Origin of the sequence: Streptomyces sp. NPDC026589, assembly GCF_040638385.1 — a bacterium.
Classification (GTDB): Bacteria; Actinomycetota; Actinomycetes; order Streptomycetales; family Streptomycetaceae; genus Streptomyces.
The window spans coordinates 541,143-596,311 of the sequence record NZ_JBEZYG010000002.1; the positions used below are offsets into that span (position 1 = coordinate 541,143).

Annotated in this window: 55 protein-coding genes and 1 riboswitch (2 of these 56 cut by a window edge); of the genes, 24 read left to right on the top strand and 31 right to left on the bottom strand. The window is 73.0% G+C overall.

Annotation, left to right across the window (positions count from 1 at the left end; genetic code table 11):
• On the bottom strand, positions 1–774 hold the 5' portion of the coding sequence (locus AB0F29_RS05440) for an NAD(P)-dependent oxidoreductase (protein WP_361867620.1). Its footprint begins 36 nt before the window's first position; only the first 774 of its 810 coding nucleotides appear in the window; its start codon is at positions 772–774; its stop codon lies beyond the left edge, outside the window.
• Between the two features lie 210 nt (positions 775–984).
• Here AB0F29_RS05440 and AB0F29_RS05445 point away from each other — a divergent pair, with 210 nt between their 5' ends.
• Positions 985–2,019: a 5-dehydro-4-deoxyglucarate dehydratase gene (locus tag AB0F29_RS05445; RefSeq protein ID WP_361867622.1), complete on the top strand. Its 1,035-nt coding sequence runs from the start codon at positions 985–987 to the stop codon at positions 2,017–2,019.
• The gene (locus AB0F29_RS05450) at positions 2,016–3,191 is read left to right on the top strand and encodes a hypothetical protein (protein ID WP_361867624.1); all 1,176 of its coding nucleotides are present in this window, start codon (positions 2,016–2,018) and stop codon (positions 3,189–3,191) included. Before AB0F29_RS05445 ends, AB0F29_RS05450 begins: the two co-directional genes overlap by 4 nt.
• Here the strand turns inward: AB0F29_RS05450 and AB0F29_RS05455 are convergent.
• The 7 genes from AB0F29_RS05455 to AB0F29_RS05485 all read right to left on the bottom strand — a co-directional run bounded on the left by AB0F29_RS05455 (position 3,177) and on the right by AB0F29_RS05485 (position 10,734).
• Positions 3,177–4,523 (bottom strand): MFS transporter, encoded by a 1,347-nt coding sequence (locus AB0F29_RS05455; protein WP_361867625.1) that lies wholly within the window; start codon positions 4,521–4,523, stop codon positions 3,177–3,179. The two genes, AB0F29_RS05450 and AB0F29_RS05455, sit on opposite strands and share 15 nt — an antisense overlap.
• 148 nt (positions 4,524–4,671) lie before the next feature.
• On the bottom strand, positions 4,672–6,123 hold the full coding sequence (locus AB0F29_RS05460; RefSeq protein WP_361867627.1) for a penicillin-binding protein 2: 1,452 nt from the start codon (positions 6,121–6,123) through the stop codon (positions 4,672–4,674).
• Between the two features lie 102 nt (positions 6,124–6,225).
• On the bottom strand, positions 6,226–6,888 hold the full coding sequence (locus tag AB0F29_RS05465; RefSeq protein ID WP_361867628.1) for a response regulator transcription factor: 663 nt from the start codon (positions 6,886–6,888) through the stop codon (positions 6,226–6,228).
• The gene (locus AB0F29_RS05470; protein WP_361867630.1) at positions 6,885–8,162 is read right to left on the bottom strand and encodes a histidine kinase; all 1,278 of its coding nucleotides are present in this window, start codon (positions 8,160–8,162) and stop codon (positions 6,885–6,887) included. The genes AB0F29_RS05465 and AB0F29_RS05470 overlap by 4 nt, the downstream gene beginning before the upstream one ends.
• Positions 8,159–9,130, bottom strand: a complete 972-nt coding sequence (locus tag AB0F29_RS05475) for a hypothetical protein (RefSeq protein ID WP_361867798.1) — start codon at positions 9,128–9,130, stop codon at positions 8,159–8,161. Before AB0F29_RS05475 ends, AB0F29_RS05470 begins: the two co-directional genes overlap by 4 nt.
• A 357-nt stretch (positions 9,131–9,487) precedes the next feature.
• Positions 9,488–9,964, bottom strand: coding sequence for a GNAT family N-acetyltransferase (locus tag AB0F29_RS05480; RefSeq protein ID WP_361867632.1), 477 nt, complete (start codon positions 9,962–9,964; stop codon positions 9,488–9,490).
• On the bottom strand, positions 9,964–10,734 hold the full coding sequence (locus AB0F29_RS05485) for an IclR family transcriptional regulator (RefSeq protein WP_018957681.1): 771 nt from the start codon (positions 10,732–10,734) through the stop codon (positions 9,964–9,966). The genes AB0F29_RS05480 and AB0F29_RS05485 overlap by 1 nt, the downstream gene beginning before the upstream one ends.
• A 212-nt stretch (positions 10,735–10,946) precedes the next feature.
• On the opposite strand from AB0F29_RS05485, the gene AB0F29_RS05490 reads away from it, so the two are divergent.
• The 4 genes from AB0F29_RS05490 to AB0F29_RS05505 all read left to right on the top strand — a co-directional run bounded on the left by AB0F29_RS05490 (position 10,947) and on the right by AB0F29_RS05505 (position 15,127).
• Entirely contained in the window at positions 10,947–12,467 is a 1,521-nt protein-coding gene (locus AB0F29_RS05490) for an aldehyde dehydrogenase (NADP(+)) (RefSeq protein ID WP_361867634.1), read from the top strand.
• Positions 12,464–13,075: a DUF1349 domain-containing protein gene (locus AB0F29_RS05495; RefSeq protein ID WP_361867636.1), complete on the top strand. Its 612-nt coding sequence runs from the start codon at positions 12,464–12,466 to the stop codon at positions 13,073–13,075. Before AB0F29_RS05490 ends, AB0F29_RS05495 begins: the two co-directional genes overlap by 4 nt.
• Before the next feature lie 186 nt (positions 13,076–13,261).
• Positions 13,262–13,978: a DsbA family oxidoreductase gene (locus AB0F29_RS05500; RefSeq protein WP_361867638.1), complete on the top strand. Its 717-nt coding sequence runs from the start codon at positions 13,262–13,264 to the stop codon at positions 13,976–13,978.
• Between the two features lie 90 nt (positions 13,979–14,068).
• Positions 14,069–15,127 (top strand): aminotransferase class V-fold PLP-dependent enzyme, encoded by a 1,059-nt coding sequence (locus tag AB0F29_RS05505; protein ID WP_361867640.1) that lies wholly within the window; start codon positions 14,069–14,071, stop codon positions 15,125–15,127.
• 25 nt (positions 15,128–15,152) lie between these two features.
• Here AB0F29_RS05505 and AB0F29_RS05510 read toward each other — a convergent pair whose 3' ends face one another.
• Complete coding sequence (locus tag AB0F29_RS05510) at positions 15,153–15,659, bottom strand: MarR family winged helix-turn-helix transcriptional regulator (protein WP_361867642.1); 507 nt, start codon at positions 15,657–15,659, stop codon at positions 15,153–15,155.
• A gap of 153 nt (positions 15,660–15,812) precedes the next feature.
• Between AB0F29_RS05510 and AB0F29_RS05515 the strand changes: the two genes are divergently transcribed.
• Positions 15,813–16,883, top strand: coding sequence for an alkene reductase (locus AB0F29_RS05515; RefSeq protein WP_361867644.1), 1,071 nt, complete (start codon positions 15,813–15,815; stop codon positions 16,881–16,883).
• Here the strand turns inward: AB0F29_RS05515 and AB0F29_RS05520 are convergent.
• The 6 genes from AB0F29_RS05520 to AB0F29_RS05545 form a co-directional block, all read right to left on the bottom strand.
• Positions 16,859–17,896, bottom strand: a complete 1,038-nt coding sequence (locus AB0F29_RS05520) for a VOC family protein (protein ID WP_361867645.1) — start codon at positions 17,894–17,896, stop codon at positions 16,859–16,861. The genes AB0F29_RS05515 and AB0F29_RS05520 overlap by 25 nt on opposite strands.
• Before the next feature lie 100 nt (positions 17,897–17,996).
• Positions 17,997–18,890, bottom strand: coding sequence for an ectoine hydroxylase (gene thpD / locus AB0F29_RS05525; protein WP_361867647.1), 894 nt, complete (start codon positions 18,888–18,890; stop codon positions 17,997–17,999).
• A 6-nt stretch (positions 18,891–18,896) separates the two neighbouring features.
• Positions 18,897–19,295, bottom strand: coding sequence for an ectoine synthase (locus AB0F29_RS05530; RefSeq protein WP_361867649.1), 399 nt, complete (start codon positions 19,293–19,295; stop codon positions 18,897–18,899).
• Positions 19,296–19,386: 91 nt separating this feature from the next.
• Entirely contained in the window at positions 19,387–20,649 is a 1,263-nt protein-coding gene (ectB, locus tag AB0F29_RS05535; protein ID WP_361867651.1) for a diaminobutyrate--2-oxoglutarate transaminase, read from the bottom strand.
• A gap of 158 nt (positions 20,650–20,807) precedes the next feature.
• The gene (ectA, locus tag AB0F29_RS05540; RefSeq protein WP_361867653.1) at positions 20,808–21,338 is read right to left on the bottom strand and encodes a diaminobutyrate acetyltransferase; all 531 of its coding nucleotides are present in this window, start codon (positions 21,336–21,338) and stop codon (positions 20,808–20,810) included.
• 308 nt (positions 21,339–21,646) lie between these two features.
• Positions 21,647–22,753, bottom strand: coding sequence for an aminotransferase class V-fold PLP-dependent enzyme (locus tag AB0F29_RS05545; RefSeq protein ID WP_361867655.1), 1,107 nt, complete (start codon positions 22,751–22,753; stop codon positions 21,647–21,649).
• A gap of 77 nt (positions 22,754–22,830) precedes the next feature.
• Between AB0F29_RS05545 and AB0F29_RS05550 the strand changes: the two genes are divergently transcribed.
• On the top strand, positions 22,831–23,931 hold the full coding sequence (locus AB0F29_RS05550) for an amidohydrolase family protein (RefSeq protein ID WP_361867656.1): 1,101 nt from the start codon (positions 22,831–22,833) through the stop codon (positions 23,929–23,931).
• Positions 23,932–24,253: 322 nt separating this feature from the next.
• Positions 24,254–25,249 (top strand): SCO1860 family LAETG-anchored protein, encoded by a 996-nt coding sequence (locus AB0F29_RS05555; protein ID WP_361867657.1) that lies wholly within the window; start codon positions 24,254–24,256, stop codon positions 25,247–25,249.
• 67 nt (positions 25,250–25,316) lie between these two features.
• Here AB0F29_RS05555 and cobC read toward each other — a convergent pair whose 3' ends face one another.
• Entirely contained in the window at positions 25,317–26,927 is a 1,611-nt protein-coding gene (gene cobC, locus AB0F29_RS05560) for an Rv2231c family pyridoxal phosphate-dependent protein CobC (RefSeq protein WP_361867659.1), read from the bottom strand.
• 163 nt (positions 26,928–27,090) lie between these two features.
• Between cobC and AB0F29_RS05565 the strand changes: the two genes are divergently transcribed.
• Positions 27,091–27,822, top strand: coding sequence for a ZIP family metal transporter (locus AB0F29_RS05565; protein ID WP_018957698.1), 732 nt, complete (start codon positions 27,091–27,093; stop codon positions 27,820–27,822).
• Positions 27,823–27,878: 56 nt separating this feature from the next.
• Here the strand turns inward: AB0F29_RS05565 and AB0F29_RS05570 are convergent, their stop codons facing one another.
• The 7 genes from AB0F29_RS05570 to AB0F29_RS05600 all read right to left on the bottom strand — a co-directional run bounded on the left by AB0F29_RS05570 (position 27,879) and on the right by AB0F29_RS05600 (position 36,496).
• The gene (locus AB0F29_RS05570) at positions 27,879–29,258 is read right to left on the bottom strand and encodes a cobyrinate a,c-diamide synthase (protein WP_361867661.1); all 1,380 of its coding nucleotides are present in this window, start codon (positions 29,256–29,258) and stop codon (positions 27,879–27,881) included.
• Positions 29,252–29,851 (bottom strand): cob(I)yrinic acid a,c-diamide adenosyltransferase, encoded by a 600-nt coding sequence (cobO, locus tag AB0F29_RS05575; protein WP_026237554.1) that lies wholly within the window; start codon positions 29,849–29,851, stop codon positions 29,252–29,254. Before cobO ends, AB0F29_RS05570 begins: the two co-directional genes overlap by 7 nt.
• On the bottom strand, positions 29,851–31,887 hold the full coding sequence (locus AB0F29_RS05580; protein ID WP_361867663.1) for a putative cobaltochelatase: 2,037 nt from the start codon (positions 31,885–31,887) through the stop codon (positions 29,851–29,853). The genes cobO and AB0F29_RS05580 overlap by 1 nt, the downstream gene beginning before the upstream one ends.
• The gene (locus AB0F29_RS05585; protein ID WP_361867665.1) at positions 31,884–33,551 is read right to left on the bottom strand and encodes a cobyric acid synthase; all 1,668 of its coding nucleotides are present in this window, start codon (positions 33,549–33,551) and stop codon (positions 31,884–31,886) included. The genes AB0F29_RS05580 and AB0F29_RS05585 overlap by 4 nt, the downstream gene beginning before the upstream one ends.
• Positions 33,552–33,591: 40 nt before the next feature.
• Positions 33,592–34,578: a cobalamin biosynthesis protein gene (locus AB0F29_RS05590; RefSeq protein WP_361867667.1), complete on the bottom strand. Its 987-nt coding sequence runs from the start codon at positions 34,576–34,578 to the stop codon at positions 33,592–33,594.
• 137 nt (positions 34,579–34,715) lie between these two features.
• A riboswitch (cobalamin riboswitch) is annotated at positions 34,716–34,847 on the bottom strand.
• Between the two features lie 149 nt (positions 34,848–34,996).
• The gene (locus tag AB0F29_RS05595; protein ID WP_361867668.1) at positions 34,997–35,227 is read right to left on the bottom strand and encodes a hypothetical protein; all 231 of its coding nucleotides are present in this window, start codon (positions 35,225–35,227) and stop codon (positions 34,997–34,999) included.
• A gap of 12 nt (positions 35,228–35,239) precedes the next feature.
• Positions 35,240–36,496: an inorganic phosphate transporter gene (locus AB0F29_RS05600; RefSeq protein WP_361867669.1), complete on the bottom strand. Its 1,257-nt coding sequence runs from the start codon at positions 36,494–36,496 to the stop codon at positions 35,240–35,242.
• A 277-nt stretch (positions 36,497–36,773) separates the two neighbouring features.
• On the opposite strand from AB0F29_RS05600, the gene AB0F29_RS05605 reads away from it, so the two are divergent.
• From AB0F29_RS05605 to AB0F29_RS05615, 3 genes are all read left to right on the top strand, one after another.
• Complete coding sequence (locus tag AB0F29_RS05605) at positions 36,774–37,433, top strand: class II aldolase/adducin family protein (RefSeq protein WP_361867671.1); 660 nt, start codon at positions 36,774–36,776, stop codon at positions 37,431–37,433.
• 132 nt (positions 37,434–37,565) lie between these two features.
• Positions 37,566–38,693: an alpha/beta fold hydrolase gene (locus tag AB0F29_RS05610; RefSeq protein WP_361867673.1), complete on the top strand. Its 1,128-nt coding sequence runs from the start codon at positions 37,566–37,568 to the stop codon at positions 38,691–38,693.
• A gap of 184 nt (positions 38,694–38,877) precedes the next feature.
• Positions 38,878–40,227 (top strand): hypothetical protein, encoded by a 1,350-nt coding sequence (locus tag AB0F29_RS05615; RefSeq protein WP_361867801.1) that lies wholly within the window; start codon positions 38,878–38,880, stop codon positions 40,225–40,227.
• A gap of 72 nt (positions 40,228–40,299) precedes the next feature.
• On the opposite strand, the gene AB0F29_RS05620 is transcribed toward AB0F29_RS05615, so the two are convergent.
• Positions 40,300–40,710 (bottom strand): VOC family protein, encoded by a 411-nt coding sequence (locus AB0F29_RS05620; RefSeq protein WP_361867675.1) that lies wholly within the window; start codon positions 40,708–40,710, stop codon positions 40,300–40,302.
• A gap of 300 nt (positions 40,711–41,010) precedes the next feature.
• On the opposite strand from AB0F29_RS05620, the gene AB0F29_RS05625 reads away from it, so the two are divergent.
• From AB0F29_RS05625 to AB0F29_RS05635, 3 genes are all read left to right on the top strand, one after another.
• Positions 41,011–42,609 carry an ABC-F family ATP-binding cassette domain-containing protein gene (locus tag AB0F29_RS05625; protein ID WP_361867676.1) on the top strand — a complete coding sequence of 533 codons (1,599 nt, stop codon included), beginning with the start codon at positions 41,011–41,013 and terminating at the stop codon, positions 42,607–42,609.
• 320 nt (positions 42,610–42,929) lie between these two features.
• The gene (locus AB0F29_RS05630) at positions 42,930–43,151 is read left to right on the top strand and encodes a helix-turn-helix domain-containing protein (protein ID WP_006123601.1); all 222 of its coding nucleotides are present in this window, start codon (positions 42,930–42,932) and stop codon (positions 43,149–43,151) included.
• 155 nt (positions 43,152–43,306) lie between these two features.
• Complete coding sequence (locus tag AB0F29_RS05635; RefSeq protein WP_361867678.1) at positions 43,307–44,098, top strand: enoyl-CoA hydratase/isomerase family protein; 792 nt, start codon at positions 43,307–43,309, stop codon at positions 44,096–44,098.
• Here the strand turns inward: AB0F29_RS05635 and AB0F29_RS05640 are convergent.
• Entirely contained in the window at positions 44,088–44,834 is a 747-nt protein-coding gene (locus AB0F29_RS05640; RefSeq protein WP_361867680.1) for a hypothetical protein, read from the bottom strand. The genes AB0F29_RS05635 and AB0F29_RS05640 overlap by 11 nt on opposite strands.
• Before the next feature lie 93 nt (positions 44,835–44,927).
• Between AB0F29_RS05640 and AB0F29_RS05645 the strand changes: the two genes are divergently transcribed.
• From AB0F29_RS05645 to amaP, 5 genes are read left to right on the top strand one after another with little or no spacing between them, the layout of a single operon-like run.
• Entirely contained in the window at positions 44,928–45,398 is a 471-nt protein-coding gene (locus tag AB0F29_RS05645; protein ID WP_018957713.1) for an Asp23/Gls24 family envelope stress response protein, read from the top strand.
• 43 nt (positions 45,399–45,441) lie between these two features.
• Positions 45,442–45,633, top strand: coding sequence for a hypothetical protein (locus AB0F29_RS05650; RefSeq protein ID WP_012381448.1), 192 nt, complete (start codon positions 45,442–45,444; stop codon positions 45,631–45,633).
• A complete protein-coding gene (locus AB0F29_RS05655) occupies positions 45,630–45,983 on the top strand; it encodes a hypothetical protein (protein ID WP_361867682.1) in 354 nt (117 codons plus the stop codon). Before AB0F29_RS05650 ends, AB0F29_RS05655 begins: the two co-directional genes overlap by 4 nt.
• Positions 45,980–46,663 carry a DUF6286 domain-containing protein gene (locus AB0F29_RS05660; protein ID WP_361867684.1) on the top strand — a complete coding sequence of 228 codons (684 nt, stop codon included), beginning with the start codon at positions 45,980–45,982 and terminating at the stop codon, positions 46,661–46,663. Before AB0F29_RS05655 ends, AB0F29_RS05660 begins: the two co-directional genes overlap by 4 nt.
• 5 nt (positions 46,664–46,668) lie before the next feature.
• Entirely contained in the window at positions 46,669–47,247 is a 579-nt protein-coding gene (gene amaP / locus AB0F29_RS05665) for an alkaline shock response membrane anchor protein AmaP (protein WP_361867686.1), read from the top strand.
• Positions 47,248–47,282: 35 nt separating this feature from the next.
• Here the strand turns inward: amaP and AB0F29_RS05670 are convergent, their stop codons facing one another.
• The 5 genes from AB0F29_RS05670 to AB0F29_RS05690 form a co-directional block, all read right to left on the bottom strand.
• Positions 47,283–48,038: an SDR family oxidoreductase gene (locus AB0F29_RS05670; protein WP_361867687.1), complete on the bottom strand. Its 756-nt coding sequence runs from the start codon at positions 48,036–48,038 to the stop codon at positions 47,283–47,285.
• A gap of 4 nt (positions 48,039–48,042) precedes the next feature.
• Positions 48,043–49,836, bottom strand: coding sequence for a glycoside hydrolase family 15 protein (locus AB0F29_RS05675; protein ID WP_361867689.1), 1,794 nt, complete (start codon positions 49,834–49,836; stop codon positions 48,043–48,045).
• Between the two features lie 66 nt (positions 49,837–49,902).
• Positions 49,903–50,706, bottom strand: coding sequence for an SURF1 family protein (locus AB0F29_RS05680; protein WP_361867691.1), 804 nt, complete (start codon positions 50,704–50,706; stop codon positions 49,903–49,905).
• Between the two features lie 78 nt (positions 50,707–50,784).
• Positions 50,785–51,018 (bottom strand): hypothetical protein, encoded by a 234-nt coding sequence (locus AB0F29_RS05685; protein WP_078625819.1) that lies wholly within the window; start codon positions 51,016–51,018, stop codon positions 50,785–50,787.
• A 64-nt stretch (positions 51,019–51,082) separates the two neighbouring features.
• Positions 51,083–52,105 (bottom strand): DEDDh family exonuclease, encoded by a 1,023-nt coding sequence (locus AB0F29_RS05690; RefSeq protein WP_361867693.1) that lies wholly within the window; start codon positions 52,103–52,105, stop codon positions 51,083–51,085.
• A 199-nt stretch (positions 52,106–52,304) separates the two neighbouring features.
• On the opposite strand from AB0F29_RS05690, the gene AB0F29_RS05695 reads away from it, so the two are divergent.
• From AB0F29_RS05695 to AB0F29_RS05705, 3 genes are read left to right on the top strand one after another with little or no spacing between them, the layout of a single operon-like run.
• Positions 52,305–53,216, top strand: a complete 912-nt coding sequence (locus tag AB0F29_RS05695; protein WP_361867695.1) for a sterol desaturase family protein — start codon at positions 52,305–52,307, stop codon at positions 53,214–53,216.
• Positions 53,213–53,920 carry a lysoplasmalogenase gene (locus tag AB0F29_RS05700; RefSeq protein ID WP_361867697.1) on the top strand — a complete coding sequence of 236 codons (708 nt, stop codon included), beginning with the start codon at positions 53,213–53,215 and terminating at the stop codon, positions 53,918–53,920. The genes AB0F29_RS05695 and AB0F29_RS05700 overlap by 4 nt, the downstream gene beginning before the upstream one ends.
• A gap of 22 nt (positions 53,921–53,942) precedes the next feature.
• Positions 53,943–55,001, top strand: a complete 1,059-nt coding sequence (locus tag AB0F29_RS05705; protein WP_361867699.1) for a zinc-dependent alcohol dehydrogenase family protein — start codon at positions 53,943–53,945, stop codon at positions 54,999–55,001.
• A gap of 70 nt (positions 55,002–55,071) precedes the next feature.
• Here the strand turns inward: AB0F29_RS05705 and AB0F29_RS05710 are convergent, their stop codons facing one another.
• Positions 55,072–55,169: the final stretch of a S8 family serine peptidase gene (locus tag AB0F29_RS05710; RefSeq protein ID WP_361867700.1), read on the bottom strand. The gene runs 1,441 nt beyond the window's last position; the window shows 98 of its 1,539 coding nt (coding positions 1,442–1,539); its start codon lies beyond the right edge, outside the window — the gene reads right to left on this strand; its stop codon occupies positions 55,072–55,074.

Genomic DNA, 55,169 nt, shown 5'->3' on the forward strand with positions numbered 1-55,169 from the left:
GCCGCCCACGCGGGCGTGCGCCGGGTTGTCCGGGTCCAGCTCTCCCTGCTCGGCGACGAGCTTCGCCGCGTACGGCTCCGAATCGTCCCTGGGCCGGTAGCCCAGCGCCCGCGCCGGTGCCAGGTCCCACCACAGGCGGGTGTTGGCGGAGGATCCGTAGACGACGGTGTGCCCCACGTCCTCGGCGGTGAGGGCCGCGTGGAACAGCCGTGCCCCGTCGCCGGGGCTCATCCAGACCGACAGCATCCGCACCGAGGTGGGCTCGGGGAAGCAGGACCCGATGCGCACCGAGACCGTCTCCAGCCCGTGCCGGTCCCAGTAGAGCTGGGCCAGGTCCTCGCCGAAGCACTTCGAGAGCCCGTAGAAGGTGTCGGGGCGGCGGGGGGCGTCCAGGGAGATCGGCGGATCGCCCGGAGCCGGACGCGGGGTGTGACCGATGACGTGGTTGGAGGAGGCGGACACGATACGCCGGACGCCCTCCTCGCGGGCGGCCTCGTAGAGGTGGTGCGTGCCCTGGATGTTGGCGCGGAGGATCTTTTCGAACGTGGACTCCAGCGAGATGCCCGCCAGGTGGATGACCGCGTCCACCCCGCGCACGGCCTGGCGCAGCGCCTCCCGGTCGTTCAGGTCGGCGGTGATCGCCTCGGGCGCGCCCTCCACCGGGACCAGGTCGAGCAGCCGCAGGTCGTATCCGTACGCGGGCAGCAGCCCCCGCATCAGGGTGCCGAGGCCGCCTGCGGCGCCGGTGAGCAGGACGGTACGGGGAGCGGTCATACGGGGGTCTCCTCGGGGCGTACACGGGGGTGCTGTGCGCAATCCTGGCTGACATTCACATGCGTGGACAAACTAAGGAAGGGAGACGAGGTGCGTCAAGAGCCCGCGTCCGCCTTGACCTGCCATCGGAGGCTGCCTTAGCGTTGCGATGTTCAGAAATATGGACACCGATCAGAATTGTGCACGCCTGCATCTGCTCAGGGAGCGCCCGTGACCTCAGCCCCCCTCGCCGCCCGGCTCAGCGAAGTCGCCGGGCCGCTCTTCTTCCCCGTGACCGCGTTCGGGCCGGACGGCGCCGTCGACCTCGCCGTCTTCCGCGCCCATGTGCGCGCGGGGATCGACGCCGGAGCCGCCGCGGTCTTCGCCTGCTGCGGTACGGGCGAGTTCCACGCGCTGACCCCCGAGGAGTTCCGCCTCGCCGTCGCCGCAGCCGTCGAGGAGACGGCCGGACAGGTCCCCGTCCTCGCGGGGGCCGGCTACGGCACGGCGCTCGCCGTCCAGTACGCGCGGGCCGCCGAGGAGGCCGGTGCGGACGGACTCCTCGCCATGCCGCCCTACCTCGTCGTCGCCGACCAGGAAGGGCTGCTGAACCACTACGCGGCGCTCGCCGCGGCCACCGGCCTGGAGACGATCGTCTACCAGCGCGACAACGCGATCTTCACCCCCGAGACGGTCGTCGCCCTGGCCCGCACCCCCGGCATCATCGGGCTCAAGGACGGCCACGGCGACCTCGACCTCATGCAGCGCATCGTCAGCGCGGTCCGCACCCACCGGCCCGACGGCGACTTCCTCTACTTCAACGGACTGCCCACCGCCGAACTCACCGGCCCCGCCTACCGGGGCATCGGCGTCACCCTCTACTCCTCCGCCGTCTTCGCCTTCGCCCCGGACATCGCCCTCGCCTTCTACCAGGCCCTGGACGCCGGCGACGACGCGCTGATCGACGGGCTGCTCGACCACTTCTACCGGCCGCTCGTCGAACTGCGCGCCAAGGGCCGCGGGTACGCCGTCTCCCTGGTCAAGGCCGGAGTCCGGCTCCAGGGCCTGGACGTCGGCGAGGTACGCACCCCGCTCACCGAACCGCCCGCCGCGCACGTCAAGGACCTCATCGAGATCATCGCGAGCGGCCGCGCCCTGCTGGAGGAACGCGCGTCCCAGGAACGCGCGTCCCAGGAACGCGCGTCCCAGGAATGCGCGTCGCAGGAGCAGGGCCCCCCGGCGGGCCGGGCGGGGGGCGGGGCGTGAAGGCGGGCGCGTTCCTCTACCCGTGGGACGTCGTCGGGGACCCGGACGCCGCCTCCCGGATCGCGGATCTCGGCGTCCGCCAGGTCACCCTGGCCTCGGCCTACCACTCCACCCGGGCCCTGACCCCCCGTCACCCCGCCCACCGGGTCGTCACCGCCGAGCACGCCGCCGTCCTCTATCCGCCGGACCCGGACCGCTGGGCGGGGCGGGCCCTCGCCCCGTACCGCCAGAGCTGGACGGCCGGCGACGATCCGTACGGGGAGGCCGCGGGCGCGCTGGCCGCCGCCGGTCTGGAGGTGCACAGCTGGGTGGTCCTCGCCCACAGCTCGCGGCTCGGCGCGGAGCACCCGGACACCTCGGTGGTCAACGTCTACGGGGACCGCTACCCCTGGGCCCCCTGCATCGCCCGCCCCGCGGTGCGCGCGTACCTCGTGGACCTGGCGGCCGAGGCCGCCGCCCGGCCCGGCACGCACGGGACCGAGCTGGAGTCCTGCGGCTGGTACGGCTTCGCCCATCTGCACGCCCACGACAAGGTCGCCGGCGTGGGCCTCGGCGAGGCGGCGCAGTACCTCTTGTCGCTGTGCTTCTGCCCGGTGTGCCGCGAGGGGTACGGGGAGGCGGGCGCCGACCCCGGCGACCTGTCCACAGCCGTCCGCCGCGCCCTGGAACCGGCCTGGTCCGGCGCAGGCTCCCCGGAGTCCGGCCGGGACGGCATCGGGAAGCTGCTCGGACCCGAGCTCGCGGACGCCACCCTGAGGTGGCGGGGCCGGGTCGCCCGCACGTTCCAGGAGGCGGCCGTCGCGGCGGTACGGGACGCGGCCCCGCCCGGCTTCCAGGTGCTGCTGCACGCCGACCCCGTCCCGTACCGCACCGGGGCCAACGTCGGCGTCGACGCGGACCACATCCTGGCCGTGGCCGACGGCGTGGTGCTGCCCTGCACCGGGCCCGACAGCGCCCGGGAAGCGGTCCTCGGCCCGTTCGCCGGCCGGGGCGGAGTACGCGCCGCCAACTTCGGGATCGTCACCGGGATGGGCGGCAGCCCACGCACCCTGGAGCGCGACGCGGCCCACGCCGCCTCGCTCGGCGCGGACCAACTCCGCCTGTACCACGCGGGACTCGCCTCGGGCCCGGACCTGGAGGCGGTCGCCGCCGCGCTCTCACGGCTGGGGTGAGGCGGGGCCGGGCTCGCCTGGGGGCTCCGACTCCCCTGCGGGGCGGGACGCCGGCGCAGGGGCGGACCCGGACGGCGACGCGGGGCCGGATGCCGGTGTGGAGGCGGACGGCGACTCGGGGGCGGATGTCGACGCGGAGGCAGCGCGGCGCCGCGTCACCCCCGCCGCCAGCAGGGCCGCGGCCAGCAGCCCCGCCGCCCCGGCGGCCGCCGTCAGCACCCGCACGTCCACCACCGCGACGAGCCCGGCCCCCACCGCCAGGGCGACCGCGTTGGGCGCCGTCATCAGCGAGCCCGCCGTCGCCGCCGTCCGCCCCAGCACCGCGTCCGGGGTTTCCCGCTGCACCGCGGTCATCGTCGCGATCAGCACGCACGGCAGGCCGAACCCGATCGCCGCGCTCGCCGCCAGGGCCACCCCGTCGTGCGGCAGCGTCCGCGCGCCCACCGCCAGCGCGAACAACGCCATCCCGGCCGCCGCGAACACCCGCTCCGGCAGCCGGCGCAGCAGCGGCCCCACCAGCAGCCCCACCGTCACGGAACCGGCGCCCTGCACCGCGTACAGGACCCCCGCGTACTCCGGCGTCCGGCCGAGCACGTCATCGACGTAACCGAACGTCACGGCCCCGTTGACCCCCGCCAGCAGCATCGTCGCCGCCCCCGCCGCCACCAGCGGGCGGAGCACGGCCGAGGCACGTATCCGCCGCAGCCCGGCGAGGAGCTCACCGCGCCACGCCCCCACCGGGGACCGCGGAGCCTCCCGTACCCGGAGCCGCGCGAAGATCAGGGCGGCCAGGGCGCACGTCGCCGCGTCCAGCAGCGCCACGGCCGGGCCGCCGAACCGCGCGTACAGCCCGGCGCCCGCCAGCGGGGCGACCAGCTTCATGCCCTCGTTGGCCGTCGTTCGCAGCCCGTTGAAGTCCGCCAGCAGCGAGGCGTGCACGGTCCCCGCGACGAGCGCCGACTCCGCCGCGTCGAGCAGGACGCCGCTCGCCCCGTAGAGGACCAGCACCACGAAGACCAGCCACACGGTACGGCCCGAGTCCACCAGCACCAGCGTGACCAGCAGAGCGGCCATCGCCAGGTTGACCCGGACCAGCAGCTTCTTCCGGTCCACCCGGTCCGCGAGCGCGCCGAGCGCGGGCCCGGCCAGCACCGGGGCCCACATCGCGCCCACCGTCAGGGCCGCCAGACTGTTCGACCCGGTCAGCGACTTGACCCAGATCCCCGCCGTGAGCCACATCGCGGACGTACCGAACCCGGAGACGACCACCCCCGCCAGATACCGCCCCGCCGTCGGGTCCCGCAGGACCCGCACCACCGCCGGACCGCCCATGCCGCCCCGCCCTCCGCCTCGTGCCCCGCGACCCGCCCGTGCGGGCCCTGCGGCTCATGCTGCGGAGTAAGGCGGCGCGGCGGCATCGGGCGGATGACCTAGGCGCATCGCCCCGGGAAGGGGACCAGGGCGGCGGCCGCCCCTCGCGTCATCGCTCCAGCGCCGCCCGCATCGTCTTCTGCGCGATCGGCGCGGCCAGCCCGTTGCCGCTGATCTCGGAGCGCGCAGCCCCCGAGTCCTCCACGATCACCGCGACGGCGACCTCCTTGCCGCTGTCACGGTCCTTCGCGTACGAGGTGAACCAGGCGTACGGGGTGCTGCTGTTGTCCACGCCGTGCTGCGCGGTGCCCGTCTTGCCGCCCACCTCGGCCCCGGGAATCCGGGCATTGGTGCCGGTGCCGTCCTCGACGACCGTCACCATCGCGCTCCGCAGCTGCTCGGCGGTCGACTCCTTCACCACCCGCTCGGTGTCGCCGTCGGCGGTCTCCTCCAGCACCGTGCCGTCCCCGTCGGTCACCCGGGAGACCATGTGCGGCGCGGCCAGCTCACCGCCGTTGGCGAGGGCCGAGGTGACCATCGCCATCTGGAGCGGGGTCGCGGTGACCTCGAACTGGCCGATCCCCGTCAGCGCCGTCTGGGCCTTGTCCATACCGGTCGGGTAGACGCTCTTCGCCGCCCGTACGGGGACGTCCAGCTTCTCGGTGTCGAACCCGAACGCGTCCGCCATCTCCTTGACCTCGTCCTGGCCGAGGTCGGCCGCGGCCTTCGCGAAGACGTTGTTGCAGGAGTACTGGAGCGCGGTGCGCAGGGTCGCGTTCTCGCAGGGGGCGGACGCGTTCTCGTTGGGGAGCACGGTGGTGGTGCCGGGCAGGGTGTACGGGTCGGGGCTCTGGGTGCGCTCGTCGACCGAGCCGTACAGCCCGTTCTCCAGCGCGGCCGCCGCGACCACCAGCTTGAACGTGGAGCCCGGCGGCAGCGGCTGCCGCATCGCACGGTTGACCAGCGGCTTGTCCGGGTCGTCCAGCAGGGCCTGCCAGGCGTCCTGGTCCGCCGTCCCGCTGATCGTCGAGGGATCGTAGGAGGGGGTGGAGACCATGCCGAGGATCCGGCCGGTCTTCGGGTCGATGGCCACCGCCGCGCCCTTGGTTTCGCCGAGTGCCTCGTAGGCCGCCTTCTGGACGTCGGGGTCGATCGTCGTCAGCACGTTGCCGGGGTCGGCCTGCCCGCCGGTGAGCAGGTCCTTCGGGTCCTTCAGCCGGTCGTCCGTGCCGTCCAGGACGTCGCTGTAGATGCCTTCGAGCTGGTTCGCCCCGTACGCCTGCGAGCTGTAGCCGGTAACGGGCGCGTACAGCTCGCCCTGGGGGTACGTGCGTTTGTACCGGAGGTCGCCGCCACTGGTCCCCTTCGATCCGGTGACCGGCGAACCGGCCACGATGATGTCCCCGAGCGGCTGCGCGTACTGCGCGATGGTGTTCCGCCGGTTGTGCTCGTGGTCTGCGAGCGCCTCGGCCTGGAAGCCCTGCACCCACGTCGCCCGCACCAGCAGGGCGAGCACCATGAGCAGACAGAAGACCGAAGCGCGCCTGATTGTCTTGTTCATCCCGCTGGAGGGACGAGCGGGCGCGTTCCGGCCGTTCCCGTCTCCGCCCCTTCTCACTGATTTCTCAGGCGGCCCGCCGTGCCCCGGAGCCCGGCCGGCGGCTCAGCCCGGGGTGATGAAACCGGACTCGTACGCCGCGATGACCGCCTGGGTACGGTCCCGGGCGCCGGTCTTCGCGAGGACCGCCGCCACATGCGTCTTCGCCGTCGCCGGGCCCACCGAGAGCCGCCCCGCGATCTCCGCGTTGGTCAGCCCCGCGGCCATCAGCCGCAGCACGTCCGCCTCCCGCCCGGTCAGCCTCGCCACCCACGCCGGGGCCCCGCCCGCCCGCCGTCCGGCGTGCTCGGTGGCCAGCGTGCGCACCGCCGCCGGATAGAGGAGCGAGTCGCTGTACGCCACCAGGCGCACCGCCTGCACCAGCTCCTCGGCGGCCGCCCGCTTCAGCAGGAACCCGGCCGCCCCCGCGCGCAGTGCCTCGTACACGTACGCGTCGTTCTCGAAGGTCGTCACGACGACGATCCTCGGCGGGTCCTCCATCGTGGCGAGGATCTGCTCCGTGGCCCGGATGCCGTCGATCTCCGGCATCCGCACGTCCATCAGCACCACGTCGGGCCCCAGCGCCCGCACCACGGAGACGGCCTCCGCACCGGTGGCGGCCTCCCCGACGACCTCGATGCCCTCCTCGGCGTCCAGGATCACGCGCAGCGCCGTACGCACCATGCGCTCGTCGTCCGCCAGCACCACCCGCACCGGAGCCCCGCTCATCGCCGTTCCCCCTTCCGCCCGGCCTTACCCGGCACCGTAAGCGGCAGCACGGCGGTCAGCCGCCAGACGCCGTCGTCCGCCCCCGCCCCGGTCCGGCCGCCCAGCAGGACGGCCCGCTCCGCGATGCCGCGCAGTCCGCGACCGCCCCCGGGGCGCAGCACGGCGGGCCGCTCGCCCAGTCGATTCTCCATCACGATCTCCAACTCCCTCTCCCGTACCGCGATCAGCAGCCGTACCGGGGACGCGCCCCCGCCGTGCCGCGACGCGTTGCTCAGCCCCTCCTGGACGATCCGGTACGCCTCCCGCGAGACCACCGGGTCCAGACGGTCCGGATCGCCCTGCCGCTCGTACGCCACCGGCACCCCGCAGTGCGCCAGCAGCCCGTCGAGCGCGTCGAGCCCCGGCCCGTACGCCCTGCCCTCGTCGTCCGGCTCCCCGTCCTGCCGCAGCAGCCCCAGCACCGAGTCCAGCTCCCCGACCGTCCGCCGCGTCGTCTCCTCGATGGCGGTCAGCGCCTCGCGGACGAACTCCGGATCGCGGTCCAGGACCCGGCGCGCCGCCCCCGCCTGAAGGGTCACCGCACTCAACGCGTGCCCCACCGAGTCGTGCAGCTCCCGGGCGAGCCGGTTGCGCACCGCCAGATCCGCCGCCCGGCGCTCGGCGGCGGCCAGCCGGTCCTCGGGCGTCGGCCCCAGCAGCACCGGGGCCCGCCGGGCCAGCAACTCCCCGGCCGCGGCCGCGACCAGCGCCAGCGCCACCAGCATCGCGAGCCCGGCGAACGGGGCGAGAGCCAGGGCCCACGGCTCCCGGAACACCCGGGGGCCGTCCAGCAGCCAGGTGGAGCGCAGCCCGGCGGAGAACGGCAGCGCGGCCACCGCCACCGCGAACGGCGGCAGTGCCAGGGTGCTGCCGCTGACGATCCCGCCGAGCGCCAGATGCAGGGTGTACCAGCCGGCGGTACGCACTTGGGCCTGCCGGGTCCGCGCGGGACCGTCGGCCAGCAGGGCGGGCGGCACCCCGCACAGGGCGCGGACGGCGGCCACGGACAGCGGCCGGACGAGCGGGAAGAAGCCGGTGGCCGCCGCGATCGGCAGGGCGATGGCGAACGCGGCGAACTGGGCGGGCAGGGAGGCGAACAGCGCTGCCCCGCCACCCGTCATGCCGACCAGGACCGTGCCGACCAGGAAGTACGGCATCAGCAGCGCGCCACCGATGATCAGATGCAGCCAGCGCAGCCGCGTCTGTCGTCCGAACACCACGGCGAGGGGCTTCATGACACCCGGTCGGCGCCGGCCGGGTCGGCGACGCCGACGTCGTCGGGCAGCGCCGAAGCCGCCGCGCGCTCCGCGAAGAAGTAGGCGCCCAGCGTCACGACGAGCGCCCCTGCCAGCATCTGGACAGCGTAGGTCAACACCGTCGCCGTCGTCGGCCGGTCCGCCGCTCCGCCCGCGCCGATCAGCCCCGCGAGACTCAGCCAGCCGCCCCAGCAGGCCATCTCCGCGGAACCGGCCCAGGCCAGGACGAGCGGCAGACGCAGGGAGAGACGGCCGGTGCGGCGGAAGGCGAGCAGGAGCACCCCGACGGCGGTGACCACCACGAAGAGCAGGTTGACGGCTTCCAGGACGTAGAAGTCGCTGGTGCGGTCCGCAGCCCGGCCGGCGTGGAGCCCGGCGGTGTAACCGCTGACCCACAACAGGTGCGTGACGCCGGGGAGGAGAGCCGTCGAAGCGGCGGCGACGGCGGTCGCGCGCAGGGCGGGCGTGGTCGGACTCGCCGGCAGATCCCGCAGCCGTCCCTGCCACAGCCTGCCCCAGCGCCTACTGGCGTACAGCGCGAAGAGGGCGCCGAGGGCGAGGCCCTGGACGATGAAACCGCCGTAGACGACGCCGAAGACCCAGGGGTCGAGGAACGGTCCGGAGGTGCCCTCGCCGACCGGCCGGCCGCCGCCACCGCCGAGGAACCCGACGGCCAGCTGGACCGGGAAGGCCGTCATGATCGGCAGCAGCAGGCCGCTCGCGACCCACATCGGCAGCACCAGCAGCCAGGCGGGCACCCGCAGGCCCCAGGGCCGGGTCAGCAGCAGGGCGAGGACGATGACGGCGCAGTCCATCAGCACCGTGGCCCCGTTGGCGACGCGCAGCAGGGCGCCCCCGTCCAGCAGCGCGCTGCCCTCCGGGATGCCGAGCCGACTGCCCGCCATCCAGGCCACCTTGAGCCCGATGTAGGGCAGACAGGCCACCATGGCGACCACCCGGAGCACGTACCGCGCCCGGCCGACGCGGTACGAGGGCGGTGCGGCGCGGTACGGGGCCGCCTCGGCGCGGTGCGGTGGCGTCCCAGGGCGCCCGGGCGTCCCGGAACGGTGCGGCGGGGCGGGCGAGGGCGCTTCGGGGGGCCGGTTCACTGTCATGGCGTCCAGGCTTCCGCGCCGGCCGGCCCCGCACGTCCTGCCCGGCGACGATCCGCCTCCGCCACGCGGGGGAGGAGGCCGCCCACGCCCCGGCCGCACCCTGCCTCAGCCGTGCGGCGTGCCCAGGGCCTCGTCAGCCGTGCGGCGTGCCCAGGGCCTCGTCAGCCGTGCGGCGTGACCAGGACCTCGTCAGCCGTGCAGCGTGACCAGGACCTCGTCGATCTCCTCGCCCCGGGCGCGGGCGAATCCGCGATCCTTGCCGGTGACCACGAAGCCGCACTTCTCCAGCACCCGGCGCGAACCGAGGTTGTCGGCCGCCGCCCGCGCGTGCAGTGGGCGGGTGGGCGTCTCGTCGAGGTACGCCCGCAGGGCGGCCGTCGCCAGCCCCCGCCCCCAGTGCTCGCGGCCGATCCAGTAGGTGACCTGGCGGTTCCCGGGGGCCCCGTACTCCCCGACATGGCCCACCACCGCACCGTCGGCCACCACCGTGCGCATCACCACGCGGGACCCTGCCCGGATCCGTGCCCAGTGGGCGTCGAACGCGGCCCGGTCGGTGGGGTCCTCGGCCGTGAACTCGGCGACGCGGGTCGCCCCGGGGTCGCTCATCCAGGCGAAGAACAGCGGCAGGTCCCCGTCCTCGACCGGGCGCAGCGCGATCCCGGCCATCAGAGTCTCCGGGTCGCGAGGGAGAGCCGGTCCCGGGCATCGAACAGGGCGTCCTTCACCAGCTGTTCGTGACCGGGGGTGAGCCGGGCGACCGGCACCGAGCAGCTGATCGCGTCGCGCGCGGGCGTCCGGTAGGGGATCGCCACGCCGAAGCAGCGCAGACCGACGGTGTTCTCCTCGCGGTCCACCGCGTAGCCCTGCTCACGGACCAGCCGCAGCTCCTCGATGAGCTTCTCGCGGTCCGTGATGGTGTGCTCGGTCAGCGCGGGCAGCGACTCGGGCAGCATCTTGCGGACCTGCTCGTCGCTGTGGGTCGCCAGCAGCGCCTTGCCGAGCGAGGTGGAGTGCGCGGGCAGCCGGCGGCCGACCCGGGTGAAGGGGCGCAGATAGTGCTGGGACTGCCGGGTGGCGAGGTAGACCACGTTCGTCCCGTCGAGGCGGGCCAGGTGGATGGTCTCCGTGGTGTCGTCGGACAGCCTGTCCAGGGTGGGCCTGGCGGCGGCCACGACCTCGTCGCCGTCGATGTACGACGTGCCGACCAGCAGGGCGCGGACGCCGATCCCGTACCGGGTGCCCGTCGCGTCCGTCTCCACCCAGCCCAGCTCCACCAGGGTGCGCAGCAGCATGTAGAGGCTCGACTTGGGATAGCCGACGGCCTCCTGGACGGCGGCCAGCGAGTGCATGCCGGGCCGCCCCGCGAAGTATTCGAGGAGCTCCACGGTCCGTACCGCGGACTTGACCTGTGCTCCACCGGACTCGGCGACCGACATCGCCCACGCCCCCTTCTCCAGCTCATCGACTTCTCGTCCGCGTCCGCGTCCGAAAAGCCGCCACACGATTGCCAACACGGAACGCCCCGAAATAGAGTCCGAGGACATTCACGTTCAGGAACTCCGTTCAGAATACCGAACACTTGCCGATGTGCGGCCGAAGCGGGCCGGAAGTCGGCCGGAGGACGGTCGCACCACGGGAGGTAATCACGGTGAGCGCAGCACCAGTCTGGAGTGTCGACCCCCGAACCGGGAACCCGCGCGAGCAGGTCGCGGTGGAGGCCACGGCCGGGGAGGTCGACCGGGCGGTCCGGGCGGCCCACGCCGTCCGCGACGCCCTCGCCGACCGCGCGGCGCGCGCCGCGTTCCTGCGGGCGGCGGCGGAACTGCTGGAGGAGACCGGCGAGCACATCGTCGAGGCGGCCGACGCGGAGACCGCCCTCGGCCCGGCCCGACTCTTCGGTGAACTGGCCCGTACCGCAGCCCAGTTGAGGGCGTTCGCGGAGGTCGTGGACGAAGGCGCCTACCTCGACGTCCACATCGACCACCAGGACGGCTCCCGGACCCCGCCCTGGCCCGACCTGCGCCGCTACAAGATCCCGCTCGGGGTCGTCGCCGTCTACGCGGCCAGCAACTTCCCGCTCGCCTTCTCCGTCCCGGGCGGCGACACGGCCAGCGCGCTCGCCGCCGGCTGCCCGGTCGTGGTCAAGGCGCACCCCGACCACCCGGCCACCTCCGAACTCTGTGCCTCGGTCCTCCGCCGCGCCGCCGCCCGCACCGGACTGCCCGAGGACGTCGTGACCCTGGTGCACGGCTTCGACGCGGGCGTCGAGCTGGTCCGGCACCCGCTGGTGAGCGCGGCCGGCTTCACCGGCTCGGTACGCGGCGGACGCGCCCTGTTCGACGCGGCAGCGGCCCGCCCCGCCCCCATCCCCTTCCACGGCGAACTCGGCTCCCTCAACCCGGTCGTCGTCACCCCGGCGGCCGCCGCCGAGCGCGCCGGGGAGATCGGCGCCGGGCTCGGCGGCTCGATGACCCTGGGCGCGGGCCAGTTCTGCACCAAGCCCGGCTTCGTCCTGGTCCCCGAGGGCGCGACGGGCGACCAGCTCCTCAAGACGCTCACCGAGACGGTCAGCTCCACCGGATCCGGCGTCCTGCTGGACCACCGTATGCGGGACGCCTTCGTCGCCGGCGTACGGGAGCGGGCCGCGCTGCCGGACGTCGGATCCCCCGTCACCCCCGGCGCCGCCGGCGAGCACACCGTCTCCGCCGGATTCCTCACCGTCCCGGCCGCCCGGCTGACCGCCGAGGGCCCGCACGACGCGCTGCTGGAGGAGTGCTTCGGGCCGGTCACCGTGATCGCCCGGTACGCGTCCACCGACGAGATCGCCGCCGTCCTCGCCCGGCTGCCCGGGAACCTCACCGCCACCCTCCAGACCGCCACCGAGGACGACGACCCCGACGCGGCGCGCCTGCTGGCCGCGCTCACCCCGCTCGCCGGGCGCGTCCTCGTCAACGGCTGGCCGACCGGCGTCGCCGTCGCCCCCGCCCAGCACCACGGCGGCCCCTACCCGGCCTCCACCTCCATCTCCACCTCCGTCGGCGCGACGGCGATCGAACGCTGGCTGCGCCCCGTCACGTTCCAGTCCACCCCCGAGACGCTCCTCCCCCCGGAGCTGCGCGAGGACAACCCGCTGGGCCTGCCCCGCCGGGTGGACGGACGCCGCGCATGAGCCTGAACCTGGACGCCTTTCCCTTCGCCCTGGACGCGGAGGGCCCCGACGGAGGCTGGACCCACGCCGACGGCGTGCTGAGCGGCCGGGCCGGACCCGGCCAGGACCTGTTCGTCTCCCCGTCCGGCGAGTCCCTGGACCTGGGCTCCGACGCCCCGCGCCTGCTCGGACCGGTGGGGGAGGGCGACTTCCGGCTGGTGGCCCGGGTGCGCCCGGGGCTGCTGTCGTTCGGTGACGCGGGCGCGCTGTACCTCCACGTCGGGGACCGCAAGTGGGCCAAGGTCTGCCTGGAGCACTCCGCGGGCCTCCCGACCGTCTGCACCGTCGTCACCCGGGGCCACTCCGACGACGCCAACGCCTTCGTCGTGGACGAGGGCGTCTGCTGGCTCCGTCTCAGCCGCACCGGCGACGCCTACGCCTTCCACGCCTCCACCGACGGCGAGAGGTGGACCTTCGTCCGCTTCTTCACCCTGGGTACGGAGAAGGAGCGGGCGGCCGCCCGCGCCGGCTTCCTGGTGCAGTCGCCCACCGGTGAGGGCTGCGGCGCGGTCTTCGACCGGATCGCGTTCCTGGCCGGGGGAGTGGAGGACCTGCGCGACGGGCGGTGACGCGACACGGCAGTGACGGGGCGACACGGCGGGGACGGGGGCGGGGACGGGGGCGACACGGCGGTCGGGGGAGGAGGGACGGGCGGGAAGATCCGGGAATCACCCGGTACGGATTCGCGTTCGACCCACTGACCCCGTGCGGAGGCCCCTCCGCGCCCGCCGCGACCCCTGGAGAGTAGAAGAGTCATGCGCGTCGAGATCTGGAGCGACATCGCTTGTCCGTGGTGCTACATCGGCAAGGCCCGCTTCGAGAAGGGCCTCGCGGAGTTCGCCCACCGGGACGAGGTCGAGGTGGTGCACCGCTCCTTCGAGCTCGACCCCTCGCGGGCCAAGGGCGACACCGCGCTCGTGATCGACATGCTGGCCGAGAAGTACGGCCGCAGCCGCGAGGAAGCGGCCTCTATGGAGGCCAACGTCGCGGCCAACGCGCAGGCGGAGGGGCTCGGCTACCGCACCGAGGGCCGTGACCACGGCTCCACCTTCGACCTCCACCGGGTGCTGCACCTGGCCAAGGCCCGCGGCCGTCAGGACGAGCTGCTGACCCTCGCCTACCGGGCGAACTTCGCCGAGGAGCGGTCCGTCTTCGACGACGAGGTGCTGCTGGCTCTCGCCGTGGAGGCCGGACTCGACGCCGACGAGGCCCGTGCGGTGCTCGCCGACCCGGAGGCGTACGCGGACGACGTCCGCACCGACGAGCGCGAGGCGGCCGAACTGGGCGCCAACGCCGTGCCGTTCTTCGTCCTCGACCGTCGGTACGGGATCTCCGGCGGCCAGCCGTCGGAGGTCTTCGTCCAGGCGCTGGAGCAGGCTTGGAAGGACCGCCCCGTCACCGCTCTCACCGCCGTCGGCGGGGAGGCGGAGGCCTGTGACACGGACGGGGCCTGCGCGGTTCCGCGCGGCTGAGCGATCCGGAAGCCGCCCATAAGTATTCCTTTGAAGCCCCCTTGAATCTGCGTGATTGACTTTGGTTCAAGGGGGCTTCAGGGTGGACGCATGACGATCCTCGCGCCCATCCAAGCGGCAGCCGTCGAATTCGCCCCCGAAGTCACCTACCTCAACACCTCCAGCTGGGGCCTGCTGCCCCGCCGGACGATCGCCGCCGTCAAGGCGCTGGCCGACGAGAACGCCGCGGGCCGCCGGGTGGGGGTGGGCAGCTTCGACGCGGTGGAGGCCGCCCGGGCCGGCTTCGCCCGGCTCGCCGGGGTCCATCCGGACCGGGTCGCCACCGGGAGTTCCGTCACCGTCCACGTCGGTCTCGTCGCCGCTTCGCTGCCGCCGGGCGCCGAAGTCCTCTGCCCCGAGGGCGAGTTCTCCTCCGTGGTCAGCCCGTTCGCGCTCCGTGGCGATCTGCGCGTGCGGTACGCGCCGCTCGACGGGCTCGCCGGGGCCGTGCGCCCCTCGACCGCCCTCGTCGCCTTCTCCGCCGTGCAGTCGGCCGACGGCCGGGTGGCCGATCTCGCCGCCGTCCGCGCGGCCGCCGCGGCGCACGGCGCCCGGACCCTGCTGGACGGAACCCAGGCGGCGGGCTGGTTCCCGCTGGAGGCGGGGGCGTACGACTACACCGTGACCGGCGGCTTCAAGTTCCTGCTCTGTCCGCGCGGTACGTCGTTCCTGACGGTCACCGAGGAGGCGCAGGACACCCTGCCGCCCCTCTTCGCCGGCTGGGTCTCCGCCGGCGCTCCCTGGACGAGCAACTACGGCCCGCTGGAGCGCCTCGCCCCCACCGCCCGCGGCTTCGACGAGCCGCCCGCCTTCCTCTCGTACCACGGGGCCGAGCGCTCCCTGGAGCTGCTCGGCGAAGTGGGGGCCGACGCCCTGTACGCGCACGCCACCGGGCTCGCGGCCCGGCTGCGGGCGGGTCTTGCGGGGCTCGGGCACGAGACCGTTCCCGGGGAGTCGGCGATCGTCTCCGTGCCGGGCCTCGAGAGCCGTCAGTCCGAGCTGGTGGAGGCGGGCGTCGCCGTCTCCGCCCCGGCCGGGAATCTGCGGATCTCCTGCCACCTCTACAACACCGAGGCCGACGTGGACCGGGTGCTGGAGGTCCTGGCCTGATCCGCAGGGGTGCGGCTCGGCAGGCTCAGCACCGGTCCGGGCAGTCCGCGGTCTCCCGGCAGAGGTTCTCCTCGACCTTCGCCAGCAGCCGGATCAGCTCCGTGCGCTCCGCCGGGCCGAGGCCCACGAGTGTGTGCTCCTCCAGGCTGCCCCAGGCGTCCCGGACCGCGGTGTGCAGCGCGCAGCTCTCGTCCGTCGCCTCGACCAGCACGGCCCGCCGGTCGGCCGGGTCGGGGCGGCGGCGCACGTGCCCGGTCTGCTCCAGCCGCTGGAGCATCTTCGTCACCGTGGACGGGTCCAGGTCCAGGGCCCTGATCAGCTCCGTCTGACGGACCGCGCCCCGGTCCCACAGGTGCATCATCAGCAACTCCTGCCCCGGGTAGAGGTCCACCCCCTTCAGCGCCTTGCCCGCTGCTGTCCGGTGGAGCCGGGCCACCCGGGACACGGCGTGGCTGACGGGCCCGCTGAGCGCTGCCATGGGCAGCGCGTTCGTACAGGCGTCTTCCGCGGGGGTGGCGCGGCCGGTGGTCATGGCGGGCTCCTGTGGGGTCCTCGGGTTTGCAGGCGGCGGCTCTCGATGATGCCCGACGGTTCCCCGCCACTTTACCTTGGTCGACCAATCAATGGGTTATCGTTGCCGCTGTCGCCGATGCTTGGCCGACCACATACTTTCTTGGGAGCCCTCATGACCACCGCTTTCGACCCGATCGACCTGTCCGGCACCCAGCTGGCCAACCGCATCGCGCTGGCCCCGATGACCCGCAGCCGGGCCGGTGAGGGCGGCACCGCCACCGAGCTCACCGCCACGTACTACGCCCAGCGGGCCTCGGCCGGCCTCGTGATCACCGAGGGCATCCAGCCGTCCGTCGTGGGCCAGGGCTACCCCACCACGCCCGGTCTGCACAGCGCCGAACAGGTCGCCTCCTGGCGCAAGGTCACCGACGCCGTGCACGCCGAGGGCGGCCGGATCTTCGCCCAGATCATGCACGCGGGCCGCATCGGCCACCCGGTGCTGCTGCCGGACGGCCTCGTGCCCGTCAGCGCCTCCGCGGTCAGGGCCGAGGGCCAGGTCTACACCCACGTCGGCCCGAAGGACTTCGTCGAGCCGCACGAGCTGACGGACGCCGAGATCCACGCGACCGTCGCCGACTTCGTCACCGCCTCCCGCAACGCCGTGGACGCCGGCTTCGACGGGGTCGAGCTGCACGGCGCCAACGGCTATCTCATCCACCAGTTCCTGGCCCCGAACACCAACCGGCGCACCGACGCGTGGGGCGGCTCCGACGAGGCCCGCATCCGCTTCGCCGCCGAGGTCGTCAAGGCCGTCGCCGCCGAGATCGGCCCGGAGCGCACCGCCCTGCGCATCTCGCCCGGCAACCCGTACAACGACATCGACGAGCCCGCCCCGGAAGCCGTCTACACCGCGCTGGTCCAGGAGATCGAGCCGCTCGGCATCGCCTACCTGCACATCCTGGAGGCCGCCCCGATCCGGGAGCTGACCCTCACCCTGCGCAAGGCCTTCTCCGGGACCGTCGTCATCAACGTGCACTCCGAGGGCGCCACCGGACCCGACGACCACACGGTGATCGACGACGGCATCGCCGACCTGATCTCCTACGGGTCGCTGTTCCTCGCCAACCCGGACCTGCCCACCCGGCTCAGGGCGGGCGGCCCGTTCAACACCCCCGACCCGTCGACCTTCTTCGGCGGCGACGCCAAGGGCTACACGGACTACCCGGCGCTCGACGCCGTCTGACCGTCCTCGCGCGACCTCCCGTCCCACCGCCACGAGGTGCGGCGCGGGTGGTCCGGCAGTTCGGCGCGACCGGTGGCCCACAGCAGTACGGCCCACCGGTCGCCGCCCGCCGGCGCGTCCGGGAAGAGCCGGGCCAGCACCCGGTCGCAGAGCGCCGGGGACGGCGACCAGTCCAGCCCCAGGCCCTCGGCGAGATCATGCGTGTGCACCAGGGTCTCCACCACGCCCATCGCGGCGAAGCCCTCCGGGTCCGAGATCCCGTACCCGTGGTACGAGCGCACCTCGGGCGGCGTCGTCCGCGTCATCGAGGCCAGCAGCGCCCCGCTCGCCTCCAGCGTGGCCAGCAGCCCGGCGGGGCCGGCGGCACGGTCGGCGAAGACCGCGTTGTGGGGCCCGCCCTGCCGTTCGGGCGCCCACCGGTAGGGCACGTCGCGGTCCAGCGGAGGCGTACGGGGGCCCAACTGCACGGCGTACGCGAACAGATCGTCGCTCAGGTGCTCCACCGTCTCCCAGCAGGTCCAGTCAAGGCTTCCCGCAGGCGCGTCCCAGCGGTCCGCCGGGGCCTCGGCCAGCAGGTCCACCGCGAGCCGCACCGCCGAGGTCACATCGTCGGCGGTCACCGGCAGCCGGGTCCCGGACAGGGCCGCACGCTCGGCGGCGGAGCACTCCACGCAGAACTCGTTGCCCTCGGGATCGGCGAGCGTCGCCCAGCCGCGCCCGTTCGGTTTGCGGTGGTCGCCGACCAGGGTCGCGCCGAGCGCGAGCAGCCGCTCCACCTCCTCGTCCCGGGAGCGGTCCTGCGGCTGGATGTCCAGGTGGACGCGGTTCTTGGTCCGTTTCCTCTCGTCCACCTGAACGAAGAGGATCGCCGCGCCGGGGGCCTCGACCAGCGCCTCCGGGTCGCCGGGGGCGTCCTCGTCGGAGAGCGGCGCGCCGAGCACCTGGGCCCAGAAACCGCCGAGCGCGTAGGCGTCGGCGCAGTCGATCGTGATGTGGCGTACATGGGAAGTCATGGCGGACACCCTCTCCGCTGACCCGGCCCCGGTCCAGCGAGTTACGCGGAGAGGGCCGGGACGGGTACCCGTCCCGGCCCTGGCTCGCCCGTGCGGACCGCTACTTCACCGGGGTGAAGTCCCGTGCCCCGATGAACTCGGGGCGGCGGATCGGAGCCGCGAAGGGCTCCTGCGCCGTGTTCTCCACGCTGTTGAAGACGATGAAGACGTTGCTGCGCGCGTACGGGGTGATGTTGTCGCCCGAGCCGTGCATGGCGTTGCAGTCGAACCAGGTCGCCGAACCGGCCGCGCCCGTGAAGAGCCTGATTCCGTGGCGGTCGGCCATCTTCGTCAGCGCCTCGTCGGACGGGGTGCCCGCGTCCTGCATCTGGAGCGACCTCTTGTAATTGTCCTTCGGCGTCTCGCCCGCACAGCCGAGGAACGTCTTGTGCGAACCGGGCATGATCATCAGCCCGCCGTTGGTGTCGAAGTTCTCGGTCAGCGCGATCGACACGGACACCGTCCGCATGTTCGGCAGACCGTCCTCCGCGTGCCAGGTCTCGAAGTCCGAGTGCCAGTAGAAGCCCGTGGCCCCGAAGCCCGGCTTCACGTTGATCCGGGACTGGTGGACGTACACGTCCGAGCCGAGGATCTGGCGGGCCCGGCCCACCACCCGCTCGTCCCGTACCAGACCGGCGAAGACCTCGCTGATCCGGTGGACCTCGAAGACGGACCGTACGTTCTGCGACTGCTTCTCGACGATCGAGCGCTCGTCGGCGCGGACCGCCGGATCGGAGATCAGCCGGTTCAGCTCCGTCCGGTAGACGGCGACCTCGTCCGGGGCGATGAGCTGGTCGACGGTGAGGAAGCCGTCGTGCTCGTATCCCTGGAGGTCCTTGGCGGCGATCGGGCCCGGGGCGCCCGGCGCGGACCAGATGACCGGGTCCTGGCGGGGAGTGGTCATCTCGGCGGCGCCGCGCGAGGGGTACAGATCGGCGCGTACTTCGGTGGTCATGGTGGTTCAGGCCTCCTCGGTCAGCAGTGGGTAGACACCGTTCTCGTCATGGTCCTCCCGTCCGGTGACGGGGGGGTTGAAGACACACACGCAGCGGAAGTCCGTCTTGGGCCGCAGGGTGTGCCGCTCGTGGCCGTCCAGCAGATACATGGTGCCGGGCGTGATCCAGTGCGTCTCGCCGGTCTCGTCGTTGGTGAGCTCGGCCTCGCCCTCGGTGCACAGCACCGCCTCGATGTGGTTCGCGTACCACATGGAGGTCTCCGTGCCCGCGTACAGCACGGTCTCGTGGAGCGAGAAGCCCACCTTCTCCTTGGCGAGCACGATGCGCTTGCTCTCCCAGGTGCCGGACGTGGACTTCACATGCCGGTCGGTGTTCTCGATGTCACTGAACGATCGGACGATCACGGTGAACGGTTGCCTTTCTCTTCTCTCCACAGTGTCCCGGGCCTCGCGGCCCGGGACTTCTTCTTCTCCACCTGCCCCGAACGGTGCCGGGTCAGGCTGTTTCGCGGACGCAGCGGGCCAGCGTGCGCAGGCCCTCGTCCAGTTCCTCGGGGGTGATGGTCAGCGGCGGCAGCAGCTTGACGACCTCGCTCTGCGGGCCCGAGGTCTCCAGCAGGAGCCCCAGCTGGAAGGCGCGGGCGCAGACCGCGGAGGCGCGCGCCGGGTCCTCGAACTCCATGCCCCACACCAGGCCCCGGCCGCGGAACCGCGCGGTCGGCTCCTCGGCGCAGATGGCCAGCAGCGTCTGCTCGACCTGCTCGCCGCGGGCCAGGGTCTGCTTCTCCATCTGGCCGTCCGCCCAGTAGGCGTCCAGCGCGGCGGCGGCCGTGACGAAGGCCGGGTTGTTGCCGCGGAAGGTGCCGTTGTGCTCGCCCGGCTCCCAGATGTCCAGCTCGGGCTTGAACAGGCACAGCGACATCGGCATGCCGTAGCCGCTGATGGACTTCGACAGCGTGACGATGTCCGGGACGATGCCGGCCTCCTCGAAGGAGAAGAAGCCGCCGGTACGGCCGCAGCCCATCTGGATGTCGTCGACGATCAGCAGCATGTCCTGGCGGTGGCACAGCTCCTGCAGCGCACGCAGCCATTCGGCGCGGGCGACGTTGATGCCGCCCTCGCCCTGGACCGTCTCCACGATCACGGCGGCGGGCTTGTTGAGCCCGGAGCCCTGGTCCTCCAGCAGTCGCTCGAACCAGAGGAAGTCGGGGACCGTGCCGTCGAAGTAGTTGTCGAACGGCATCGGGGTGCCGTGCACCAGCGGGATGCCGGCCCCGGCCCGCTTGAAGGCGTTGCCGGTCACGGCGAGCGAACCCAGCGACATCCCGTGGAAGGCGTTGGTGAACGAGACGACGGACTCGCGGCCCTTGACCTTACGGGCCAGCTTCAGCGCCGACTCGACGGCGTTGGTGCCGGTCGGGCCGGGGAACATCACCTTGTACGGCAGGTCGCGCGGGCGCAGGATCACGTTCTGGAACGTCTCCAGGAACGCCCGCTTGGCGGTGGTCGCCATGTCCAGGCCGTGGGTGATGCCGTCGCGCTCGATGTAGTCGATCAGCGCTCGTTTCAGCACCGGGTTGTTGTGGCCGTAGTTGAGCGAGCCGGCCCCGGCGAAGAAGTCCAGGTAGGAGTGGCCGTCCTCGTCGGTCAGCCGGGCGCCCTGCGAGCGGTCGAACACGGCGGGCCAGCCGCGGCAGTAGCTCCGTACCTCGGACTCCAGGGTCTCGAAGACGCTCAGGGCGGGCGGGGTGATGGTCACAGCTGATCTCCTGCGTGAGGGGGGTGTGACGGGCAGTGGTCGAGTGCTCCCCGCCGCGCGGATGCGGCCGGGACCGCGCCGAGTGGTCGGACGGCGCGAAAAGTCGGTGGGTCCGGGCGTACGGGTCGGGTACGCCGGAGTGCGGGGGCCGGGGCGGCTCAGGTGGCGAACGGGCCTATCCGGTAGAGCACCTCGGGCAGGTGCGTCTCTTCGGGGAACAGCGCGCCGTCGAAGAGCACCTCCTTCTCCACCGCGACGTCGTGGCGCTGGGCGTAGGAGGTGAACAGCCGGTCGGAGGCGGTGTTGTCCGGCGTGATCGTCGTCTCCACGGACGACAGGCCCTGGTCGGCGGCGACCCGGGCGGTCAGCGAGTCCAGCAGCTTGGCGGCCAGTCCCTTGCCGCGGTGGGCCTGGTCGACGGCCACCTGCCAGACGACGAGGGTCTGGGGCCGGTCGGGCCTGATGTAGCCCGTCACGAAGGCGATGGGCTCGCCGTTCTCGCCACGGGCGACGGCGGAGGTCGCGGCGAAGTCACGGCACCACAGCAGGTAGCTGTACGAGGAGTTCAGGTCCAGGACCTTGGAGTCGCGGGCTATGCGCCAGATCGCGGCTCCGTCCTCCACTCGTGGCACATCGATACTGAGGAATTCGCTTCGGGCACGGGCAAAATCTGCTGGTGCGGCGGTCATGCGAATTGAATTTACCCAGCAAATTTCGAAATTGCATCGACGTAGAGGGTTGGGTGGCGGGCCCTCATGTGCTATCAGGCGTGCGCGAGGTTTCCCCCGATCCGGGGGCAACTTCCTGCATTTTGTCCGGAATTAATCGGGCGTAACGCCGCCCTTGTGGAGTCGGTCACAGGGTTGTAACTCTCGCGAGATGTGTCCGAATTATGAAGTTCGAGGCCGGAAAAAACTGGCCCGTTTAGGTGACGGAAAAGCGGGCAGAAGAATGTGGGAAGCTGCTTTTAATAAAGCAGCTTCCCACACTATGAATATCAGAGGCTCGGCCAGGTTTCCGAAACGGCCCGCCGGGCAGCCTCGATATCGACCGGCAGGCCCGCGTCGGCCAGCACCGCCCCCAGGGCCGCGAGCGAGGACAGCACCACGCCCCGCGTCGCATCCGCCCCGTAATGGTTGACCCGGATCATCTCCTTGGACAGCGCCCCGCCGCCCGCGACGAGCGGCAGCGCGGGGTCCGCCGCCAGCGCCCCCGCGACCAGCACGGCCGCGTCCGTCCCCGCCGGGGCGCGCAGCGTCGTCGCCACCGGGGCCGCGTCCCGCGCCGCGTGGACGTACGGTTCCAGCCCTCCGCCCAGGGCCACCGCCCCGGCCCGGGTCGCCGCGGCGGCCGACGCGTGGCGGGCCATCAGTGTGTCCAGGCCCTCGTCCTCGATCCGCGCCACGCAGGCCTCCAGGCCCAGCATCTCCAGCTGCGCCGGGGCGTGCGGCAGCGCCCTGCGGCCGGCGTCGATCCAGCGCTCCTTCCAGTCCAGGAGGGAGAGGTAGGAGCGGCGCGGGGCGGCCGGGTTGGCGGCGATCCGCTCCCAGGCCCGCTCACTCACCGACACCGCCGACACCCCGGCGGGCCCGCCCATGGCCTTCTGCGCGCCGATCACGCACAGGTCGACGCCCCAGACGTCCGGCAGCAGCGGCTCGGCGCCCACCGAGGCGACCGCGTCCAGCATGAACAGCGCGCCGTGTGCCCGGACCACCTCGCCGATCTCCGCGACCGGGTTGGTGTTGCCGGTCGCCGCCTCCGCGTGCACCAGCGAGACGAAGTCGATCCCCGGGTGCTCGGCGAGCGCCTCGGCGACCTGGCCGGCGGTGACCGCGGCGTGGAAGGGCACCGTGAGGTCGACGACCTCCGCACCGCAGTCCCGCAGCCAGTTGCCGAAGGTCTGCCCGTAGGGTCCGGTGACCACGTTCAGCGCGGTCGAGCCGGGCCGCGCGCCGCCGCGGATGCAGCCCTCCAGCGGCAGCAGCGCCTCGCCCTGGGTGATGACGACGTCCTGCTCCGTGGCGAGGAGCCGGGCCACGCGCCGCTCGATCGCCGCGAAGCGGTCGGCGGTGAGCGGGGGAAGGTCGAGCAAGGGGTGCGTCACGGTGGGGCTCTCTTCGGGATCGTTCGACGGTCGGAATCGCACGGGCAGCCTACCGACGGCCTCGTACAGTGCCGCGTATGAGTGATCAGGAGGAGCAGCGGGTGCTGCGCGTGAAGGGCCGGGTGCTCGTCGGCCCGGACGAGGTGCGGGACGAACTGTGGGCCGTGGACGGGCGGATCACCTACGAGCGGCCGTCCGGCGCCGACGGCGCGGTGACGGTCAGGGGCTGGGCGCTGCCAGGGCTGGTCGACGCGCACTGCCATGTGGGCCTCGACCGGCACGGCCCGGTCGACGCGGCGACCGCCGAGAAGCAGGCGCTCACCGACCGGGAGGCCGGAACGCTGCTGATCCGGGACGCGGGATCGCCCTCCGACACCCGGTGGATCGACGACCGCGAGGACCTGCCGAAGATCATCAGGGCCGGCCGTCACATCGCCAGGACCCGCCGCTACATCCGCGATTACGCCCATGAGATCGAGCCCGGCGACCTCGTCGCGTACGTGGCCCGGGAGGCCCGGCGCGGGGACGGCTGGGTCAAGCTGGTGGGGGACTGGATCGACCGCGACGCCGGCGATCTGACCGCGTGCTGGCCGCGCGGGGAGGTCGAGGCGGCCATCGCCGAGGCGCACCGGCTGGGTGCCCGGGTCACCGCGCACTGCTTCGCCGAGGAGTCGCTCACCGATCTGGTGGAGGCGGGCATCGACTGCGTCGAGCACGCCACCGGCCTCACCGAGGACACCATCCCGCTCTTCGCCGAACGGGGGGTCGCGATCGTCCCGACGCTGGTCAACATCGCCACCTTCCCCGACCTCGCGGCCGGCGGCGAGGCCAGGTTCCCCCGCTGGTCGGCCCATATGCGGCAGCTGTACGACCGCCGCTACGACACCGTGCGCGCCGCGTACGACGCCGGGATCCCCGTCTACGTCGGCACCGACGCGGGCGGCTCCCTGGCACACGGACTGGTCGCGGGCGAGGTCGCCGAGCTGGTCAAGGCGGGCATCCCGGCCCTGGAGGCCCTCTCCGCGACCACGTGGGGGGCCAGGCGCTGGCTGGGACGCCCCGTGCTGGAGGAGGGCGCTCCGGCGGATCTGGTCGTGTACGACGAGGACCCGCGCGCCGACGTCCGGGTGCTGGCGGCCCCCCGGCACATCGTGCTGAACGGGCGGGTGATCGGATGAGAGCGGCGCGGTGCTGCGTTGACGAGCAGTGACGGACGCGGTCCCGGACTCGTTGAGGCACCTCTGCGCACGCTCCGGCGCGAGCGCACTCCGTACGACTCGCGCCGGGTGAAGCGGGTGCAACGGGTGACACCGGCGAACGCGCGTGCCGAAAGATTCGAATATGCGCGCGGAAACCCCCCTTTGGGGTGAACTCACGCCAGGTGTCCGTCAGTTCACCCTCAGTGCGTAAAGATTCACGGAGTCGAGGCCACCGGCGCAGGCGATGTCCCCCATTGGACTGTGCCGGTGGCTCCATGTCTCTTGTGGGGGTTCCACCATCTTGAACAGCAACACCTTCCGTCTCGCCGCCCTGGCGGTCGCCGCCGGCCCCGTCGCCCTGCTTGCCGCCGTCCCCGCGCACGCAGCCCCGGCGACGCCCACCACCGGCGGCGAAGGCAGGGCGAGCGCGGTCGTGCTCCGTACCGGGCTCGACGTCTCGCTCCTCAACAAGTCCGTCCAGGTGCCCCTCAAGGTCACGCTCAACGAGGTGACGGCCCCGGCCAGCGCCGAGAGGACCGCGCTCAGCGTGAACGTGGACGGAGTGGCGGGCGGAGCCCCGGTCAGCGTCCTGCGCGCCGACGTGGCCACCGCGAACGCCACCGTCGACGAGCACAGGGCCGAGGGCTACACCAACCTGGCGAAGGCCAAAATCCATGTGCCCGGACTGCCGGTGCTCTCGCTCATCGAGGTCGAGAAGGTCACCTCCAAGGCGGTCTGCGAGACCGGCAGGAAGCCCGTCGCCGAGTCGAACGTGCTCGGCCATGTCGCGGTGCTCGGCAAGAAGGTGACGCTCAGCGCGGGCGGGCCGACCCGGGTGGCGGTGCCGGGCGTCGGCGAGGTCTCGCTCGACCTCTCCAAGACGGTCACCACCGAGCGCACGGCGGCCGCGACGGCGCTCCAGCTCAAGGTGTCGGTCAACCCGCTGAATCTCAACGTCGCCGAGGTCGAGGGCGAGGTCACCCTCGCCGAGGCGACCTGCGAAACCCCGAAGGCGCCCAAGACCCCCGAGGAGCCCAAGACCCCTGAGGAGCCGAAGACCCCTGAGGAGCCGAAGACCCCGGAGGAGCCGGGCGGCACCACGGACGGCGGCTCCACGGGCGGCGACGTGAAGACGCAGACCGGCTCCGACACCGGCACCGCCCCCACCGAGGCCAACCTCGCCGAGACCGGCGGCAGCTCCACCACCCCGTACATCGCGGGCGGAGCGGCCCTGCTGCTGGCCGCCGGCGCGGGCGCGACGGTGCTGGCCCGCAGGCGTGGCAGCAGCCAGAACTGATACGGGTGAGGGGGCGGCGTTCGCACGACGGACGCCGCCCCCGCCCCGCCGGGCGCCTCAGCGCCCCTCAGCGCCCCGATCTGGCCGGCAGCGCCTGCACGGCCTGGTCCAGGGCCTGGAGGAAACGATTGGTCGTGGCCCGGTCGCGGACCGCGAGCCGCAGCCACTGCGGCCCCAACCCCGGGAACGTGTCCCCGCGCCGCGCCGCGAAGCCCAGCAGCCGCAACCGCTCCCGGACCTCCGCCGCCCGCTCCAGACGCACCAGGACGAACGGCCCCCGGGCCGCGTCCACCACCTCCACCTCACTGAACTCGGCCAGCCCGGCGAGCAGATGGGACCGGTCCACCGTGATCCGGTCCGCCGCCTCGGCCGCCTCCACCAGCGCCCTCGGCTCCATGCAGGCCTCCGCCGCCGCCAGCGCCGGGGACGACACCGGCCACAGCGGCTGCGCCTCGGAGAGCAGCGCCACGGTCTCCGGAGCGGCCAGGACATAACCGATCCGCAGCCCGGCCAGCCCCCACGTCTTGGTGAGGCTGCGCAGCACCACGAGCCCCGGGACGTCCGCCCGGTCGCACAGCGCCTCGCGCTCGCCCGGCACGACGTCCATGAACGCCTCGTCGACCACCAACGTCCGCCCCGGCCGCGCCAACCGCTCCAGCAGCGCCGCCGGGTGCAGCACGGACGTCGGATTCGTCGGGTTGCCGATCACCACGAGGTCCGCCTCCTCGGGCACCGCCTCCGGATCGAGCCGGAAGCCGTCCTCGGCGCTCAGCAGCACCCGGCCCACCGCGTGCCCGGCCGCCCGCAGGGCCGCTTCCGGCTCCGTGAACTGAGGATGCACCACGACCGGACAACGGGCCGGCAGGGCCCGGGCGATCAGGACGAACGCCTCGGCCGCGCCCGCCGTCAGCAACACCCGTTCCACCGGCAGCCCGTGCCGGCCGGCGACCGCGGCACGGGCCAAGGACCCGTCCGGGTAAGCGGCCAGCGAGGTGAGCGACGCGGCTATCCGCTCGCGCAGCCACTCCGGGGGAGTGTGGGTACGGACGTTCACGGCGAGATCGGTCAGATTCTCGCCGCGCACCTCCGCGTCGCCGTGGTGGCGCAGGTCGGGCCCTGCGCTCTCGATGTTCCGCGTGGGGGGCGTGGGGGGATTCATGGCAGCCATGGTGAACGGGTGGGAGCCCGACGTCACCGGTGAGGTGGAAGTTTTCCTCCCGGAAACCTCGAAAGTCCCGGCGACCGCCGGAAACCGGCGGGCCACCGCACAGGTCGCCATCCCCCTGCCGGCGGCCTTCCCGCCCGGGGCGCGGGTCTTCGGCACCACCAGTTCGTCCGCCTCGATCAGTGCCGCCGCCTCCGCGACCGACGGAGTCCCCACCGCGGCGTCCACCGCGCCCGAGGGGTGCGGCACGCGGACCGCGGCCAGCGCCCCGGCCGGATGGGTCCGCAGCGGCACCCCGAGCCGGGCCGCCGCCCCCACGATCCCCGGCTCGTCCGCCCTGGCGTCGACCGTCGCCACCTCCAGCACGTCCGCCGCGTCCAGTCCCGCCCCGCTGAGCACCGCCTCGATCAGGGCGAACACCACATCGCCGGGGGCGCCCCGGCGTGCGCCGACCCCCACCACCAGACTGCGGGCCCCGGACTCCGGTCCGGTGCCGACGGATGCTCCGGTCATCGGCGGAGTCCTGCCTTTCAGGTCATACGTCCCGGTGGTGCGGGAGACGAGGCGACGGGGTCGTCCCGTATACGGAAACGGGCGCTGGGAGGGGTACGGCGGACGCCGCGGGTAAGGACACCCTGAGATGCGGAGAGAGGCCCCGATCGGCTAGCAAGGCCCCATGGCGGTGTTCGTCGCGCTCGGCGCGTTCCTGATGACTCTGGCCGGCGGCTGGGTCGCACAACGCGTCACCGACCGCCGTCACCTGGTGCTCGGCCTCGCGGGCGGTCTGATGCTCGGCGTGGTCGGACTCGACCTCCTGCCGGAGGCGATCGAGGCGGCGGGCACGCCGGTGTTCGGGGTTCCCGCCGCCCTGCTGCTGTTCGTCGGCGGCTTCCTGGCGGCCCATCTGGTGGAGCGGCTGCTCGCCGGACGCCAGGTGGCACACGGGGCGAGCGGCCACCACGGCGACCGCGTGCCGCAGGTGGGGCTGACGGCGGCCGCCGCGATGGTCGTCCACAGCCTGATGGACGGCATCGCGCTGGGCGCCGCCTTCCAGGTCAGCGGCTCCATGGGCGTGGCCGTCGCGCTGGCGGTGATCAGTCATGACTTCGCCGACGGATTCAACACGTACACCCTCACCAGTCTTTACGGGAACGCCCGTCGCAAGGCGCTCCTGATGCTGTTCGCGGCTGCCGCGGCACCGGTCGTGGGAGCCGCGACGACGCTGCTGTTCACCCTTCCGGAGGAACTGCTCGGCGGCTATCTCGGCTTCTTCGGCGGAGCGCTGCTCTACCTGGCCGCCGCGGAGATCCTTCCCGAGGCGCACCACACCCATCCCGCCCGCTCCACCCTTCTCTGCACCATCGGGGGCGTGGGCTTCATCTGGCTGGTCGTCGGCATCGCGGAGTGAGCCACGCGTACGCCCGAGCGCGCCTTCACGACGGGTGCGCCCCCCGGACGGTGGGTTCACCGCGCCCGGCAGTGCTCGACGAACCGCCGGGCCACCCCGGGCGACGCGGCCCAGTGGGTGTGCAGATAGCTCGCGTGAACGCCCCGCTGGACGTACCCCTCGACCCGCCGCTCCGGCTGGTGCATGCCCCAGGCGGGCGTGGTCCCCGCCCCCGGCTCCAGCACCGTGCGGTGGAACTCGTGACCGCGCATCCGGGTCCCCGCCACCGCCAGCGCACTGTCCGACACGGCCACCGCCTGGCGGTACCCGAGCGTCAGCCGCTCGGACATCCGGGCCTCGGCGTCCAGCACCCCGCACATGGGCTTCCCGTCCAGCTCCCGCGCCAGATACAGCAGCCCCGCGCACTCGGCCGCCACCGGGGCGCCGCTCAGTGCCAGTTCCGTGACCGCCCGCCGCAACGGCTCGTTGGCCGACAGCTCGGGGGCGTACATCTCCGGGAACCCGCCGCCGATGACGAGCCCCGCCGTGCCCCCCGGCAGCTTCTCGTCCCGCAGCGGGTCGAAGACCACGACCTCCGCACCGGCCGCCGCCAGCAGCTCGGCGTGCTCCGCGTACGCGAAGGTGAACGCCGCCCCGCCGGCCACGGCCACGACGGGCTTCACCGCGAGGGCACCGGGCTCCACAGCGGTGGCACCGGGCTCCTGGGCGTACTCCGGCTCCCACGTCTCGTCCGGCAGCGCCGGCGCCGTCCGGGCCAGCGCCATCAGCGCGTCCAGGTCGCACCCGGCGCGCACCCGCTCGCCCATCGCCGCCACGGCGTCCACCGCTTCGGAGCCCCGCTCGGCCACCGGGACCAGCCCCAGGTGGCGCGAGGGCGTCGCCACCTGCGGGGCCCGCCGCAGCACGCCCAGGACCGGCAGCCCCGACTCGTCCAACGCGTCCCGCAGCAGCGCCTCGTGCCGGTCGGAGGCCACCTTGTTCAGGATCACCCCGCCGATCCTGACCTCGGGGTCCCAGGAGGCGAACCCGTGCACCAGGGCCGCCACCGAACGGGACTGCGAGGAGGCGTCCACCACCAGCACCACGGGGGCGCGCAGCAGCTTCGCCACCTGCGCGGTGGACGCCAGCTCCCCCTGCCCCGAGGCGCCGTCGTACAGCCCCATCACCCCCTCGACCACGGCGAGGTCGCACCCCGCCGACCCGTGCGCGAAGAGCGGGGCGATCAGATCCGTCCCGCACATGTACGCGTCGAGATTGCGGCCGGGGCGTCCCGTCGCCAGCGAGTGGTAGCCCGGATCGATGTAGTCCGGCCCCACCTTGTGCGGGGAGACGGCGAGCCCGCGCGCGGCGAAGGCGGCCATCAACCCGGTGGCGACGGTGGTCTTGCCGCTGCCGGAGGCCGGAGCGGCGATGACCAGACGGGGCACCCTCACCACTCGATGCCCCTCTGCCCCTTCTGCCCCGCGTCCATCGGGTGCTTGACCTTCGACATGTCGGTCACCAGGTCGGCGGCCTCGATCAGCGCGTCCGGCGCGTTGCGGCCGGTGATCACCACATGCTGGGTGCCCGGCCGGTTACGCATCACCTCGACGACCTCGTCCGTGTCGATCCAGCCCCAGTGCAGCGGGTAGGCGAACTCGTCGAGCACGTACAGCTTGTACGTCTCGGCCGCCAGGTCGCGCTTGACCTGCTCCCAGCCCTCGCGGGCCTTCTCCTCGTTGTCCAGCTGCCCGTCGCGCTGGACCCAGGACCAGCCCTCGCCCATCTTGTGCCAGTCGACGGTGCCGCCCTCGCCGCTCGCTCCCAGTACCTTCAGCGCGTTCTCCTCGCCGACCTTCCACTTCGCGGACTTCACGAACTGGAACACCCCGATCGGCCAGCCCTGGTTCCAGGCCCGCAACGCCAGCCCGAAGGCGGCCGTCGACTTGCCCTTGCCGATACCCGTGTGGACGAACAGGAGCGGACGGTTACGCCGCTGACGGGTGGTGAGCCCGTCGTCCGGCACCGATGTCGGCTGTCCCTGCGGCATTAAGCGGCCCTCCCGGCTGCGGTGACGTCCTTGACGAGCCCGGCGATCGAGTCGGCCCGCAGTTCGTCGAGCGTGACGGCGGTGCCTCCCAGTTCCCGGGCCAACTCCCCGGCGAGACCGAGGCGTACGTACCCCGACTCGCAGTCCACGACGACGGATGCCGTTCCCTCCGAGCGGTGCAGCCGTCCGGCCCGCCCCGCGAGCGCCACCGGCTCCGGCCCGCCGGTCGCGCGGCCGTCCGTCACCACGACGAGCAGGGGCCGCCGCGACGGATCGCGCAGCCGCTCCACCCGCAGCACGTCATGAGCCTTGAGCAGTCCCGAGGCCAGCGGTGTACGGCCCCCGGTCGGGAGCGACTCCAGACGGGAGGCGGCCGCGTCCACGGACGAGGTCGGCGGCAGCACCACCTCCGCCTCCTTGCCCCGGAAGGTGACCAGACCGACCTTGTCCCGCCGCTGGTAGGCGTCCAGCAGCAGCGACAGCACGGCCCCCTTGACCGCGCTCATCCGCTGCCGCGCCGCCATCGAGCCCGACGCGTCCACGACGAACAGCACGAGGTTGCCCTCACGCCCCTCCCGGGTCGCCTGCCGCAGATCGTCCCGGCGCACCACGAGCCCCCGCCCCGAGCGCCCGCGCGCCCGCTGGTGCGGGGCGGCGGCCTGCACGGTCGCGGCCAGGTGCAGCTTGGTCAGCGACCCCTGCGGGCGGCGGGCGCCGGTCGTACGCCCGTGCTCGGTACGGGCCCGGGAGCGCCGCCCCGCAGCGCCCGCGCCGAGCCCCGGTACGCTGAGCATCTTCGTCCGGAACGGCTCGGCGGACGCCACCGGCTGCTGCTCGGCCCCGGTGGACCGGCCGGGCGTGTCGGGAGTGCCCTCGGGAGGCCCGGACGGCGTGTCGTCGTCTTCCGAAGTCCCTGGCGGGGTGCGGTCGCCATCGGCCTGCGGCGGTACGCCGCCGCCACCGCCCCCGCCGCCACCGTCATCGGGGCCGGGGCCGGGATCGTCGTCGTTGCCCTGTCCCTCATCCCCTGCCGCCTCGTCCAGGGTCTGGTCGAGCTTGTCCTCGTCCAGGCCGGGCGCGTCGAACGGGTTGCGGCGACGCCGGTGGGGGAGCGCGAGGAGAGCGGCCTGCCGCACATCGTCGGCGGTGACCTCCTCGCGGCCCGCCCAGGCGGCCAGCGCGGTCGCGGTACGGGCCATCACGATGTCGGCCCGCATCCCGTCGACCTCGAACGCGGCGCAGGTCGCGGCGATCTGCCGCAACACGCCGTCACCGAGCACGACGCGGGGCAGCAGGGCGCGCGCGGCGGCGATGCGCTCCCGCAGGGCGCTCTCCTCCCCGGCCCAGCGCGCGGCGAACCCCTCGGGGTCGTCGTCGTACGCGAGCCTGCGCCGCACCACCTCGACCCGCTCGTCGGTGTCCCGGGAGGCGGCCACCTCGACGGTCAGCCCGAACCGGTCCAGCAACTGCGGCCGCAGCTCGCCCTCTTCCGGGTTCATCGTCCCGACGAGCAGGAACCGTGCCGCGTGCCGTACGGAGACGCCCTCGCGCTCGACGTACGAGGCGCCCATGGCCGCCGCGTCCAGCAGCAGATCCACCAGGTGGTCGTGGAGCAGGTTGACCTCGTCGACGTACAGGATCCCGCGGTGCGCGTCGGCCAGCAGCCCCGGCTCGAACGCCTTCACGCCCTCCGACAGCGCCCGCTCGATGTCCAGCGCCCCCACGAGCCGGTCCTCGGACGCGCCGACGGGCAGCTCCACGGTCCGCGCGGCCCGCGACACACCGACGGCCTCCGCGTGCGGCGCGTCGGGACACGCCGGATCGGGGGAGACGGGGTCGCAGGAGAACCGGCACCCCGGCACGACGGAGACCTCCGGCATGAGGGCGGCGAGCGCGCGCACGGCGGTGGACTTGGCGGTCCCCTTCTCGCCCCGTACGAGCACTCCGCCGACAGCCGGACTGACCGCGTTCAGCAACAGCCCGAGCCGCAGGTCGTCCTGCCCGACGATCGCGGTGAAGGGATACGGCGTACTCACTTGGCCTCCTGGTCGACATGAACAACAGCTGCTTCCCCGAGCCCCTGGGGCGTTGGCCCGGCACAATCAAGCCCCTCCGGCGATTGAGGAGCGGGGTCCGGGGCAGCGCCCCGGCTCGCCGGACCACCCGCACCCGTACCCGCGCCGGCCCCCGGCGAGGCGGGCGCCCCCGGCGGCACGAACGGCAACCCCGCAGGCGCACCCTCCTCGATCAACCGCCACAACGCGTCCGTGTCCGCGTGCTCCTCCACCAGATCCCCGAGCCGATCCAGCTGCTCCTCCCGCAACACCCCGAAACTCGTGTCCGGCGCCGGCACGAACCGCCGCCCGGCGGCCCGGGCCACCTCCACCAGGAACCGCCGCCGGAACGCGTCGCTCTCCAGAGACCCGTGCCAGTGCGTCCCCCACACCGCCCCCACCCGGCACCCGTCGAGGAACGGCTCCCCGCCCCGGACATCGGCCACCCCGTGGTGGATCTCGTACCCCTCCACCGGCTCGCCGAGCGCCGAACCGACCGGCCGCGCCAGCGTCTTGTCCCGGTCGAAGCGGATGCGCACCGGCAGCAGCCCGAGCCCGTCCACGACGCCGGCCCGCGACTCCACCTCGTCCTCGATCCGCTCGCCGAGCACCTGGAACCCGCCGCAGATCCCCAGCACCGGCCGGCCCTCCGCAGCCCTCCGCACCAGCGCGTCCGCGAGGCCCCGCTCGCGCAGCCAGGCCAGCGCCTTCACCGTGCCGCGCGTCCCGGGCACGATGACCAGGTCCGCGTCGGCCAGCTCCTCCGCCCGGTCCACGAACCGCACGACGACGCCCGGTTCGGCGGCCAGCGCGTCCACATCCGTGAAGTTCGACATCAGCGGTACGGCGCAGACCGCCACCCGCAGCACGTCCTCGCCGCGCGGGGGAGCCACGACCGACTCCCGCACCGCACCCCGCAGGGACACCCGCAGACCGTCCTCCTCGTCGATGCCGAGCCCGTGGGCGTACGGCAGCACCCCGTACGTCCGCCGCCCGGTCAGCCCGTACAGCATGTCCAGGCCCGGCTCCAGCAGCGAGACGTCGCCCCGGAACTTGTTCACCAGATAGCCCGCGACGAGCGCCTGGTCCTCCGCGCTCAACAACGCCGTCGTACCGAAGAAGGAAGCGAAGACCCCGCCCCGGTCGATGTCCCCGACCACCAGGACCGGGAACCTCGCGGCCCGCGCGATCCCCATGTTCACGATGTCCGTGCGCCGCAGATTGATCTCGGCCGGGGACCCGGCTCCTTCGCAGATGACCGCGTCGTACGTGGCCCTCAGCTCCTCCAGACAGTCCGTCACCGTCCCGAGCAACGCTTCCTGCCGCCCCCCGTGGTACCCCCGGGCGCTCATCTCTCCCACCGGCCTGCCCATCAGCACGACCTGGCTGGACCGGTCGCTGCCGGGTTTCAGCAGCACCGGGTTCATCAGCGCCGTCGGCTCCACCCGGGCGGCCTGCGCCTGCATCGCCTGGGCCCGGCCGATCTCCGCGCCCTGCCGGGTCACGAAGGAGTTCAGGGACATGTTCTGGGCCTTGAAGGGCGCGACCTTCACGCCCCGGCGCACCAGCCACCGGCAGATGCCCGCCGTGACCACGCTCTTGCCCGCGTCCGATGTGGTCCCCGCGACCAGCAGCCCGCCGCTCATACCCGCTCCCGTTCCCGTACCGCGTTCCGTGCCGGACCGTTCATGACCGCCCCCGACCCCGCTGCCGCCCTGCCGACGACCGTCCCGCGACCACGCGGCCCGCGACCATCCGCCCCGCCACGCACACGCCGAGGGCCAGCGCGCTCACCCGGCGCGACAGCCGTACCGCGCGTTCGATGTCCGCGCCCCGCACGTCCCGCCCGGACTCTCCGTTCAGTACCGGCCGGTGCTCGACGCGCCCCGCGTACGCCAGGGTCCCGCCCAGCCGCACACCGAGCGCCCCCGCGAACGCGGCCTCCACCGGCCCCGCGTTCGGGCTCGGGTGACGCCCCGCGTCCGCCCTCCAGGCGTGTACGGCCTCCCGGGGCCGCCCGCCGCCCGCTACGGCCAGCGCGGCCGTCAGCCGGGCGCCGGGCCACCCCGCGAGGTCGTCCAGACGGGCCGAGGCCCAGCCGTAACGGCGGTAGCGGGGTGACTTGTGGCCGACCATCGCGTCGAGCGTGTTCACCGCCCGGAAGCCGACGAGCCCCGGCACCCCGCCGATCGCCCCCCACACCAGCGCGCCGACGACGGCGTCCGAGGTGTTCTCGGCGACCGACTCGACGACCGCGCGGGCGATGCCCGGACCGTCCAGGGAGTGCGGATCGCGCCCGCACAGACGCGGCAGGCGCTCCCGCGCCACCTCCAGGTCCCCCGCGGCCAGGGCGCCGCCGATGGCGCGGGCCTCCCGCCCCAGTGACGTCCCCCCGACGACGGACCAGGCGGTGGCGGCGGTCAGCGCGACGGCGAGCGCGGGGCGTCCCCGGACGGCGCGCGCGGTCAGCGCTGCGGCCCCCACGGCGCCTCCGGCGCAGACGAGGGTGTGCAGCGCGCCCCGGCCCCGGCCGTCACGCCACAGCAGGGACTCCACCCGCGCGGCGGCGCGGCCGAATCCGGCGACGGGGTGGCCCCGGCGGGGGTCGCCGAGCAGGGCGTCGGCGATCAGCCCGGCCGTGGCGCCGTACGCGAAAACGCGGTCGGCACGCATGGCTCAGCCGGTCGCGGGGAGAGGTGCTCCGGCGCGATGGGCTGTCGTGGGAGGCACAGGAAGCGGCGCACGGCGGCCGGGCATGGCGTATGTCCTCACTCAGGGTCCGCGCCCTGGTTCGACGTGACCGGCGACGAGAGTCTCCTGGCTTCCGGATCCGCGGTTCCCCCGGCCTTCCAGCCCGCGCGAGCGGGCCGTGACGTTCCGTGTGGGGGAGCGCTCCCCGGTGACAGTGGCGGGACCGCGCCGGATTCGCACCGGCTTCCTCTGCTGTCGCCGTAAATGGCTCCGGCAGTCCACCACGCCCCGCGAACAACCGTCAACTCGCTGTTGACCTGCGAGGCTCCATTGTGCGCAGACACACATCGGGCCGGACACACGAGAGTGTGTCCGGCCCGAAGGGGTGCGGGGTGCGGGGTCAGGCGACGATCAGGTAGATCCCGTACGTGACCGCCGCCACGCACGCCGCGAAGCAGGCGTACGCGCCGGTGCGCGCCAGCGCGACCGATCCTCCGGAGGCGCTGCCTCCGGCCGTGGCGGACTGCTTGGAGAGGGCGACGATGCCCAGAGTGAAGAGGCCGACCAGCGCGACGGTGACCACGAGGCTGACACCGAAGACGGAGGCGAGAGCTGCCCAGTCGATTTTCATGCGGATCTGTCCTTACACCTTGGCCGGCGGCCGGGCCGGGTCGTCGGGCGCCGAGGCCGGGAGGGTGGTTGCGAGGTCGGCGGCCGGGCCGCCGACGGGCGGCGGCTGGACCGCCGCCATGGCGGTGGTGACGATGCCCTGGGGCTCGCCCTCCCCGTCCGTGTCGTTGACGTTGGTGTGGTCGACCGGCTGGCGGCGCGAGGCCAGCCAGATGGCGAACGAACCGCCCACCAGGATGACCGCCGTGACGGCGATGCCCCAGGGGCCCTGCTTGGTCAGGAACTCGGCGCCCGCACCGATCAGACCGGCCGCCGGGAGCGTCAGCCCCCAGGCGACGAACATCCGGGTGGCGGTGGACCAGCGGACCACGCCCCCCTTGCGGCCGAGGCCCGCGCCCATGACGGCACCGGAGCAGGACTGGGTGGTGGAGAGCGAGAAACCGAGGTGCGAGGAGGCCAGGATGACCGTCGCCGCGCTGGTCTGGGCGGCGAAGCCCTGCGGCGGCTGGAGGTCGGTCAGTCCCTTGCCCATCGTGCGGATGATGCGCCAGCCGCCGAGGTAGGTGCCGAGCGCGATGGCCACACCGGCGGAGACGATGACCCACATGGGCGGGTTGGAGCCGGGGGCGAGGACGCCGCCGGTGACCAGGGCCAGCGTGATGATGCCCATCGTCTTCTGGGCGTCGTTGGTGCCGTGGGCGAGCGAGACGAGACCGGCGGAGGCGATCTGTCCGGCCCGGTAGCCCTTGGCCGTCGACTTCAGCTGTCCCTCGTCGGTGACGTTCCGGTTGATCCGGTACGTCAGCCGCGTGGCGAGCATCGCGGCGAGGCCGGCGACCAGCGGGGCCGCGATCGCCGGGAGCAGCACCTTGGTGACGACGGTGCCGCCGTTGATCGAGGACCAGCCGGCCGACATGACGGCGGCGCCGATCAGTCCGCCGAACAGGGCGTGGGAGGAGCTGGAGGGCAGGCCGACCAGCCAGGTCAGGAGATTCCACAGGATGGCGCCGACGAGCGCCGCGAAGATGACCTCGGTTCTGATGCCGTCCTCGTTGACGATCCCGCCGGAGATCGTCTTGGCGACCTCCACCGACAGGAACGCGCCGATCAGGTTGAGAACGGCGGACATCGCCACCGCTGTCTTGGGCTTCAGAGCGCCGGTCGAGATGGTCGTAGCCATCGCGTTGGCGGTGTCGTGGAAACCGTTCGTGAAATCGAACACGAGAGCTGTCACGACCACAATCGCAAGCAGCAGCGTGATGTGTTCCATTTACCCAGGCAATCGTTCGACGTCAGTGGCACATGGACCGTAGGCAACCTGGATGAACGGAAGATGAACTGGGCAGGGCGCTGCGGTGACTCCAAACGGAGTGGGTTCCCTCCGCTTGTGTCCGGGAGGGGCCGCATGGTGCCTGTGGGGCGGGGCGTGGGCTGCTCTTTGCCACTGGATGGCGAACATTTTGAACGGCTGTTCGGCACCCGGAAGAGACCTCCGTCACCTCTCATGTGACGTTCCGGTTGCGCCTCTTGACCCCTACGCTCGCCCCATGAGCGAGCAGCACTCGGAATCCGTCGGGCGGACCTGGCTGGACGTCGTCGCGACCGCCCGCCGCAGCGCGGCGGACGGCCTGGTCGTCGGCACCTCGGGCAACGTGTCGGCCCGCGTCGGCGACCTGGTCCTGGTCACGCCCAGCGGGGTGCCCTACGACCGGCTCGGACCCCACGACGCGGTCGGCGTGGATCTGGAAGGCCGACAGGTCCTCGGCGACCTCGGTCCGACCAGCGAACTCCCCCTCCACCTGGCCGTCTACCGCTCCACCGACGCTGCCGCCGTGGTGCACACCCACGCCGTGCACGCCACCGCCGTCTCCACCCTCGTCACCGAGGTGCCGCTCGTCCACTACGCCGCCGCCATCCTCGGCGGCCCCGTCCGCACCGTCGCCTACGCCCGCTACGGCACCCCGGAACTGGCCGAGGCCATGCTCGGGGCCCTGGAGGGCCGCACCGGCTGTCTGCTGGCCAACCACGGCACCGTCACCTACGGCGACACGCTCGACCAGGCCTACGAGCGCACCGCCCAACTGGAGTGGCTCTGCCGCCTCTGGCTCACCGCGAGCTCCCTACCCGGCCGCACCCCGTCCCTGCTCGACGCGGCCCAGCTGGACGAGGTGACGGAAGCCCTCAAGGGATACGGCCAGCCCGGCTGACCCCCGCCTGCCCCGAGCACCCGCGTGAACCACCGGGGCCCGGGCCACGGCACGGGACCGGACCCGGCCCGCGTCCGACCCGGACGGCCCCGCCCACTGGCAGCCCGCCTCCCGCCCCACGACACTGAAGCGGTGCGCCCGGTAACCGCGACGGCAACGGCCGTCACCACGATCCTCGGCGTCGGTGCGACAGCGGTCGCGGCCGGCCGGTACGCCAGCGACGTCGCCCTCAAAGCGACGCCCGGACGTCCCCTCCCCGCCGACCGCAGACTCACCGTGCACGCCACGGCGGCCGGACAGGTCACCCTGACCCGGTCCTTCTCGGCGCTCAGGCCCGGCACCTACGGCCTGTCCGGACCCGGCGTCCACGCGGTCGTCGGGCCCGTCGTCGAAGGGGCCTCCCAGGCCGCCGACACCGTCGTCCGCAGGCTGGAGAGCGTCGGCCGGGGGCTCCTCGAACCGGGCGCGAAAGTGCGGCTCACCCCCGCGCTGTACGACGGCGACCCGAGCGCCGACCTCGGCCTGGACCACCAGGAGGTCGCGATCCCCGGCGAGCTGGGCGCCCTGCCCGCCTGGTACGTCCCCGGCGCCCGCGACACCTGGGTCATCACCGTGCACGGCCTCGGCACCACCCGGGCCCACCCCATGAACCTGATGGGGTTTCTCCACGAACAGAGCTTCCCCGTGCTCGACCTCGCCCACCGGGGCGACCCCGGAGCCCCCCGCCCCGCGGACGGCCTCGGTCACTTCGGCGCCTCCGAGTGGCGCGACCTCGACGCCGCCCTCCGCTGGGCCCTGCGCCACGGGGCCCGCAACGTGATCGTCCACGGCTGGTCCACCGGCGCCACCATGGCCCTGTACGCCGCGGTCGAGTCCCCGCTCCGCGACCGGATCAGCGGCCTCGTCCTCGACTCCCCGGTGCTGGACTGGCAGGTCACCCTGCGCGCCCTGGCCGCGGCCCGCGGGGTCCCGGCCGTCCTTCTGCCGCTCGCCGTCCGCGCCGCCCAGGGCAGGACCGGGATGAACGCCGCCCCGCTGCTGGAGACCTCGGCGCCCGCCTCCCTGCGCACCCCGACCCTGATCCTGCACGGCCCGGACGACACCATCGCCCCCTGGGCCGCCTCCCGCGAGCTCGCCGCCCGACGCCCGGACGTGGTCAGTCTCCACGCCGTACCGCAGGCTCCGCATGCGTCGATGTGGAACGCCGGCCCGGCCCGCTACGAGGAGACCCTGCGACGCTTCCTCACACCCCTGATGTGAGCCGATGGGGTGAACTCTCCCGCTTGCCGCCGCACCGGGGGAACCTTTCCCGTACCGGCGAAACGCCTTCCGTTTGGGCTTTCGGGCCGTCAGGGGCAAGACTGCTCCCGTGACGTCCCGTACTCCGCGCGACTCCAGGCTGCGACTTGTCCGCCCGCGACCCCTCGCCACCGCCCGCAAGGCCGTGACGACCCGGCGTACCAGGCCGGCTCCCCGGCCCCCCGAGGGCACCCCGCCCCGTACGGAACTGGCGCGCCAGGCCAGGACGGTGCTCGCCGACGCCGTACGCATCGCCCACTGGGCGGCGGGCACGCCGGGGCCGGGCACCGCCGCTCCGCTCGCGGCCCACGCCCTCGAACGGGCGGCCACCGCTCTGGAACTCTCCCCGGCGCAGGTCCGCGCCGGCTGGGACCGGGCCCGGCTGGCCGGACTGATCGAGCTGCACGGCGACACCGCCCGCCCCGGCTGGCGGCTGCGCGCCTGGGACCGGGACGACTCCGCCGTGCTGCGCGGCTGGGTGGCGCTCTTCGACGCCTGGTCGCTCGTCCACGCCGCACCCGCGGACATCGAGGCGGGGGCGGTCGCCGAAGCCGTCGAGGCCGTGCCCCAGGTGCTCTCCCTCCTCCAGCTCTCCGCGGGGCCCGTCACCGTCCCCGCCCTGCTGGACCTCCTCGGCCAGCGCGTCGCCGAACTCCAGGAGGAGCGCTGCGAAGTGCCCCTGGGACCCGGCAGAACCGCGCCCGCCGCCCCGGTGGAGACCCCCGCCCGGGCAGCGACGGCCGAGAACGGCGCCGGACCCGCCCGGAGCGCCGACCTCAACGCCCTGCTGCTCGACTGGGCCCTGGAGGGCCTCGCCGCCGTCGGGGCGCTGACGCTCGGCAAAGGGCAGGCCACCCTCACCCCGCTCGGCAACTGGGCGGTCTGGGTCAAGCTGGAACAGATCTGCGTCGCCGCCCAGAGCCCGGCCGGAAACATCGAGCAGTCCGCCGCCGACATGCTCCTCGGCTGCGCCCGGCTCACCCCCGGCCCGGCCCGCGCCGAATACCGCGCCTGGCTCGCCGCCCGCACCGTCGGCAGCGCCGTCGCCGAACTGCTGGCCGTCGCCCGGGGCGAGGACGCGCTGCTGCGCGGACTGGCCTTCGAGGCGCTGAGGGTCGTCGGCGCCCCCGCCGAACCCGAGGTCCGGGCCTCGCTCGCCGAACCCTCGCTGCGGCCCTACGCGCTGCTCTGGCTCGCCGAGTACGAGGGCAACGACCCGGACGACGCCCCGGACGTCCTCAGCCGCGAGGAGGCCACCTGGCTCTGGGTCGACACCGCGGCGGCCGTCGCCGATCACGGCGAGACCGCGCTGCTGGTGCGCCACCTCGACTCCGCGGTCCAGGGCACCGTACCGGCCCTGCTCGACGAGGTCAGGGCCGTCGGCCATCCGCGCACCGTCCAGGTCCTGGTCGCCCTGGCCGCGGCCCACCCGGACCCGGCCCTGGCCAAGGCGGTCCGCCGGGCCGCCTTCCAGGTGCACACCGGAGGAGCCTGACCCGGGCCCCGGGTGGCCCCGGGGCCCGCACGAAACCCGACCGCGGCCGCGCCGGGGAGCCGCCCGGCCCGCTCAGCCGGACCCCGGGGCGTACGTCCCGAAGCTCCACACGTTGCCCTCGGCGTCCCGCGCCATGTAGTCCCGGGAGCCGTAGTCCTGGTCGGTCGGCTCCATGAGGATCTCCACGCCGAACTCCTTGGCGCGGGCACAGTGCTCGTCCACCTCGTCCACCACCACGTACACCCCCGCCGGGCCCGCGCCCGTCATCGCCCGCGCGAACAGTCCCTCGCGCCCCTTGGAGCCGAGCATCACCCTGCCGTTGCCGCAGGACAGCTCGGCATGCAGCACACTGCCGTTCTCCCCTTCGTAGACCGCCTCCTCGGTGAAGCCGAGGCCCTGCGTCAGCGTCCTGATCGCCGCCTTCGCGTCGTCGTACAGGATCGTCGGGTAGATCGTGGGAACGCCGCTCGCCCCGCCTGTCATCGCACTCACCTCTCCCGGTGTCGCGTCTGCCGTCCGGACCCTATGGATGTGATCTGCGTCTCAGTCTGCCACCGGGTACTGACAATGCCCTCCGGGATCCGGTCCTCGCCGACCACCGCCGCGTCCAGGCGGGTGCCGCCCCGAGCCGGATGTCGAACGGTTCGTCCCGACGAGCGCGCGGAAAAGAAGTTGCGCACCGCCAGTAGAATGGGCCGTATGGCTTTCCTCCTTGTGCATTAGCGGCGTCGAGAGACCTCCGCCCTCGTCCCTCCGCCGTCCAAACTGCCCTGGAGTTTTTCCGTGATCACCGCTTCCGGCATCGAGCTGCGCGCCGGCGCCCGCATCCTCATCGAGTCCGCCTCCTTCCGTATCGCCAAGGGCGACCGCATCGGCCTCGTCGGCCGCAACGGAGCGGGCAAGACCACCCTCACCAAGTGCCTCGCGGGCGAGGGCACCCCCGCCGGGGGCACCATCACCAGGTCCGGTGAGGTGGGCTACCTCCCGCAGGACCCGCGCACCGGCGACCTCGACATCCTCGCCCGCGACCGCATCCTCTCGGCCCGCGGCCTCGACACGATCCTGCGCAAGATGCGCGAGAACGAGGACCGGATGGCGAACGGGCAGGGCGCCACCCGCGAGAAGGCCATGAAGAAGTACGAGCGCCTGGAGACGGAGTTCCTCACCAAGGGCGGGTACGCCGCCGAGGCCGAGGCCGCCACCATCGCCGCCGCGCTCAGCCTGCCCGACCGGGTCCTCGGCCAGCCCCTGCACACGCTCTCCGGTGGTCAGCGCCGCCGCGTCGAGCTGGCCCGGATCCTCTTCTCGGACGCCGACACCCTGCTCCTGGACGAACCGACCAACCACCTCGACGCCGACTCCATCGTCTGGCTGCGCGACTACCTCAAGTCCTACCGCGGCGGCTTCATCGTGATCTCCCACGACGTCGACCTGGTCGAGACGGTCGTCAACAAGGTGTTCTACCTCGACGCCAACCGCTCCCAGATCGACGTCTACAACATGGGCTGGAAGCTCTACCAGCAGCAGCGCGAGGCCGACGAGAAGCGCCGCAAGCGCGAGCGCCAGAACGCCGAGAAGAAGGCCGCGACCCTCAACGCGCAGGCCGACAAGATGCGCGCCAAGGCCACCAAGACGGTCGCCGCCCAGAACATGGCCAAGCGCGCCGACCGGCTGCTCTCCGGTCTGGAGGCCGTCCGGGTCTCCGACAAGGTCGCCAAGCTGCGCTTCCCCGAGCCCTCGCCCTGCGGCAAGACCCCGCTGATGGCGGAGGGCCTCTCCAAGTCGTACGGCTCGCTGGAGATCTTCACCGACGTCGACCTCGCCATCGACAAGGGTTCCCGCGTCGTCATCCTCGGCCTCAACGGCGCCGGCAAGACCACGCTGCTCCGCCTGCTCGGCGGCGCCGAGAAGCCCGACACCGGCGAGATCATCGAGGGGCACGGGCTCAAGCTCGGGTACTACGCCCAGGAGCACGAGACCCTCGACCCGGAGCGCACGGTCCTGGAGAACATGCGCTCCGCCGCCCCCGACCTCGACCTCGTGGCAGTCCGCAAGACGCTCGGCTCCTTCCTCTTCTCCGGCGACGACGTCGACAAGCCCGCGGGCGTGCTCTCCGGCGGCGAGAAGACCCGCCTCGCCCTCGCGACCCTGGTCGTCTCCTCCGCCAACGTGCTCCTGCTCGACGAGCCGACGAACAACCTCGACCCCGCCAGCCGCGAGGAGATCCTCGGCGCGCTGCGCACCTACAAGGGTGCGGTCGTCCTCGTCACCCACGACGAGGGTGCCGTCGAGGCGCTCCAGCCGGAGCGGATCATCCTGCTCCCGGACGGTGTCGAGGACCTGTGGGGAGCGGATTACCGCGACCTCGTCGCCCTCGCCTGATCCATCGGGGATAGATCATTCGGCCTACGCGTGATCCATCATCTGCGTGAGGACGTCTCGTACTCCGGTGGTGCGCCCGGCGCTCACCCGTCATGCGCCCCCTTTCCGGCCGCACTTCCCCGTACGGCTCTGACCTGGCTGTTCTCCTGCCGGTCCGGGCCGTGCACCCTCGCGCGCCATGGGGAATCGAGGATTCCGCTCTCCCCGGCGCACCTCGCGTCGGGGAAACCGCTCGCACCGACCTTGCCGAATGGGTGGCCAGGAAGCGCGGGAGGGGTGATCATGAGAGTCCAGAGCGCACTTCCCATGAGGAGGCACGGGTGGCCGAGACTCTGAAGAAGGGCAGCCGGGTAACCGGCGCCGCGCGTGACAAGCTCGCGGCAGACCTGAAGAAGAAGTACGACTCCGGTGCGAGCATCCGGGCGCTGGCCGAGGAAACCGGCCGCTCCTACGGGTTCGTCCACCGGATGCTCAGTGAATCCGGAGTGACGCTGCGAGGACGCGGCGGCGCGACACGGGGCAAGAAGGCCGCTTCGGCCTGAGGCCTCTGCGTTTTCGGTGTCTTCGGCGTCATTCGACGTCATTCGGGCCCAACGGAATTCGGGGTGACCACCCGGCCGACCGCAAGGTCGTCCGGGTGGTTACTGTTCAGTCACTTCATACCGAGTGCTGACTGCACCCCACCCGGAGGCGCCCCATGACCTCGCTCGACACTGTGCTCGACAAGGACGGCGTACGGCTCACCGTCGACGATGCCGTCGCCACGGTGACGCTCACCAACCCGGCCAAGCGCAACGCTCAGTCTCCCGCTCTGTGGCGGGCGTTGACCGAGGCCGGAAGGGCGCTGCCGGGCACGGTCCGGGTCGTGGTGCTCCGCGGCGAGGGCATGTCCTTCTCCGCGGGCCTCGACCGGCAGGCCTTCACTCCCGAGGGCTTCGACGGCGAGCCGTCGTTCCTCGACATGGCGCGCGGCCCGGAGGCCGAGCTCGACGCGATCATCGCCGAGTACCAGGAGGCGTTCACCTGGTGGCGCCGCAACGACCTGGTGTCGATCGCGGCGGTCCAGGGCCACGCCATCGGCGCCGGCTTCCAGCTCGCCCTCGCCTGCGATCTGCGGATCGTCGCCGAGGACGTGCGGTTCGCCATGCGCGAGACCAGCCTCGGCCTCGTTCCCGACCTCACGGGCACCCATCCCCTGGTGCACCTCGTGGGGTATGCCCGCGCGCTCGAAATCTGCGCCACCGGCCGCTTCGTGCACGCCGAGGAGGCCGAGCGCACCGGCCTCGCCAACCTCGTGGTCCCCGCCGACCAGCTCGACGCGGCGGTGCGCGACCTGGCCGCGGCCCTGGTCGCGGCACCCCGCGACGCCGTCGTCGAGACCAAGGCCCTCCTCGTAGGCGCGCTCTCGCGCGACTACGAGGAGCAGCGCGTCGCCGAGCGGGCCGCCCAGGGCCGCCGGCTCCGCGACCTGGCGGGCATCACCGACTGACCACCTCCGTGACCAGCACCGACACCGGCAGCCGCTCCGCCGCGGCCGCCGCCACCGCCGTGCGCACGGACCGGGCGACATCCAGCGCCCGGTGGTCCCCGGCCGTCGCCACCTCGACCCGCACATGGTCGCGAGAGGTGTGCACCGGGTCGCCCAGGACCCGGGTCAGCGAGACGACCCCCGGCACCCCGGCGGCAGCCGCCGCCACCGGCCCCTCCGGCTTCACGCCCGGGGCCGGCGGCGCTGTCTCCGCGGCCGTCACCTGATCGGTCGCACCGTCCTCCAGCAATGCCGTGACCGTCAGGTCCACCTCGGCGATCTCCAGACCCAGCCGGGCGGCGGCGGCCGTGAGCAGCGCCGCGCGCAGGGCCGCGGCGGTGTCGGGCAGCGGCCGGTCCGGGGTGGTCGAGAACTCCGCCTCGATCCGCAGCGGTACCGACGGCAGCGCGTTCGGCGGAGCCGGGGGCGGCGCCGCGTCCGCCGGGCCCCGCGACGTGTCGCGGCCGCCTCCGGCCACAGCCGCCTCCACCGCCGCCTCCGTCGGGCCGATCCGCAGCTTCCCCAGCACCGTCCCGGGGCGGGCCGTCGCCCCGCGCAGCACCGCGGCGGCAGCCGTCTCGGCGATCCACGCACCGTCCGCCGGGCCGCCCAGCGGCAGCAGTCTGCCCAGGCCCAGCCGTTGCCGTACCGCGGCGGTCCATCCGTCGTCCCTCTGCGGGTCCCGCGCTGTTGTCATCGCCCCAGCCTGCCGCATCCACGGCGCGGGATGCGGAAAGCGCACTTAACGTGGGCAAGGAAGTCCAACCCTGTCCCGAAGGGAAGATCGGCGATGACTGAGAGCTCCCAGCGCAACAACCCCGACAGCGGCCCGGGCGGCAAGAACCTCGGCAAGCGCGGCGGCGGTGACCCCGGTACCCGGGGCCGCACCACCATCGCCGACGGCGTCGTCGAGAAGATCGCCGGAATGGCGGCACGCGACGTGGCCGGTGTCCACGCGATGGGCAGCGGCCTGTCGAGGACGTTCGGCGCCGTCCGTGACCGGGTTCCCGGCGGCGGCAAGTCCGTCACCCGCGGTGTGAAGGCGGAGGTCGGCGAGTCCCAGGCGGCCCTCGACCTGGAGATCGTCGTCGAGTACGGCGTGTCCATCTCCGACGTGGCCCGCGACGTGCGTGAGAACGTCGTCGCCGCCGTGGAGCGCATGACCGGACTCGAAGTCGTCGAGGTCAACATCGCGGTCAGCGACGTCAAGCTGCCCGACGAGGAGGACGACGAGGACGAGTCCGAACAGCGGGTCCAGTAGCCCTTCCGTACCTCCGTCGCATGCCAGTTGAGGAGAAAACACGATGAGCATGGCTGTCGCCGGTCTGTTGGCCGGCATGGCGCTCGGGTTCGCCGGTTACTTCGGCGGGTTCGGAGCCTTCGTACTGGTGGCCGCGCTGGGTGCGGTCGGCTTCATCGCCGGCCGCTTCCTGGACGGCGACCTGGAGCCCGGCGACTTCTTCCGGAGTCGCGAGCGCGGCGACCGGCGACGGTGACGGCGGTGACCGGCCGGGTCGCCGCCGGGATACGGGGCGAGACCCGGATCGCCGACCGCGTCGTCGCCAAGATCGCCGCCCAGGCGGCGAAGGAGGCGATCGACGAACCGCCCGCGGACGGGGCGTCACCGCGTGCCACGGTCACCGTGCACCGCGACGCCGCCCGGGTCCGCGTCAGCCTGGAGCTCGGCTATCCCAGCGACATCGGCCGCCAGTGCGGAGCCGTACGCCGCCGGGTCGCCCAGCGGGTCAAGGCACTGGCAGGCATGGAGGTGCCCGAGGTGGCCGTGCAGGTCGAACGGCTGCACCCCGCCGGAGCGAGCGCCGCCGCACAGGGGAGGATCCGATGACCGAACCCCGTGAACCGACCGGCTCCACCCGGCGGATGCCCACCGTCGGACAGGACGACGCCGACGCGCGCACGCCTGCCCCGGACACGACAGCCGACGCCCGCGAACCGGTCCCCACTCTGGGACAGGGCGACAGCGCCGCCGGCCGCTTCTGGTCCGCCCGCCGCGTCCCGGCCGCCCTGCTCGCCCTCGTACTCCTGGGCGGGGCCGGGCTGCTGCTCTACGACATCGCCGCCGTACGGGCCGACCAGCCGGCCATGCGGTGGCGTCGCTCCCTCGCCGACGGACTGGCCGAACAGCGGCTGGACGACGTCGCGGTGCTCATCGGAGCCGGGGTGGCGGCGTTGATCGGACTCTGGCTGATCCTGCTCGCCCTCACCCCCGGACTGCGCGACCTGCTGCCGATGCGTCGCGACCGCGCGGACGTCCGGGCCGGACTCGACCGCACCGCCGCGGCACTGGTCCTGCGGGACCGGTCCGTGGAGGTGTCCGGTGTGCAGTCCGTGCGGGTCAGGATGGGACGGCGGAAGGCGAAGGTGCGCGCGCTCTCCCACTTCCGGGACCTCGACGACGTGCGGACCGATCTGGACGCCGTGCTGGAGAGGACCGTCCGGGAACTGGGCCTGGCGCGTCCGCCGGCCCTCTCCGTCCAGGTGCACCGACCTGCGAAGAAGGGATGAGCCGCATGCGCTCCACCGTCAACCGGGTCCTGCTGGCCCTGGCCGGGCTGGTGCTGGTCGTCGTCGCAGGAGCGGTGCTCGCCGCCGGCCTCGGCGCCTCCGTGCCGTCCTGGTGGCCCTGGGACGGCAAGACCGACGTGCTGCTGAGCGCGGCCGACCGGCAGCGCTGGCGCGACGACGGCTGGTGGTGGCCGACGGTGATCGCCGTCCTCGCCGTCCTCGTGGTCCTCGCTCTGTGGTGGTTCCTCGCCCAGCTCCGCCGCGGCCGGCTCGCCGACGTCCTGGTGGACAGCGGCGACGGCGAAGGGGCGCAGCTGCGGGGCCGCGCCCTGGAGGGCGTCCTCGCCGGGGAGGCGGAAGCACTGGACGGAGTGGCCCGCGCCCAGGCGATGCTGACCGGCCGCCGCACCGCGCCCCGGGCCCGGGTCCGCCTGCTGATGGAACCGCACGCCGCGCCCCTGGGGACGTTGAACGCGGTCGCCGACGGGGCGCTGGCGCACGCACGCGACTCGGCCGGTCTGGACGAACTCCCCGCGGAGGTACGCCTCAGGGCCGTCAAGCACCGCGCGGAGCGGGTGTCCTGACGGCCCTTACGGCGCCTGGGGAGCGGTGGGACGGGTCAGAAGCCGTGCCGTGCCCCGCCGTCGACCGGGACCATGATTCCCGTCAGGTACGAGGCGGCGGGGGAGAGCAGGAAGGCCGCGGTCCTCCCGAACTCCTCGGGCGTCCCGTAGCGCCGCAGCGGAATCCGCGCCTCGTTCGCGGTGCGGGCGGCCTCCGCGTCGCCGGACAGGGCGTCCAGTTCGCGGACCCGGTCGGTGTCGATCCGGGCCGGCAGCACGCCCACCACCCGGATGCCGCGCGGACCCAGCTCGTCGGCCAGCGACTTGGCGAAGCCGGCGAGACCGGGGCGCAGCCCGTTGGAGATGGTCAGCCCCGCGATGGGCTCATGGACCGATCCGGAGAGCACGAAGCCGATCACGCCGCCCTCGCCGAGCGCGGCCGCGGCCGTCCGGGCGAGACGTACCGCCCCCAGGAACACCGTCTCGAACGCCGTCTGCCACTGGTCGTCCGTGTTGTCCGCGAGGAAGCCGGGGGCGGGACCGCCGACGCTGACGAGGATGCCGTCGAGCCGTCCGAAGCGTTCCCGCGCCGTGTCCACCAGGCGCTGAGCGGCGCTCGGGTCGGCGTTGTCGGCGGCGAGCCCGACCGCGTCCGGGCCCAGCTCGGCGGCGGCCTCCGCGACGGACTTCTCGTCCCTTCCGGTGATGATCAGTTTCGCGCCGTCGGCGGCCAGGGAGCGGGCCGTGGCGTTGCCGAGGCCCCGGGTCGCTCCGGTGACGATGTAGACGCGGTCCTTCAGTCCAAGATCCATGGCCCTATCCTGCCGGGTCCTCCCCGGCCAGGTCGACAGCGGAGTTCACCAGACCGATATGGCTGAAGGCCTGCGGGAAGTTGCCCAGCTGCCGCCCCGCCGCCACGCCGTACTCCTCGGCGAGCAGGCCCACGTCGTTGCGCAGCTCCAGCAGATGCTCGAACAGCTCCCGCGCCTCGTCCGGCCTGCCGATCCGCTGCAACGCGTCCACCAGCCAGAACGAGCAGGCCAGGAACGCCCCCTCGTCGCCCGGCAGTCCGTCCACGGAGACGCCCTGGGTGCTGTAGCGACGGACCAGCCCGTCGCTGCCCAGCTCGGCGCGGACCGCGTCCACCGTGCCGGTCACCCGCGGGTCGTCCGGCGGCAGGAACCCGGTCCGCACGATGAGCAGCGTCGAGGCGTCCAGCTCCCGTGACCCGTAGGACTGGGTGAAGGTGTTCCGCTCGGGGTCGTACCCCTTCTCGCAGACCTCGGCGTGCACGGCGTCCCGCATCGCCCGCCAGCGGTCGGCGTCGCCGGGCAGTTCGGGATTCTCCTCCAGCGAGCGCACCGCCCGGTCGGCGGCGACCCAGGCCATCACCTTGGAGTGCACGAAGTGCCGCCGGGGGCCGCGGATCTCCCACAGACCCTCGTCCGGCTCGCGCCAGGTCGACTCCAGGAAGCCGAGCAGGCTGAGCTGGAGGTTCCAGGCGTGGGGCTTGTCGTCGAGACCGGCTACGCGGGCGAGCCGGAGCGCGTCGATGACCTCCCCGTACACATCGAGCTGACGCTGACGGACCGCCGCGTTGCCGATGCGTACGGGCCGGGAGTGCTCGTACCCGGCGAGCCAGGGCAGCTCCATCTCGGGAAGCCGCCGCTCGCCCGCCAGCCCGTACATGATCTGGAGGTCGGCCGGGTCCCCGGCGACGGCCCGCAGCAGCCAGTCCCGCCAGGCCTCCGCCTCCTCCAGATAGCCGGCCGAGACCAGCGCGCCGAGGGTCAGTGTGGCGTCCCGCAGCCAGCAGTAGCGGTAGTCCCAGTTCCGTACACCGCCGATCTCCTCCGGGAGGGAGGTGGTCGGGGCCGCCACGATGCCGCCCGTCGGGCCGTACGTCAGCGCCTTCAGGGTGATCAGGGAGCGCAGCACGGCATCGCGGTAGGGGCCCTCGTAGGTGCAGGCGTCGGTCCACTTCGCCCAGTCGTGGAGGGTGTGCTTCAGCGCCTTGCGCGGGTCGATCAGCTTCGGGCGCGGCGCGTGCGAGGGGTGCCAGGTCAGCACGAACGCCACGCTCTCGCCCTCGGCGACGGTGAACGAGGAGCAGGTGCTGAACTGCTGGCCCCATGTCTTGACCGGCGGTTCGCTGCGCAGCCATACGGAGTCGGGGCCTGCGACCGCCACCCGGTGGCCGTGCGAACGCCGCACCCAGGGCACCACCGAACCGAAGTCGAAGCGCAGCCGCAGTACCGAACTCATGTCGACGGTGCCGCTGACGCCCTCGACGATCCGCATCAGGTCCGGCGACCTGTCGCGCTGCGGCATGAAGTCGATGACCTTCACCGTGCCGGTCCGCGTCTCCCAGTACGTCTCCAGGACCAGGGAGTCACCCGCGTACCCGCGCCGGGTGCAGGTGTCCGAGGGGTTGGCCCCCTTGGGCGCGATGCGCCAGTGGCCGTTCTCCTCGGTGCCGAGCAGGGCGGCGAAGCAGGCGCCGGAGTCGAAGCGGGGCAGGCAGAGCCAGTCGACGGAACCGTTCCTGCCGACGAGCGCGGCGGTCTGGAGATCGCCGATCAGGGCGTAGTCCTCGATGCGTGGGGTCACGCCTGGCGTTTTCCCGAACCGGGCCCTTGTCAACCAGCCATCGGGCCCGAGGGTTCGCCGGAGGCCTCAGGCGCTCGCCGGTTCGGGCTGTCCGGGGGCGTCGGCCGTCGCGTTCCCGGCCGCGGCCTGCTCACGGTCGCGCTTCTCACGGCGTACGAGAATGATCCAGCCGACCGGGACGGCGGCGACGAACAGCCACCACTGGACGGCGTAGGCCATGTGCGGGCCGATCGAGCTGTCGTCGGGGGAGGCGATCTGCTCGGGCAGATCACCCGTCGGGCGGGGGGCGGTCTGCTCGATGTACCCGCCGAGGACCGTCCGGGACAGCAGCTGGGACTGCTGGTCGCTGTTGATCAGCATCACCTGCCGGTCCGGCAGCCCCGCCAGGTCCTTGATGCCGCTGCTGCCGGTCGTCTCGTCCGCCTTGAGGCGGCCGGCGACGGTCACTTCGCCCCGGGGCGCGGGCGGCACGTCGGGGAAGGCGGTCTGGTTGGGCGCGGCCGGGACCCAGCCGCGGTTGACCAGGACGGTGCCGCCGCCCTTGAGGTCCAGCGGTGTCAGGACGTGGACGCCGATGCGGTCGTCGTCCGAGGTCCGGCGGCGGACGACCACCTCGTGCTCGGTGTCGAACGTCCCCGTCGCGGTGACCGCCCGCCAGTAGTCCGAGCGCGGGACGGTGTGTCCGGGAGAGGTGAGCTCGGAGACCGGGACCGGCTCCGCGTCGAGGTTCCGCGAGATCAGCGCGTTCTGCTCGACCCGGTGTCCGTGCTTGTGGAACTGCCAGAAACCCAGCTCGATCATCGTCGGAATCAGCGCGAGGCCGAGCAGGGTGAGGATCACCCACTGCCGGGTCAACAGGAAGCGGTACACCCCATGACCGTACAACCGGGGTCATGGGGTGCGGCACTCAGGGGTGGAGCCGGAGCGATCCGGCGGCGGTCCGAGCCGTCACACTTTGTCCACGATGCCCGCCCTCCCTTCGGCGCGGGCGCAGTGGGCGCCGCAGTACCAGTGCCCGTCGACCTCGACGCCCTGCCCGATCACCTGGACCCGGCAGTGCTCGCAGATCGGCGCCATGCGGTGGATGGCGCAGGAGAAGCAGTCGAAGACGTGCACCGCGCCCTGCGCGTGCACCTCGAAGGACATGCCGTAGTCGTTTCCGCAAACCTCACAACGTGCCATGCGCCACAGGGTGGGACGCCCGACGGTCACGGGGCGAGCGGCTGCCGGGCGAGTCGTGGCCGGTTCACTCCGATGACGGTGCGGGGGCCTGGTGCGGCAAGGTCGCCCCCGGAGGCGGTCCGGCAGGGGCCACGTCGCGCAGCAGATGGGTGAAGGCGCTCTCCTCCAGGATCGGCGTCCCGAAGGTCTTCGCCTTCTGCGTCTTGGACGTGGCGGCGTCGGGGTCGTTGGTCACCAGCAGACTGGTCAGCCGCGACACACTGGTCGCCACGTGCAGGCCGGCCTCCACCGCCCGGTCCTCCAGCAGCTCCCGGTCGATCGAGGTGTCCCCGGAGAAGGCCACCCGCATCCCCTGCTGGAGCGGTTTCTCCTTCTCGTACCGCCCCGGATTGGGATACGGGCAGGCCGGCCGCTTGCGCGAGGGCCGCCAGCTGTTCTGCTGCCGGGAGGGCTGGTAGCCGACACGCGGGGTGACGGGGGAGTCGGACCACTCGGTCAGCGGCCGGCACTCCAGCAACGGCAGCCGCACCCCGCCCCGGGCCGCGGCGTGCAGGCTCGGCCGGAACGCCTCGGCCAGCACCCGGGCGTCGTCCAGGGCGTGGTGGGCCTGCTGCTGTACGACTCCGAAGTGCGCGGCGAGGGAGGCCAGCTTGTGGTTGGGCAGCGGCAGCCGCAACTCCTTGGCCAGCGCGATCGTGCACAGCCGGTGCTCGACCGGGGCGATCACCGACGCACGCGCGTACTCCCGGGCGATCATCGACCAGTCGAACGCCGCGTTGTGCGCGACGAGCACCCGGTCCTTGAGCCGCTCCGACAGCTCGGCGGCCACGTCGGGGAAGAGCGGCGCGCCTTCGAGCACATCGCTCGTCAGCCCGTGGATCCAGACGGGCCCGGGGTCCCGCTCCGGGTTGACCAGCGTGTACCAGTGGTCCTCGACATTGCCCAGGGCGTCCAGCCGGTAGACGGCGGCGGACACTATCCGGTCGTCGCGGGCGAGTCCGGTGGTCTCCACGTCGACGACCGCGTACCCCTGGGGGTAGGCGGTCGGCCATGGTGCGGCTGTCTGGCGGTCGTCGAGCATGGTCACAGAGAATACGGGCCATGACTGACAGTCCCCTATTCGGTCGGGCGGGGCGGGGGCGACGCACGGCAGGGAGCCGCGCAACTCGCCGGGCCCGCAGCGTCTCTGATTGGCAGAAAGTGCCAAAGACTGCTGACACCAGGTCTCGCATACTTGTGGGTAACAACGTCTAGCCCTCGCCGACCCGCGGCCCTACGGTGCTCGCATGGAGCCGAACCTGCCCGATGTCGTGCTGTGGTCAATACCGGCCTTCGTGCTGCTCACCGTGATCGAGATGGTCAGCTACCGCCTTCACCCGGACGAGAACGCCGCCGGGTACGCGACCAAGGACACCGCCACCAGCCTCACCATGGGCATCGGCAGCCTGGGCTTCGACCTGCTGTGGAAGATCCCCATCCTGGCGATCTACATGGGTGTCCACGAACTGACGCCGCTACGGGTGCCCGTGCTGTGGTGGACCGTCCCGCTGATGCTCCTCGCCCAGGACTTCTTCTACTACTGGTCCCACCGCGGCCACCACGTGATCCGGATCCTGTGGGCCTGCCATGTGGTCCACCACTCCAGCGAGAAGTTCAACCTCACCACCGCGCTGCGCCAGCCCTGGACCTCCGCGACGGTCTGGCCGTTCTATCTGCCGCTGATCGCCTGCGGGGTGCACCCGGCGGCGCTGGCGTTCTGCCAGTCGGCCAACCTCGTCTACCAGTTCTGGGTGCACACCGAGCGCGTCGGCAAGCTCCCGCGCCCCTTCGAGTACGTCCTCAACACGCCCTCCCACCACCGCGTCCACCACGCCTCCCAAGGCGGCTACCTGGACCGCAACTACGGCGGGATCCTGATCGTCTGGGACCGGATGTTCGGATCCTTCGCGGCCGAGACCGAGCGGCCCGTCTACGGGCTCACCAAGAACATCTCCACCCACAACCCGCTGCGCGTCGCGACCCATGAGTACGCCGCCATCGCCCGGGACGTCCGGGCCGCCGACTCTTGGAGAGAGCGGGCGGGGCGGGTCTTCCGCGGGCCGGGCTGGCAGCCGGCGACGAAGGCGGGGGCCGTGGCCGGGCCCGGAGAGACGGTGCCCGTGTCCCTGGAGGCCTCCGCCCCGGAACGCGCCCTGTGAGCGCCACCGACTCCCGCCCCGCGCACACCAGCGGAGCCGAGCGCTTCGCCCGCCCCGTGCTCCTCGCCTTCCTCCTCGCCGCCGCCGTCGACCTGGCCGGGCTGATCGCCGGTGCCGAGACCGTCCACCTGGTCGCCAAGCCGCTGCTGATGCCGCTGCTCGCCGGGTACGCGGCGCTCCGCGGCGGACCCCGGCCACTCGTCGCGGCCCTGCTGTTCGGGTGGGGCGGCGACGTCTTCCTGCTCGCCGACGACGACCTGGCCTTCCTCCTCGGCATGGGCTCCTTCGCGGTCGGCCATGTCTGCTACCTGACGCTGTTCGGCCGCGGCCGGGCCCGTGCGCCGCTGGCCACAGGAGCCGGATACGCCCTCGCCCTGGTCGTCTTCCTCGTGCTGATCTGGCCGGACCTCCCGGCAGACCTGCGTATCCCGCTGACCGGCTACAGCCTGCTGATCACGGCCGTGGCCTGGCGGGCCGGCGTGCTCGGCCGGTACGCGGCGGCCGGCGGGGCGCTCTTCCTGATCTCCGACGCCCTCATCGCCACCGGCATCGCGGAATGGCCGCAGGCGCCCGCCCCCGACTTCTGGGTCATGCTCACCTACATCGCCGCCCAGGCCCTGCTGACCCTCGGGGTGCTCACGGTTCCCCCGGCCGGGGAAACCGGGCGAACCGGGGCGTACCGTGAACGGGATACCAGCAACTGAGACCGGCAAGGACCCCGAACGTATGCGCGCCACCGTCATCCACGCCCCCCACGACATCCGGGTCGAGGAGGTGCCGGACCCGGGGATCCAGCACCCCACCGACGTGGTGCTCAGGGTCCTGCGGTCCTGCATCTGCGGCAGCGACCTGTGGGCCTACCGGGGCGAGTCGGCCCGGCGGCCCGGTCAGCGCACCGGCCATGAGTTCCTCGGCGTCGTCGAGGAGGCGGGGTCCGGCGTCAACGGGTTCGCCGTGGGCGATCTGGCCGTCGCCCCGTTCGTCTGGTCCGACGGCACCTGCGCCTACTGTGCCGAGGGCCTCACCACCTCCTGCCCCGAGGGCGGCTTCTGGGGCTCGGTCGGCCCGGACGGCGCGCAGTCGGACGGCGGCCAGGGCGAGGCCGTCCGCGTCCCCCACGCCGACGGCACCCTGGTCAAGCTCCCGGCCGCCGCCGCCTCCGACGACCGCCTGCTCTCCGCCCTGCTGGCGCTCTCCGACGTCCTGGGCACCGGCCACCACGCCGCCGTCGGCGCGGGCGTCGGGCCCGGCAGCACCGTCGCGGTCGTCGGTGACGGCGCGGTCGGCCTGTGCGGCGTGCTCGCCGCCAAGCGGCTCGGCGCGGAGCGCGTCATCGCGCTCGGCCGCCACACCGCGCGCACCGACATCGCCCGCCGCTTCGGCGCGACCGACGTGGTCGCCGAGCGCGGCGAGGCCGCCCTCGCCGCCGTCCGCGAACTGACCCGGGGCGAGGGCGCGCACAGCGTCATCGAGGCCGTCGGCACCGAGCAGTCGATGCGCACCGCCCTCGGCATCGTCCGCGACGGCGGCTCCATCGGCTACGTGGGCGTTCCGCACGGCAGCGCCGCCGGCGTGGACCTCGGCGCGATGTTCGGCCGGAACATCGCCCTGCGCGGCGGCGTCGCCCCCGTACGCCGGTACATACCGGAGCTGCTCCCCGACGTGCTGGACGGCACGATCGACCCGTCGCCCGTCTTCGACCGGTCCATCGGCCTGGACGAAGTGCCGCTCGGCTACAAGGAGATGGACGAGCGGACCGCGCTGAAGGTGCTCATCACGCCGTAGGGCCCGACACGGGGCGAGGGCCCGGGGAGAACGTCCTCCCCGGGCCCTCGCTCCTTGCTCGGTCAGGTGCCTACCAGCGCACCGCGTCCAGCGCGTCGACCACTCCGGCCCCGTAGAAGCCGTTGTAGTTCTTGCCGCCCTCGCAGACCGCGTCGATGACACCGTCAC

What these genes read in the sequence shown, in the direction of transcription:
- AB0F29_RS05455 (WP_361867625.1), bottom strand. Translation starts at nt 4,523, where the DNA reads ATGGGCGGTCCGGCGGTGGTGCGGGTCCTGCGGGACCCGACGGCGGGG.
- AB0F29_RS05460 (WP_361867627.1), bottom strand. Translation starts at nt 6,123, where the DNA reads ATGAACAAGACAATCAGGCGCGCTTCGGTCTTCTGTCTGCTCATGGTG.
- AB0F29_RS05465 (WP_361867628.1), bottom strand. Translation starts at nt 6,888, where the DNA reads ATGAGCGGGGCTCCGGTGCGGGTGGTGCTGGCGGACGACGAGCGCATG.
- AB0F29_RS05470 (WP_361867630.1), bottom strand. Translation starts at nt 8,162, where the DNA reads ATGAAGCCCCTCGCCGTGGTGTTCGGACGACAGACGCGGCTGCGCTGG.
- AB0F29_RS05475 (WP_361867798.1), bottom strand. Translation starts at nt 9,130, where the DNA reads ATGGTGGCCTGTCTGCCCTACATCGGGCTCAAGGTGGCCTGGATGGCG.
- AB0F29_RS05480 (WP_361867632.1), bottom strand. Translation starts at nt 9,964, where the DNA reads ATGGCCGGGATCGCGCTGCGCCCGGTCGAGGACGGGGACCTGCCGCTG.
- AB0F29_RS05485 (WP_018957681.1), bottom strand. Translation starts at nt 10,734, where the DNA reads ATGTCGGTCGCCGAGTCCGGTGGAGCACAGGTCAAGTCCGCGGTACGG.
- AB0F29_RS05495 (WP_361867636.1), top strand. Translation starts at nt 12,464, where the DNA reads ATGAGCCTGAACCTGGACGCCTTTCCCTTCGCCCTGGACGCGGAGGGC.
- AB0F29_RS05500 (WP_361867638.1), top strand. Translation starts at nt 13,262, where the DNA reads ATGCGCGTCGAGATCTGGAGCGACATCGCTTGTCCGTGGTGCTACATC.
- AB0F29_RS05505 (WP_361867640.1), top strand. Translation starts at nt 14,069, where the DNA reads ATGACGATCCTCGCGCCCATCCAAGCGGCAGCCGTCGAATTCGCCCCC.
- AB0F29_RS05510 (WP_361867642.1), bottom strand. Translation starts at nt 15,659, where the DNA reads ATGACCACCGGCCGCGCCACCCCCGCGGAAGACGCCTGTACGAACGCG.
- AB0F29_RS05515 (WP_361867644.1), top strand. Translation starts at nt 15,813, where the DNA reads ATGACCACCGCTTTCGACCCGATCGACCTGTCCGGCACCCAGCTGGCC.
- AB0F29_RS05520 (WP_361867645.1), bottom strand. Translation starts at nt 17,896, where the DNA reads ATGACTTCCCATGTACGCCACATCACGATCGACTGCGCCGACGCCTAC.
- thpD (WP_361867647.1), bottom strand. Translation starts at nt 18,890, where the DNA reads ATGACCACCGAAGTACGCGCCGATCTGTACCCCTCGCGCGGCGCCGCC.
- ectA (WP_361867653.1), bottom strand. Translation starts at nt 21,338, where the DNA reads ATGACCGCCGCACCAGCAGATTTTGCCCGTGCCCGAAGCGAATTCCTC.
- AB0F29_RS05550 (WP_361867656.1), top strand. Translation starts at nt 22,831, where the DNA reads ATGAGTGATCAGGAGGAGCAGCGGGTGCTGCGCGTGAAGGGCCGGGTG.
- cobC (WP_361867659.1), bottom strand. Translation starts at nt 26,927, where the DNA reads ATGACCGGAGCATCCGTCGGCACCGGACCGGAGTCCGGGGCCCGCAGT.
- AB0F29_RS05565 (WP_018957698.1), top strand. Translation starts at nt 27,091, where the DNA reads ATGGCGGTGTTCGTCGCGCTCGGCGCGTTCCTGATGACTCTGGCCGGC.
- cobO (WP_026237554.1), bottom strand. Translation starts at nt 29,851, where the DNA reads ATGCCGCAGGGACAGCCGACATCGGTGCCGGACGACGGGCTCACCACC.
- AB0F29_RS05585 (WP_361867665.1), bottom strand. Translation starts at nt 33,551, where the DNA reads ATGAGCGGCGGGCTGCTGGTCGCGGGGACCACATCGGACGCGGGCAAG.
- AB0F29_RS05590 (WP_361867667.1), bottom strand. Translation starts at nt 34,578, where the DNA reads ATGCGTGCCGACCGCGTTTTCGCGTACGGCGCCACGGCCGGGCTGATC.
- AB0F29_RS05595 (WP_361867668.1), bottom strand. Translation starts at nt 35,227, where the DNA reads ATGAAAATCGACTGGGCAGCTCTCGCCTCCGTCTTCGGTGTCAGCCTC.
- AB0F29_RS05600 (WP_361867669.1), bottom strand. Translation starts at nt 36,496, where the DNA reads ATGGAACACATCACGCTGCTGCTTGCGATTGTGGTCGTGACAGCTCTC.
- AB0F29_RS05605 (WP_361867671.1), top strand. Translation starts at nt 36,774, where the DNA reads ATGAGCGAGCAGCACTCGGAATCCGTCGGGCGGACCTGGCTGGACGTC.
- AB0F29_RS05620 (WP_361867675.1), bottom strand. Translation starts at nt 40,710, where the DNA reads ATGACAGGCGGGGCGAGCGGCGTTCCCACGATCTACCCGACGATCCTG.
- AB0F29_RS05635 (WP_361867678.1), top strand. Translation starts at nt 43,307, where the DNA reads ATGACCTCGCTCGACACTGTGCTCGACAAGGACGGCGTACGGCTCACC.
- AB0F29_RS05640 (WP_361867680.1), bottom strand. Translation starts at nt 44,834, where the DNA reads ATGACAACAGCGCGGGACCCGCAGAGGGACGACGGATGGACCGCCGCG.
- AB0F29_RS05645 (WP_018957713.1), top strand. Translation starts at nt 44,928, where the DNA reads ATGACTGAGAGCTCCCAGCGCAACAACCCCGACAGCGGCCCGGGCGGC.
- AB0F29_RS05650 (WP_012381448.1), top strand. Translation starts at nt 45,442, where the DNA reads ATGAGCATGGCTGTCGCCGGTCTGTTGGCCGGCATGGCGCTCGGGTTC.
- AB0F29_RS05660 (WP_361867684.1), top strand. Translation starts at nt 45,980, where the DNA reads ATGACCGAACCCCGTGAACCGACCGGCTCCACCCGGCGGATGCCCACC.
- amaP (WP_361867686.1), top strand. Translation starts at nt 46,669, where the DNA reads ATGCGCTCCACCGTCAACCGGGTCCTGCTGGCCCTGGCCGGGCTGGTG.
- AB0F29_RS05670 (WP_361867687.1), bottom strand. Translation starts at nt 48,038, where the DNA reads ATGGATCTTGGACTGAAGGACCGCGTCTACATCGTCACCGGAGCGACC.
- AB0F29_RS05685 (WP_078625819.1), bottom strand. Translation starts at nt 51,018, where the DNA reads ATGGCACGTTGTGAGGTTTGCGGAAACGACTACGGCATGTCCTTCGAG.
- AB0F29_RS05695 (WP_361867695.1), top strand. Translation starts at nt 52,305, where the DNA reads ATGGAGCCGAACCTGCCCGATGTCGTGCTGTGGTCAATACCGGCCTTC.
- AB0F29_RS05705 (WP_361867699.1), top strand. Translation starts at nt 53,943, where the DNA reads ATGCGCGCCACCGTCATCCACGCCCCCCACGACATCCGGGTCGAGGAG.